This window comes from Kitasatospora sp. NPDC057904 (genome assembly GCF_042887925.1).
Classification (GTDB): Bacteria; Actinomycetota; Actinomycetes; order Streptomycetales; family Streptomycetaceae; genus Kitasatospora.
Genome location: NZ_JBHVOL010000026.1, coordinates 57672 through 99032, shown reverse-complemented (window position 1 = coordinate 99032; position 41361 = coordinate 57672). Strand labels below are relative to the sequence as shown.

At 71.5% G+C, this 41361-nt stretch carries 36 protein-coding genes, 1 pseudogene and 2 riboswitches (1 of these 39 cut by a window edge); of the genes and pseudogenes, 22 read left to right on the top strand and 15 right to left on the bottom strand.

The features are described from left to right. The first annotated feature begins 166 nt into the window (after positions 1–166). Positions 167–304: riboswitch (cobalamin riboswitch) on the top strand. 99 nt (positions 305–403) lie between these two features. The 7 genes from ACFVSN_RS38760 (at position 404) to ACFVSN_RS38730 (ending at position 5970) form a co-directional block, all read left to right on the top strand. Further along, a complete protein-coding gene (locus ACFVSN_RS38760) occupies positions 404–1462 on the top strand; it encodes a FecCD family ABC transporter permease (protein ID WP_387958034.1) in 1059 nt (352 codons plus the stop codon). Beyond that, positions 1462–2226: an ABC transporter ATP-binding protein gene (locus ACFVSN_RS38755; protein ID WP_387958029.1), complete on the top strand. Its 765-nt coding sequence runs from the start codon at positions 1462–1464 to the stop codon at positions 2224–2226. The genes ACFVSN_RS38760 and ACFVSN_RS38755 overlap by 1 nt, the downstream gene beginning before the upstream one ends. Positions 2227–2264: 38 nt before the next feature. Next, positions 2265–3260 carry an ABC transporter substrate-binding protein gene (locus tag ACFVSN_RS38750; protein ID WP_387958027.1) on the top strand — a complete coding sequence of 332 codons (996 nt, stop codon included), beginning with the start codon at positions 2265–2267 and terminating at the stop codon, positions 3258–3260. A gap of 78 nt (positions 3261–3338) precedes the next feature. After that, positions 3339–3722, top strand: coding sequence for a nuclear transport factor 2 family protein (locus tag ACFVSN_RS38745; RefSeq protein WP_380438552.1), 384 nt, complete (start codon positions 3339–3341; stop codon positions 3720–3722). Between the two features lie 10 nt (positions 3723–3732). Next, positions 3733–4209 carry a GNAT family N-acetyltransferase gene (locus ACFVSN_RS38740; RefSeq protein WP_380505128.1) on the top strand — a complete coding sequence of 159 codons (477 nt, stop codon included), beginning with the start codon at positions 3733–3735 and terminating at the stop codon, positions 4207–4209. A gap of 185 nt (positions 4210–4394) precedes the next feature. After that, a complete protein-coding gene (locus ACFVSN_RS38735; protein WP_380438548.1) occupies positions 4395–4805 on the top strand; it encodes an anti-sigma regulatory factor in 411 nt (136 codons plus the stop codon). 172 nt (positions 4806–4977) lie between these two features. Further along, complete coding sequence (locus ACFVSN_RS38730; RefSeq protein WP_380438546.1) at positions 4978–5970, top strand: SigB/SigF/SigG family RNA polymerase sigma factor; 993 nt, start codon at positions 4978–4980, stop codon at positions 5968–5970. Between the two features lie 49 nt (positions 5971–6019). Here ACFVSN_RS38730 and ACFVSN_RS38725 read toward each other — a convergent pair whose 3' ends face one another. Next, positions 6020–6463, bottom strand: a complete 444-nt coding sequence (locus ACFVSN_RS38725; RefSeq protein ID WP_380438544.1) for a hypothetical protein — start codon at positions 6461–6463, stop codon at positions 6020–6022. Positions 6464–6513: 50 nt separating this feature from the next. On the opposite strand from ACFVSN_RS38725, the gene ACFVSN_RS38720 reads away from it, so the two are divergent. Then, complete coding sequence (locus ACFVSN_RS38720; protein WP_380438542.1) at positions 6514–7485, top strand: diacylglycerol/lipid kinase family protein; 972 nt, start codon at positions 6514–6516, stop codon at positions 7483–7485. A gap of 370 nt (positions 7486–7855) precedes the next feature. Further along, the gene (locus ACFVSN_RS38715; protein ID WP_014138019.1) at positions 7856–8107 is read left to right on the top strand and encodes a WhiB family transcriptional regulator; all 252 of its coding nucleotides are present in this window, start codon (positions 7856–7858) and stop codon (positions 8105–8107) included. 429 nt (positions 8108–8536) lie between these two features. Here ACFVSN_RS38715 and ACFVSN_RS38710 read toward each other — a convergent pair whose 3' ends face one another. The 7 genes from ACFVSN_RS38710 to ACFVSN_RS38680 all read right to left on the bottom strand — a co-directional run bounded on the left by ACFVSN_RS38710 (position 8537) and on the right by ACFVSN_RS38680 (position 18286). After that, entirely contained in the window at positions 8537–10057 is a 1521-nt protein-coding gene (locus ACFVSN_RS38710) for a sensor histidine kinase (protein ID WP_380438540.1), read from the bottom strand. 430 nt (positions 10058–10487) lie between these two features. Continuing rightward, positions 10488–11546, bottom strand: coding sequence for an SIS domain-containing protein (locus tag ACFVSN_RS38705; RefSeq protein WP_380438538.1), 1059 nt, complete (start codon positions 11544–11546; stop codon positions 10488–10490). Between the two features lie 168 nt (positions 11547–11714). Continuing rightward, entirely contained in the window at positions 11715–13025 is a 1311-nt protein-coding gene (locus tag ACFVSN_RS38700; RefSeq protein WP_380505122.1) for an extracellular solute-binding protein, read from the bottom strand. Positions 13026–13502: 477 nt separating this feature from the next. Beyond that, the gene (locus tag ACFVSN_RS38695; RefSeq protein ID WP_380438534.1) at positions 13503–15056 is read right to left on the bottom strand and encodes a glycoside hydrolase family 3 protein; all 1554 of its coding nucleotides are present in this window, start codon (positions 15054–15056) and stop codon (positions 13503–13505) included. A gap of 6 nt (positions 15057–15062) precedes the next feature. Then, positions 15063–15893 carry a carbohydrate ABC transporter permease gene (locus tag ACFVSN_RS38690; RefSeq protein WP_380438532.1) on the bottom strand — a complete coding sequence of 277 codons (831 nt, stop codon included), beginning with the start codon at positions 15891–15893 and terminating at the stop codon, positions 15063–15065. Further along, positions 15890–16852 carry a carbohydrate ABC transporter permease gene (locus ACFVSN_RS38685; protein WP_380438603.1) on the bottom strand — a complete coding sequence of 321 codons (963 nt, stop codon included), beginning with the start codon at positions 16850–16852 and terminating at the stop codon, positions 15890–15892. Before ACFVSN_RS38685 ends, ACFVSN_RS38690 begins: the two co-directional genes overlap by 4 nt. A gap of 153 nt (positions 16853–17005) precedes the next feature. Beyond that, on the bottom strand, positions 17006–18286 hold the full coding sequence (locus ACFVSN_RS38680) for an extracellular solute-binding protein (protein ID WP_380438530.1): 1281 nt from the start codon (positions 18284–18286) through the stop codon (positions 17006–17008). A 337-nt stretch (positions 18287–18623) separates the two neighbouring features. Here ACFVSN_RS38680 and ACFVSN_RS38675 point away from each other — a divergent pair, with 337 nt between their 5' ends. The 4 genes from ACFVSN_RS38675 to ACFVSN_RS38660 all read left to right on the top strand — a co-directional run bounded on the left by ACFVSN_RS38675 (position 18624) and on the right by ACFVSN_RS38660 (position 22594). Further along, complete coding sequence (locus ACFVSN_RS38675) at positions 18624–19415, top strand: GntR family transcriptional regulator (protein WP_380438528.1); 792 nt, start codon at positions 18624–18626, stop codon at positions 19413–19415. Between the two features lie 319 nt (positions 19416–19734). Then, positions 19735–20010 carry a DUF3311 domain-containing protein gene (locus ACFVSN_RS38670; protein ID WP_380438526.1) on the top strand — a complete coding sequence of 92 codons (276 nt, stop codon included), beginning with the start codon at positions 19735–19737 and terminating at the stop codon, positions 20008–20010. Then, on the top strand, positions 20007–21623 hold the full coding sequence (gene mctP / locus ACFVSN_RS38665) for a monocarboxylate uptake permease MctP (protein ID WP_380438524.1): 1617 nt from the start codon (positions 20007–20009) through the stop codon (positions 21621–21623). The genes ACFVSN_RS38670 and mctP overlap by 4 nt, the downstream gene beginning before the upstream one ends. A 158-nt stretch (positions 21624–21781) precedes the next feature. Continuing rightward, positions 21782–22594, top strand: a complete 813-nt coding sequence (locus tag ACFVSN_RS38660; RefSeq protein WP_387597522.1) for a histidine phosphatase family protein — start codon at positions 21782–21784, stop codon at positions 22592–22594. A gap of 60 nt (positions 22595–22654) precedes the next feature. Here the strand turns inward: ACFVSN_RS38660 and ACFVSN_RS38655 are convergent, their stop codons facing one another. Beyond that, a complete protein-coding gene (locus ACFVSN_RS38655) occupies positions 22655–23626 on the bottom strand; it encodes a helix-turn-helix domain-containing protein (protein ID WP_387958024.1) in 972 nt (323 codons plus the stop codon). A 398-nt stretch (positions 23627–24024) separates the two neighbouring features. Between ACFVSN_RS38655 and ACFVSN_RS38650 the strand changes: the two genes are divergently transcribed. The 8 genes from ACFVSN_RS38650 to ACFVSN_RS38615 all read left to right on the top strand — a co-directional run bounded on the left by ACFVSN_RS38650 (position 24025) and on the right by ACFVSN_RS38615 (position 35662). Further along, positions 24025–24519 carry a GNAT family N-acetyltransferase gene (locus ACFVSN_RS38650; protein WP_380505114.1) on the top strand — a complete coding sequence of 165 codons (495 nt, stop codon included), beginning with the start codon at positions 24025–24027 and terminating at the stop codon, positions 24517–24519. Between the two features lie 87 nt (positions 24520–24606). After that, positions 24607–25740, top strand: a complete 1134-nt coding sequence (locus tag ACFVSN_RS38645) for a DUF2510 domain-containing protein (RefSeq protein ID WP_387958021.1) — start codon at positions 24607–24609, stop codon at positions 25738–25740. A gap of 321 nt (positions 25741–26061) precedes the next feature. Continuing rightward, entirely contained in the window at positions 26062–28044 is a 1983-nt protein-coding gene (locus tag ACFVSN_RS38640; RefSeq protein ID WP_380438516.1) for a glycosyltransferase family 2 protein, read from the top strand. Further along, the gene (locus tag ACFVSN_RS38635) at positions 28044–29363 is read left to right on the top strand and encodes a glycoside hydrolase family 26 protein (protein WP_380438515.1); all 1320 of its coding nucleotides are present in this window, start codon (positions 28044–28046) and stop codon (positions 29361–29363) included. Before ACFVSN_RS38640 ends, ACFVSN_RS38635 begins: the two co-directional genes overlap by 1 nt. A gap of 62 nt (positions 29364–29425) precedes the next feature. Further along, positions 29426–30712, top strand: a complete 1287-nt coding sequence (locus tag ACFVSN_RS38630) for a ricin-type beta-trefoil lectin domain protein (RefSeq protein ID WP_380438513.1) — start codon at positions 29426–29428, stop codon at positions 30710–30712. Positions 30713–30777: 65 nt separating this feature from the next. Beyond that, a riboswitch (cobalamin riboswitch) is annotated at positions 30778–30922 on the top strand. A 165-nt stretch (positions 30923–31087) separates the two neighbouring features. Next, complete coding sequence (locus ACFVSN_RS38625) at positions 31088–33532, top strand: ribonucleoside-diphosphate reductase subunit alpha (protein WP_380438511.1); 2445 nt, start codon at positions 31088–31090, stop codon at positions 33530–33532. 23 nt (positions 33533–33555) lie between these two features. Beyond that, positions 33556–34551, top strand: a complete 996-nt coding sequence (locus tag ACFVSN_RS38620) for a ribonucleotide-diphosphate reductase subunit beta (RefSeq protein ID WP_380438601.1) — start codon at positions 33556–33558, stop codon at positions 34549–34551. A 226-nt stretch (positions 34552–34777) separates the two neighbouring features. Then, complete coding sequence (locus tag ACFVSN_RS38615) at positions 34778–35662, top strand: prohibitin family protein (RefSeq protein ID WP_387597512.1); 885 nt, start codon at positions 34778–34780, stop codon at positions 35660–35662. A 92-nt stretch (positions 35663–35754) separates the two neighbouring features. Here ACFVSN_RS38615 and ACFVSN_RS38610 read toward each other — a convergent pair whose 3' ends face one another. From ACFVSN_RS38610 to ACFVSN_RS38595, 4 genes and pseudogenes are all read right to left on the bottom strand, one after another. Next, complete coding sequence (locus ACFVSN_RS38610; protein WP_387958019.1) at positions 35755–36609, bottom strand: hypothetical protein; 855 nt, start codon at positions 36607–36609, stop codon at positions 35755–35757. 264 nt (positions 36610–36873) lie between these two features. Further along, a complete protein-coding gene (locus ACFVSN_RS38605) occupies positions 36874–37410 on the bottom strand; it encodes a cupin domain-containing protein (protein WP_387958032.1) in 537 nt (178 codons plus the stop codon). Further along, a pseudogene (locus ACFVSN_RS38600) lies at positions 37405–38472 on the bottom strand (serine hydrolase domain-containing protein); the annotation flags it as partial. The gene ACFVSN_RS38605 and the pseudogene ACFVSN_RS38600, both read right to left, overlap by 6 nt. 76 nt (positions 38473–38548) lie before the next feature. Then, the gene (locus ACFVSN_RS38595) at positions 38549–39211 is read right to left on the bottom strand and encodes a DUF4097 family beta strand repeat-containing protein (protein ID WP_380505102.1); all 663 of its coding nucleotides are present in this window, start codon (positions 39209–39211) and stop codon (positions 38549–38551) included. 261 nt (positions 39212–39472) lie between these two features. Between ACFVSN_RS38595 and ACFVSN_RS38590 the strand changes: the two genes are divergently transcribed. Beyond that, the gene (locus ACFVSN_RS38590; RefSeq protein ID WP_380438503.1) at positions 39473–40210 is read left to right on the top strand and encodes a helix-turn-helix domain-containing protein; all 738 of its coding nucleotides are present in this window, start codon (positions 39473–39475) and stop codon (positions 40208–40210) included. A gap of 57 nt (positions 40211–40267) precedes the next feature. Here the strand turns inward: ACFVSN_RS38590 and def are convergent, their stop codons facing one another. Together def and ACFVSN_RS38580 are read right to left on the bottom strand one after the other, a co-directional pair. Then, on the bottom strand, positions 40268–40921 hold the full coding sequence (def, locus tag ACFVSN_RS38585) for a peptide deformylase (RefSeq protein WP_380438501.1): 654 nt from the start codon (positions 40919–40921) through the stop codon (positions 40268–40270). A 27-nt stretch (positions 40922–40948) separates the two neighbouring features. Beyond that, positions 40949–41361: the final stretch of a tetratricopeptide repeat protein gene (locus tag ACFVSN_RS38580; protein ID WP_387597505.1), read on the bottom strand. 580 nt of this gene lie beyond the right edge of the window; the window shows 413 of its 993 coding nt (coding positions 581–993); its start codon lies beyond the right edge, outside the window; it ends in the stop codon at positions 40949–40951.

Here is a 41361-nt window from a genome sequence, read left to right as displayed (position 1 = left end):
AAACGCTCGGCTGGAGAACCCCAGCCGAGCGCCTGCGTGATCTACTGACGACCACGTAAGCCATCAGGTGTTGCGAGGACCCCAAGAATCCGCCCCACCGGGCGGGGGCTTTCGCGCGTCCGGGCCGTGCGTTCACGTCCGTTCATCTCCGTACACATACCTGTAAGGACTGCATTGCCGTGTTGGCTGTTATGCTGCCAAGGCGTCCGAGGGAGAAGTCCGGTGTGAATCCGGCGCTGACCCGCAACGGTGAGCACGCCCCCGGGGCCGTGCCAGCCCGATCGCCCCCGGCCGCTGAACTCCCGACAACTCGCCGAGGACTGCGAGGGGATGGCGCCCGGGCCCGCACCCGGCCGGCGCCGGCCCCGGCACACCCACGGCCCGAGGCAAGGCGCCCGAACAGATCGTGAGAAGGCCACCGGACTCCCGCCGCATACCCGCCGTGCCCCTCGCCGCGGGCCTGGCCGCCGCCCTCCTGCTCTCCCTCGTGTGCGGCGTGGCCCTCGGCTCCGCCGGACTCGGCTGGACGCGCGTCCTGCGGCTGCTCGGCGCCGGACTGACGGGCGGTCGGCTGGAGACCGAGGAGGCCGCCGCGTACGCGATCGTCTGGGAGATCCGGCTGCCGCGCACCGTCCTGGCCGCCGTGGTCGGCGCCGGGCTCGCCGCCACCGGGGTCGCCGTGCAGGCCCTCGTGCGCAACGCCCTCGCCGACCCGTTCGTCCTCGGCGTCTCCTCCGGCGCCGCCGTCGGCGCCAACGCCGTCCTGCTGCTCGGCGCCTTCGCCTCGCTCGGCGTGTGGGCGATCTCCGCCTCCGCGTTCGGCTCCGCACTGATCGCCATGGTGCTGGTGTACCTGGCCGCGCGCACCGCCTTCGGACTCACCCCACTGCGCCTCGTGCTCACCGGCACCGCCCTCTCGTACGGCTTCTCCGCGCTGACGGCGCTCATGGTCTTCGCCGCCGCCCGCGGCGAGGCCGCCCGCGACGCCATGATGTGGCTGCTCGGCAGCCTCGGCGGCGCGACCTGGGGCTCGGTGCCGATCGCCGCCGCCACCGTGCTGGCCGGACTCGCCCACCTCGCTTGCACCGCGGGGCGGCTGGACGCGCTGGCCATGGGCGACGAGACCGCCGCCTCGCTCGGCGTCGACCCCGACCGGCTGCGCCGCGAGCTGTTCGTGGTGACCGCCGCCGTCACCGGCACGGTCGTCGCCGTCAGCGGGGCGATCGGCTTCGTCGGGCTGATGGTCCCGCACCTCGCGCGGATGCTGGTCGGCGCCGGGCACCGCCGGGTGCTGCTGGTCGCGCCGCTCGCCGGGGCGCTTCTGCTGGTCTGGGTGGACATCGTCTCGCGCACCCTGCTCGCCCCGGCCGAACTGCCCGTCGGGGTGGTCACCGCGGTGCTCGGGGTGCCCTGTTTCCTGCTGCTGATGCGTCGTCGCGGCCACGCGCTCGGAGGCCGCTGATGGACCTCGCCCTCGACTCCGTCTCGGTGGAGCTGGCCGGCACCCGGCTCGTCCACGACATCGCCCTGAAGGCCTCCGCCGGGCAGGTAGTGGGGCTCGTCGGGCCCAACGGCAGCGGGAAGTCGACGCTGCTGCGCTGCGTCTACCGGGCCCTGCGGCCCGCCGCCGGGGCCGTCCTGGTGGGCGGCGACGACCTGCACGCGCTCGCCCCGCGCGAGGCCGCCCGGCGGGTGGCCGCGCTGCCGCAGGAGCACTCCGCCGAGTTCGACTTCACGGTGGCCGAGGTGGTCGCCATGGGCCGGCTGCCGCACCGGCGGGGCTTCGGCGGACCGTCGGACGGCGACCTCGGGCGCTGCGCGGAGGCGCTGCGCCGGGTCGGCGCCGGGCACCTCGCCGAGCGCGGCTTCCTGGGCCTGTCGGGCGGCGAGAAGCAGCGCGTGCTGATCGCCCGCGCGCTCGTCCAGGAGCCGCGCCTGCTGGTGCTGGACGAGCCCACCAACCACCTCGACATCGGGCACCGGCTGGAGGTCCTGGCGCTCGTCCGCGCGGCCGGGCCGACGGTGCTCACCGCGCTGCACGACCTCAACCTGGCGGCCGGGCACTGCGACCTGCTGTACGTCCTGCGGGCCGGGCGGATCGTCGCCTCCGGGCCGCCCGCAGAGGTGCTCGAACCCGGCTTGCTGGCCGAGGTGTTCGGCGTCCGGGCCACCCCCGTGCGGCACCCGGGGACCGGGGCCGTCCACCTGCTTTTCGACCGGCTCTGACCGGCCGTCACCCCTTTCATCGACCCCGAGGAACCCCCTTGCGCACCAAGGCCGTTGCCGCCACCGTCCTGCTCGCCCTGGGACTCACCGCCTGCGGCGCCGAGATCGCCCCGGGCGGCGGGGCCACCGACGCGTCCGCCCACTACCCGGTGACCGTCGACAACTGCGGCACGAAGCTCACCTTCCCGCAGAAGCCCGCCCGCACGGTCACCTACGACGTCGGCATCACCGAGCTGATGCTCTCCCTCGGCCTCGCCGACCGGATGGCCGGCTACGTGATGCCCGACGACAAGGGCCGGATCGACCAGGTGGCCTGGAAGGACGGCTACCAGCGGACCGCGTGGCTCTCCAAGGCGCAGATCACCAAGGAGATCGTGCTCGATGCCAAGGCCGACCTCGTCCTGGCCGGCTGGCACTACGGCTACGACGAGGGCCGCGGCTTCACCCCGGAGGCGCTCAAGGCCGTCGGCGTCGGCTCGTACGTGCTCACCGAGTCCTGCCGCAGCGGCAAGGGCACCGAGCGTGGTGTGATGTCCCCGCTGGACGCGCTCTACACCGACCTGGCCAACCTCGGCGAGATCTTCGACGTCAAGGACTGGTCCGACAAGCTGATCGCCGACTTCAAGGCGCAGGTCGCCGCCGTCCCGCAGCCCGAGCGCCGGCCGTCCGTCTTCCTGTACGACAGCGGGCAGGACAAGCCGTACACCGCCGGGAAGTTCGCCGCGGCCGACGAGATCATCACGAAGGCCGGCGGGCGCAACGTGATGGGCGACGTCGCCGACTCCTGGATCACCACCGGGTGGGAGAGCGTCGTCCGGCGCGACCCCGAGGTGATCGTCATCAACAACTACGGCGACACCGGCGCGGACGCCAAGCGGGCGTTCCTGAAGTCCTTCCCGCCGCTGGCCGGGGTCTCCGCGATCAGGAACGACCGGATCTTCGTCCTGGACTACGCCGACCTCGTCGAGAGCCCGCGCAACCCGGCCGCGATCACCGCGCTCGCCGCGTACCTGCGCGGCGGGCAGGGCGGCTGACCGGCCCCGCCCCGGCCCCTCCGGCCGGGCGTACGCTCGGAGTACGAACCGACGGACCCCGACCGGAGGAGCGACATCATGACCGCCATGGCGGCGCCGACGGCCTTCGACCCCCGCGCCCTGCGCGAGGGCATCGAACGCAGCGACGCCGGGATCCTGCTCACGCTGTACGCCGAGGACGCGGAACTGCGCGTCGTCGACCACCGGACCCAGCCCAGCCACCCCCTGGTGATGCACGGGCGGGACGAGATCGGGGCCATGCTGAGCGACGTCTACGGGCGCGAGATGACCCACACGCTGGAACAGGTGGTCGTCCAGGGCGACCACGTCGCCTTCATGGAGTCCTGCCGCTACCCCGACGGCGTGCGGGTCCTGATGACCTCCATGGCCGACCTGCGGGACGGACGGATCGTCGACCAGACCTCCGTCCAGGCCTGGGACGAGACCGGTCCCGGCCAGTAGGCTCGGCCGCATGATCCGCACCGCCCTCCCCACCGACGTCCCCGTCATCCGCGCCATGATCCGCGAACTGGCGGAGTACGAGAAGGCCCCGCACGAGGCGGTGGCCACCGACGAACAGCTGCACGACGCGCTGTTCGGCCCCGCACCGGCGCTGTTCGGCCTGATCGCCGAGGACGACGCCACCGGCGAACCGGTGGGCTTCGCGGTCTGGTTCCTCAACTTCTCCACGTGGCGCGGCACCCACGGGATCTACCTGGAGGACCTGTACGTCCGCCCGGAGTCCCGCGGCGGCGGCCACGGCAAGGCGCTGCTGCTGGAGCTGGCCCGGATCGCGGTGGAGCGCGGCTACTCGCGGGTGGAGTGGTCGGTGCTCGACTGGAACGAGCCCTCGATCGACTTCTACAAGGCGCTCGGCGCGGTGGCGATGGACGAGTGGACCGTGTACCGGCTCACCGGCGACGCCCTCACCGCCGCCGGGAGCCGCTGAGAAAGCGCTGAGAATGCGCTGATCAGCTGCCCCGAACCCCTGCCACCCTGCGTCGCGATGCCTTACCATGAGTAACTCTCGCACCGGTATCGCGGCAGACCCCCCGGAGGGGGTACAAACGGGGTGCGAACAGGGGTACCACCAGAGGTACCAAGCAAGCACAGCGCGTCACCCAGGAGGCAAGGGTGTCCCAGATCGACAGCGATCTCGGAGTTCAGGACTTCGTGGAGGTCCGGCTGCCCGCGGCGGGGGCCTACCTCTCCGTGTTGCGCACCGCGACGGCCGGGCTGGCCGCCCGGCTCGACTTCACGCTGGACGAGATCGAGGACCTGCGGATCGCGGTGGACGAGGCCTGCGCCATCCTGCTCCAGCAGGCGGTGCCCGGTTCCGTCCTCTCCTGCGAGTTCCGCCTGGTCGGCGACTCGCTCAAGGTGACCGTCGCCGCACCGACCACCGACGGCAAGGCACCCGAGCGGGACACCTTCGCCTGGACGGTCCTCTCCGCCCTGGCCGGCGAGGTGGACTCCTCGGTGGGCGAGGACAAGACCGTCTCGATCAGCCTGCACAAGAAGCGCGGCGGTTCCGCCGCCCACTAGCCGGCCTCGCCGGCAGCGCCGCCGGCAGCACCGCGCGCAAGGGCCGTCGGCCGGCACCCCTACCCGGGGCCGGCCCGGCGGCGCCCGGTACCGCCCACCACGCGGTACGACCACAGAGACGAATCCGGGGCCGACGGCCCCGGTGCTCCCGGAACGGAACGGGGGAATGGCCGTGAGTGATCTGGACCGTACCGGCCTCGCGACGGCGGGCCCTGCCGTACCGACCCAGGCGAGCGTTCCCGGCCTCGCCGCCAACGACGAAGCGCACCCGAAGGACGCCCACCGGATGAGCCAGCCGACCGAGCCGACGTCTGAGCCGACGCCCGCCTCCCCGACCCCGCCCGAGCCGGCGGACGGGGCCGCGGACCTGCACGGCGCCGTGCCCGCCCAGGGCTCGCACCGCACCGGGGCACCCGACCGGGAGGCCGCCCGGGCGCTGTTCGTGCGGCTGTCCGCGCTGCCCGAGGGCTCCCCGGAGCGCGTCGAGCTGCGCAACCAGCTGGTGCGCATGCACATCCCGCTGGTCGAACACCTGGCCCGGCGCTTCCGCAATCGCGGCGAGCCGCTGGACGACCTGACCCAGGTCGCCACCATCGGGCTGATCAAGTCGGTGGACCGCTTCGACCACGAGCGCGGGGTCGAGTTCTCGACCTACGCGACGCCGACCATCGTCGGCGAGATCAAGCGCCACTTCCGCGACAAGGGCTGGGCGGTCCGGGTACCGCGCCGGCTCCAGGAGCTGCGGCTGTCGCTCACCACGGCGACCAGCGAGCTCTCCCAGCGGCACGGCCGCTCCCCCACGGTGCACGAACTGGCCGAGCACCTGGGCATCTCGGAGGAGGACGTCCTGGAGGGCCTGGAGTCCGCCAACGCGTACTCCACGCTGTCGCTGGACGTCCCGGACAGCGACGACGAGTCGCCGGCCGTGGCGGACACCCTGGGCGCCACCGACGAGGCCCTGGAGGGCGTCGAGTACCGCGAGTCGCTCAAGCCGCTGCTCGCCCAACTGCCGCCCAGGGAACAGAAGATCCTGGTGCTGCGGTTCTTCCGCAACATGACCCAGTCGCAGATCGCCGCCGAGGTGGGGATCTCCCAGATGCACGTGTCCCGGCTGCTGGCCCGCACGCTGGCCCAGCTCCGGGAGAAGCTCCTGGTCGAGGAGTAGAACGGCCGGCCGCTCGGCGAGCGGCCGGCCGTCCGGCGGTCCTGCGCGCTCAGCCCTCGTGCTCGGCGTACAGGACCGCCGTCGTCTTCGGGCTCAGCAGCGCGACGATGCCCGCGAGCCCGAGCAGGCCGACCAGCACGCCGACGCCGATCATCGCGCCGCCGCTCTTCACCATGTAGTAGGCGACCGGCAGGCAGATCGAGTTGGTCAGCACCGCCGGACTGCGGCCCCAGCGGCGCCCCTTGAGCAGGGCCAGGGCCGCCAGCACCGGCAGCACGCCGAGCAGCACGATGACCGCGCCGCCGAACTCGTTCAGGGCGAGCTGCTTGGCCTGGCCGGACAGCGCGGACACCATGTCCGAGACGCCGACGACGGCCAGCGCGGCGCCCTCCAGGGCGGTGATGGCGGCACCGGCGGTCAGGGCGACCGGGCGGGCCCGGCCGGCCGCGGGCGCGGACGCCGGGGGTACGGGGGCGGAGGATTCTGCGGTCACTCCAGCAGGGTAGCCGCCGGTTGGTCCGTACCGACCCGTAGGCTTTCCCCATGCGCGCTCTCCTGGTCGTGAACCAAAAGGCCACCACCACCAGTGGCCGCACCAGGGACGTACTGATCCACGCCCTGCGCAGCGACCTCAAGCTGGAGGTGGCGGAGACCGCCTACCGCGGCCACGCGCGCGACCTGGCCCGCGAGGCCGCGGAGGACGGCACGGTCGACCTGGTGGTGGCACTGGGCGGCGACGGGACCGTCAACGAGGTGGTGAACGGGCTGCTGTCGCACGGCCCGGGCGAGAAGGTCCCGCGACTGGCCGTGGTGCCGGGCGGTTCGACCAACGTGTTCGCCCGCGCGCTGGGCCTGCCCAACGATCCGGTGGAGGCCACCGGGGCGCTGCTGAACGCGCTGGAGCACGGGCGCGAGCGCCCGATCGGCCTGGGCAAGGCGATGACCGGCGGACTGCCGGACCGCTGGTTCACCTTCACCGCCGGCCTCGGTTTCGACGCCGGGGTGGTCGGCCGGGTCGAGGAGCAGCGCAGGGCCGGGCGCAAGTCCACCCACGCCCTCTACATCGGCCAGGCGGTCCGGCACTACATCACCCAGCGTGAGCAGCGCCGTTCCGGCCCGGTGGCCCTTCGCCTGCCGGGCCACGAGGCCGTTCCGGGCCTGGTGCTGGCGATAGTCAGCAACACGTCGCCGTGGACGTTCCTGGGCAACCGCCCGGTCTACCCCTCGCCGCTCGCCTCCTTCGACACGGATCTCGACGTCTTCGGCATCACCCGGATGACCGCGTTCGGTACTGCTCGAACGGTCCGTCAGATCCTGCGGTCGTACGCGCCTTCGAGCGACGGCGCCCCGTCGGCCGGGCCCTCCGGGAAGCACGTCGTCTCCTATCACGACGTCAGACACTTCACCTTGGTTTCAGAGGAACCAGTGCCGTTTCAGGTCGACGGGGACCATCTTGGAGACAGGAGTCGCGTCAGTTTCACAGGCGTACGGCGGGCACTGCGTGTGATTGTGTGACCGGAAGTGGGGTTCGCCCTTCTTCTCGAACGCACAAGCCCCCTTCACTCCATAGAAGTACTGGCTGTGAGCTAGGCGACACCGAAGAATCAAAAATTCCTCCCCGAAGGGGGTTGTATCCGAGCCCGAGGTTTGCGAACCTCTACATGGCGATCGGGACACATCGCAGCGACGGCAACCTCAGCACCTGACGGAGGCCGACCGCGGGGCGTCCCTCGAATCGCCGAATCCCTCCCCAGCACAGACCACCCGGGCCCGGCGGGCCTTTGGTCTCTTTTGCTGTTGCGGGATTCGTGAAAGCGTTCACATTCACAAGCCATCGATTATGCCGATCAGGGCCACCCCCGTCGGCAGGAGGAGTTGGACGACCATGGACTGGCGCCACCGCGCTGTCTGCCGCGAAGAGGACCCGGAGCTGTTCTTCCCGATCGGGAACACCGGTCCTGCTCTGCTGCAGATCGAGGAAGCCAAGGCCGTGTGCCGCCGCTGTCCGGTCATGGAGCAGTGTCTGCAGTGGGCTCTTGAGACCGGCCAGGACGCCGGCGTCTGGGGCGGCATGAGCGAGGACGAGCGTCGCGCGATGAAGCGTCGTGCCGCCCGCAACCGCGCCCGCACCGCCTGATCACACGCCGTAGTACCAGCAGTGACCGCAGTACCGATCAACACATGATCAAAGGCTTCCCTGCAGTTCCTGGTGAAGCCTTCCGCACAAAGGACCTTGCTCGGCAAAGTCCTGCGACACCGGTCCGTCCAGCCACTTGATACTGTTCACTTAGAGCAATATTGTGGAGCTGAGGCGCTCACCGTGTGCAACGCACCGAGCGGTGTCGCATCACCCAGAGCCCCCGTTCCGGCCGACTCCCCCCGACGGCCGGAACGGGTTGAGAGGCCCTGTCGACCCACCCCCCCCGGTCGACAGGGCCTCGTTTCTGTTTCCGCGCCCGGTTGCCGGCTGCCACCGGGGCGCGCGGAGTGCGCACCCGGCGCTTCGGCCGGGCGCACGCCCCGACGCGCACCACAACGCATCGACCCATCGGGTCGGCGGATCGGGTCAGCGCACCGGGATCTCCAGGATCACCTTGGTGCCGCCGTTCGGCCCGGCCACCATGTCGAACGTGCCGCCCAGCTCGCCGGTGGCGAGCGTGCGCACGATCTGCAGGCCGAGGTTGCCCGCCGTCTGGGGGTCGAAGCCCTCGGGCACGCCCCGGCCGTCGTCCTGCACGGTGATCAGCAGGTACTCCTCCGGCCGGGCGCCGCCGTTCCAGCTGTCCGACCAGCCCATGCCGGTGGCCGGAGCCCGGCCGCGCAGCGCGCTGACCTCCAGGTGGCCGGAGGCGCTCGGACCGAAGGCGTGCTCCAGCGCGTTCTGCAGCAGTTCGGTCAGCACCATCGACAGCGGGGTGGCCACCTCGGCGGACAGGATGCCGAAGCTGCCGGTGCGGCGGGTCTCCACCCGGCCGTCCTGGGACAGCTCCATCACCATCGCGAGCACCCGGTCGGCGATCTCGTCGAAGGCCACCTGCTCGTCGAGCGCCTGGGAGAGCGTCTCGTGCACGATCGCGATCGAGCCGACCCGGCGCACCGCCTCGTCCAGCGCGGCCCGGCCGGCCTCCGACTCCATCCGGCGCGACTGCAGCCGCAGCAGGGCCGCGACGGTCTGCAGGTTGTTCTTCACCCGGTGGTGGATCTCCCGGATGGTCGCGTCCTTGGTCATCAGCTCGCGGTCGCGGCGCCGCAGTTCGGTGACGTCCCGGCAGAGCACGAGCGAACCGGTCAGCGTCCCCTTGGGCTTGAGCGGGATCGCCCGCAGGGTCACCACTCCCCCCTGCACCTCGATCTCGGTCTGCCGCGGCGCCCACCCGCTCGCCAGCTTCACCAGCGCCTCGTGCACGGCCGCGCGCGACGGCGGGACGAGGTCGGCGGTGGCGCGGCCGAGGTGGCTGCCGACCAGGTCGGTGGTGAGGCCGAGGCGGTGGTAGGCCGAGAGCGCGTTGGGGCTCGCGTAGGTGACGATGCCGTCCGCGTCGAGGCGGATCAGGCCGTCGCCGACGCGCGGGGCGGCGTCCATGTCGACCTGCTCGACGCCCGGGTACGGGAAGCTGCCGGCGGCGATCATCTGGGCGAGGTCGGAGGCGCTCTGCAGGTAGGTGAGCTCCAGCCGGCTGGGGGTGCGGACGGTCAGCAGGTTGGTGTTGCGGGCGATCACGCCGAGGACCTTGCCCTCGCGCCGCACCGGGATGGACTCGACCCGGACCGGCACCTCCTCGCGCCACTCCGGGTCGCCCTCGCGCACGATCCGGCCCTCGTCGAACGCGGCGTCCAGCAGCGGGCGGCGGCCGCGCGGGACGAGGTGGCCGACCATGTCGTCCTGGTAGGAGGTCGGGCCGGTGTTGGGCCGCATCTGGGCCACCGAGACGTACCGGATGCCGTCCCAGGTGGGGATCCACAGCACGAGGTCGGCGAAGGAGAGGTCCGACAGCAGCTGCCACTCCGAGACCAGGTTGTGGAGCCAGTCCACGTCGGCCCCGGTCAGGGTGGTGTGGCGACGGACGAGTTCGTTCAGCGAGGGCACATGGCGAGGGTATCGCCGCCGGTCGGGCGGGGGCGCGGCGGACCGGGGAGTGGACCGGCCGACCCCGCGCCGACCCCGGGGAGTTGTTTAGACCAATGTGCCGAGCGGCCTGGACAACCGAGATTGGTCTAGTCCACAATGGAAGGGCACCAAGGAGAGGCCCACCGCGCAACTGCCCTGACCGCGCGCGGCCGCTCCTCGGTCGGACGCCACCGAGCGAGGACCCCGCACAGTTCTCGGTCGACTCCGGTGCCCGACGACAGCTCCGGGCTGCGGTGCCGCATGGGTTGAGGGTCCCGTGTCGGCGCCGTGGCCCGTAGTGCTTTCCGGGTGCGGTGCCCCGGGAACCCCGACCATGTCCCGCCGCTCAAAGAACCGGCCCCCCGTCCACAGGCTGTGGACGGGGGGCCGGTTCTGCTGTCGGCGGGCGTCAGTGCGTCTCGGTGACCTTGGCCAGCGCGCGCGGGGCGTCCGGGTCCTGGCCGCGGGCGATGGTGACCTCGTAGGCCAGCAGCTGCAGCGGCAGGATCTCCAGGATCGGCTGCACCTCCTCGGGCACGCCGGCCGGCAGCGCGAAGCCCGCCGAGGCGGCGTCCACCTGCGCCTGCTGGCCGACGACGACCAGGTCCGCGCCGCGGCCGCGCAGGCGGTCCAGCACCGGCTGCAGGGCCTCGCCGCCCTTGCCGTCCGGGACGATCGCGATGACCGGCGAGACGTTGTCCACCATGGCCAGCGGGCCGTGCAGGAGGTCGGCGCCGGAGAACGGGGAGGCCGGGATGTAGGTGGTCTCCATGAGCTTCAGCGCCGCCTCGCGGGCGGTCGGGTAGCCGTAGCCGCGCGAGGTGATGACCAGGCGCTGGGCGAAGCGGTAGCGCTCGGCCAGGGCCTTCACCTCGGCCTGGCGGGCCAGGACGCCGGCGGCCAGCGCCGGCAGCTCCTTGGCGGCCGAGCCGTCGCCCCCGCGCAGGCCCTCGACCAGCAGGTACAGCGCCAGCAGCTCGGCGGTGTAGGTCTTGGTCGCGGGCAGCGCCTTCTCCGGGCCGGCCAGCACGTCGATGTGGAACTCGGAGACCTCGGCCAGCGGCGAGGCGGCGTTGTTGGTGACGGCGAGCGTGATCGCGCCGGCCTCGCGGGCGGCCTTGGTGGAGGCCACCAGGTCCGGCGAGCCGCCGGACTGGCTGACCGTGATCACCAGGCAGTCGGTGAGGTCCGGCGTGGCGCCGTAGGCGGTGGTGGTGGACATCGAGGTCAGGCCGGCCGGCTTGCCGAGCAGGATCTCGATCAGGTACTTGGCGTACAGCGCCGCGTTGTCGGACGTGCCGCGCGCGGTCAGCAGGACGAAGCGCGGGTTGCGGGCGGCGATCTCGGCCGCGACCTCGCGGATCTTCGGGGCGCCCTCGTCGAGGATGCGCTGGAGGACGGCCGGCTGCTCGGCCATCTCCGCCGCCATGATCCGGCCGGGGACGGAAACAGTCTGCGTGTCGGACATCTGGATGTGCCTCCGATGAGTGGTTCGACCCCGCTCGGGCCTGACTGCCCGGCGGGGACCTCTACGGCGGCGAGTCCGCACACTCGCTGCGGTGATTCCTGCCGCAATCCTACGGGGGCGGCGGCCCGCCTGCTCGCCCCGGTCCCGGGCCGGCGGGCGGCCGACGCCTCAGGACGGGTTGTTGATCAGCTGGTCGATCGCCGCGTCGGCGTCCTTGGTGGCCTGGTCCACCGACTTGCCCTTGAGGATCGCGGTCAGCATGTCCGGGATGATCTTCTGCTTCTCGACCGCGCCCCAGCCGGGGGCCAGCGGGGTGAACCAGGCGTCCGGCACCGCGTTGGCCGCGGCGGCGGTGTTGGGCCGGCTCTTGAGCGGGTTCAGCTGGGTGAGGTTGTTCGGCAGGATGTCCTTGTCGGCGAGCGCCTGCTGCGACTTGGTACCGGTGAACATCCGGATCCAGTCGGCGGCCAGCGCGACCTGCGGGGACTTCGCGGTCACGGCGAGGTCCGAGCCGCCGATGAAGGTGGGCAGCGGCTTGCCGTCCGGGCCGGGCATGGTGGCCACCTTGACGGCGTCCTTGAGGGTCGGGTCGCCGGTGCCCGGCGCGATGACGCTGGCCGCCTCGTAGCCGTTGCCGTAGAACGCCGCGGTGCGCCCGCGGGCCATCGACTCGTACTGGTTCTGCTCGTTGGCCGAGAGGTCGCCCTTGTTGTACTTGCGGACCAGGTCGGCGAAGTGGGCGATGCCCTGCTGGGACTTGGCGTCGTGCAGGGTGCCGTGCCAGTTGCCCGAGCTGTCGAACTTGGCGATGCTGCCGCCGGCCGCGGCCACGTAGCTCATCGCCGCGTACCAGTACGGGCCCGGCAGGTAGAGCGGGGAGTAGTTCCGGTCCGCCTTGTTCTTGTCGGCGATCCTGTCGAGCGCGGCCGTCAGGTCGGTCTCGGTCTTCGGGAAGTCGGCGCTGCCGGTGGCCTGCTGGAAGGCGGTCGCGTTGTAGACGGCGACCCGGGCGCCGGCGTAGTAGGGCACGCACCAGAGCTTGTCCTGGTAGGTGCAGGTGTTGGCGAGCGCCTTGATCCAGCTGTCGGAGTTGTCGAAGCTGGTCCGGTCGACCGGGGACAGCGCGCCGGACAGCACGTACTTCATCGTCTCGGTGTTGCCGAGTTCGACCACGTCGGGTGCGGTGCCGTCGGCGATCGCCTTGTCGAGCTTGCCGACCTTGTCCGCCCAGCCCTGGTAGGCGAGCCGCAGGGTGACCTTCGGGTACTTCGCCGCGAAGTCGTCGTTGACCCGCTGCACCAGGTCGGGCCAGTTCTTCTGGGCGTCGTCCATCAGCCAGACGGTGACGGTGCCGGTCGCGTTCTTCGGGTCGGCGGCGGAGCTGCCGGCGTCCCCCGCCGGTCCGCCGGCCGAGGAACAGGCCGTCAGGCCGACCGCCAGGGCCGTGATCCCGAACGTCGACACGAGCTGACGCTTCATTACGCCATCCTCCGAGGGTGCTAGAGCCGTTGGTGCCCGCCGGCAGCGTGATGGCGCCCGCAGCGGAGGGTCCGGGCAGGGGCGTAGAGCTTCGGGGAGGGCCGATACCACGTCCGGCGAGGTCGAATCTCGAACCGGATGGAGTGGACTCTGGCCTAGACCAATGGTGGTGTCAACGGCCAAATGCCTTTCCCGCCACGGCCGTTGCAGAGCTGTTGTACCGCGAAGCATTCCCGTGGCGATCAGTCGCGCCCTCGTCACCCTAAGTAGAACTTAAGCTGGATTTAAGGCTCTCTTGAGGGAACACGGTCATGCGCGCGCCGTCGCCGGTCGGCGCCGGGAAGCCACAGCGCCGGGAGAACACGGTGCCGGGAAGACACGTCGCCGAGAAACGGAGCGGGCCCGCCATGCGGCATGCGCATGACGGGCCCGTCGGCCGACGTCCCCCGGCCCGGCCGGTGACGTCCCCGCGAAGGTTCAGCCGATCGCTCCCGGCTGGCCGGTGAGCACCTCGACGGCGGCCAGCCCGCAGACCCGGGCGGCGCCGTGGGTGGCGATGTGCAGCGCGCCGACCGGCTCGGACTGGGGCAGGCCCATCTCGACCACGGCGGCGTCCGGACGGGCCGCCACGAGGCGGCCGAGCACGGCCGACATCCAGGCGTGCCGGTGCGCGTCGCGCACCACCAGCACCATGCGGCGGCCCTCCGCGCCGGCCACCAGCTCGGCGACCAGCGCGTCCAGCAGCTCCGGAGCGGCCTCGGCCGCCGACACCTCGCGGGTGCGGGTGCCGGGGAAGCGGTCCGCCAGCATGCCGGCCACGCCCCACGGGGTGACGTCGCCGACGGCGATGTTCGGCTCGTCCGAGAACGAGGCGACGAACGGGCGCTCGGTCACCGGCCGTGCCTCGCGGCCCGGCGCCCGCACCACCCGCAGCGCCCGGCGGGCGGCCCGCAGGCCCACCGCCAGGTCCGGCTCCGGCCGCTCGCCCTGGGCCGAGATCCGGCCCCAGCTGCCGAGCGCCCGCACCCGGGCGGCCGCGTCCGCGAGCCGCTCCTCGGCGAGGCGCCCGGCCCGCACGCCCGCCACGATGGCGTCGCGCAGCATCAGCACGGTCTCCTCGTCGGCGAGGCCGCCGCCGACGCAGATCGCGTCCGCGCCGGCCGCCAGGGCCAGCACCGTGCCCTCGCCCATGCCGAAGGTGTCGGCGATGGCGCCCATCTCGATCGCGTCGCTGACGATCAGGCCCTGGTAGCCGAGGCCGCCGTCGGCCGGGGCCGCGCGGAGCAGGTCGCGCAGGACGGTCGGGCTGAGCGTGGCCGGCAGCTTCGGGTCCAGCGCCGGGATCATGATGTGGGCCGTCATGACGGCCTTCGTGCCGGCCGCGATGGCCGCCTGGAACGGGATCAGGTCCCGGGCCCGCAGCACGTCCAGGTCGACGTCGATGACCGGCAGGCCGTGGTGCGAGTCGACGGCGGTGTCGCCGTGGCCGGGGAAGTGCTTGGAGCAGGCGGCCACGCCGGCCGACTGCAGGCCCTCCACCCAGGCGGCGGTGTGCCGGGCGCACAGCTCCGGGTCGGCGCCGAAGGAGCGCACGCCGATGACCGGGTTGCGCGGGTTGGAGTTGACGTCCGCGGTGGGCGCCCAGTTGTAGTTGACGCCGGCCGCGGCCAGCGCCCGGCCGAGCTCCCGGGCGACGTCCCGGGTCAGCGCCGGGTCGTCGATCGCGCCGAGGGCGAGGTTGCCGGGCCAGGACGAGCCGGAGCCCGCCTCCAGCCGGGTGACGTCCCCGCTCTCCTCGTCGATGGCGATCAGGAGGTCGGGGTTCTCCGCCCGCAGCGCCCGGGTGAGGGCGGACAGCTGGTCGAGGTCGACCACGTTGCGGTCGAACAGGGCGACCGAGCCGAGCCCGGCGGCGAGGTGACGGCGCAGCCACTCCGGCGGCTCGGTGCCGACGAAGCCGGGCTGCAGGACGGTCAGCGCGTCGCGGTGCAGCTGGTCGCTGTCGGCGACGGTGGGGACGAGGATGCTCACGGTTTCTCAGCCCTTCACTGCGCCGTCGGTCAGACCGCTGACCGCCTTGCGCTGCAGGAAGACGAACAGGATGAGGATGGGCAGCGCGAAGAGGGTGGACGCGGCCATCGTGGCGCCCCAGTCGGTGCCGGAGTTGGTCTGGAACGAGGAGAGCCACAGCGGCAGGGTCTGCGCCTGGACCTGCTTGCTCAGGATGTTGACCAGCGGGAACTCGTTCCAGGCGGTGATGAAGCCGAACAGCGAGGTCGACATCAGGCCGGGGGCGAGCAGCGGGAAGATCACCTTCACGAAGGCCTGGGTGCGGGTGCAGCCGTCCACCATGGCCGACTCCTCCAGCTCCTTCGGCACGGCGGCGATGAATCCGCGCAGCGTCCAGATCGTGAAGGGCAGGACCATCATCATGTAGAAGGCGGTCAGCGGCACCAGGTTGTTGAGCAGGTCGCTGTCGCGGACGATCAGGTAGGCCGCGATGATCATGACCTCCCAGGGCGCCATCTGCGCGGCCATGACGACCAGCACGAAGCCCTTGCGGCCGCGGAACCTCATCCGCGCGATCGCGAACGCGGCCAGGGTGGCGATCAGCAGCGAGCCGACCACGGCGCCGGCCGTGACGATCAGGCTGTTGGTGACGTACGTCCAGAAGTGGTCGACGTGCACCGCGCGGTCGAAGTGGGCCAGCGTCCCGTCGAGCGGGAGGAAGACCGGGTCCCGGCTGACGATGTCCTTGTCCTGCTTGAAGGACGTCGAGAACATCCAGTAGACGGGGAAAAGGAAGAAGACCAACAGGACCGACGCGACGGCGTTCGGCCAGGTGCGTCCGATGAGCGAGCGCCTCACAGCTCGTCCTCCTGCTTCAGGATGATGCGGAAGTAGTAGGCCATCAGCAGGCTCAGCATCAGGATGGTCAGGACCGCGATCGCGGATCCGACGCCGAAGCGCTGGGCGCCGAAGCCCTCCAGGAAGGCGTGGACCGGCAGGGTCCGGGTGAGTCCGTCCGGGCCGCCCTTGTTGATCAGGTAGACCTGGGTGAAGGACTTGAAGACCCAGATGACCTCGAGGAAGGTCGTGGCCAGGAAGAACGGCTTCAGGATCGGGAAGATCACCGAGCCGAAGACCTTGAAGGAGCCGGCGCCGTCCATCCGGGCGGCCTCGTAGAGCTCCTTGGGGATCGTGGTCAGGCCCGCGTAGGTGTTGAAGGCCACGAACGGGATCGACTGCCAGACGATCAGCAGGATGACCACGAAGAAGGTCGAGTACTCGCCGCTGGTCCAGCTGAAGTCGGCCATCGAGTGCCAGCCGAGCTTGTCCAGGAACCAGTTGACGACGCCGTAGTGCTGGTCGAACAGCCAGGTGTAGACGGTGGTCGCGGCGACGATCGGCATCGCCCAGGCCAGCAGCAGCGCGACGGACAGCGCGAGGCGCATCCGCTTGCCGAGCCGGTCGAGCAGCAGGCCGATCAGCGAGCCGAACACCATGATGAGGACGACGTTGACCGCGGTGAAGACCACCGTGCGCAGCGTGATCGTCCAGAACTCGGAACTGCCGAGCTGCTCGGTGTAGTTGGCGAAGCCGTTCCACTCGGTCAGGTGCTGGATGAACTGCCGCTTGTTGAGGTTCTGGAACGACACCACCGCGATCTTGAGCAGTGGCCATCCCAGCAGGAAGACGGTCGCCGCGATGGCCGGCAGCAGCAGGAGGTACGGCGCGCTCCGGGCACCCAGGCTCGGCCCGTCCGCCGGTCTGCGGCCCTTCTTCGGGGTGCGCTCGGCACCGGAAGTGGCGATCTCGTCTGTCATTGCCACCGCGGTCTTCCCTGGTTCCGGGGACTGTGTCTGCACCCGCTGCGAATGCACAGCCATCGTTCTCTCTTCCTGACAACCCGTCACGACGGACAGGCGCCGCCCACCGGCCCCCCGCCGGGAGCCGGTGAGCGACGCCGCTCGACTGCCTTACTGCTTCTGGTTGAGACGCTTGGCGATCTCGTCGTCGGCCTTCTTGGCGGCGGCGGCGTAGTCGCCGGTGAGCGCCGCGGTCAGGAAGTCCTTGATCGGGTTCGGCTCGTTCTCGACGTTGCTCCAGGTCGGCACGTTCGGGGTGGTCGCACCGTTGGCCGAGGCCGGCAGGGCGGCCTTGGCGAAGTCGCCGACGACCTGGCTGTTGAGCGAGGTCTTGTTCGGGATGAGGCCGGCGCCGGCCATCAGGCCCTCGTTCTTGTCGCTCATGGCGATCTTGAGGAAGCCCTTGGCGAGCTCGGGGTTCTTGGTCTGCTGGGCGATGGCCAGGTTCGAGCCGCCGAGGAAGACGCTGGAGGGCTTGTCCGCGGTCTTGCCGGGCAGCGGGAAGTAGCCGATCTTGTCGGCGGCCAGCTCCTCGGGCTTCGGGATCTCCCAGCCGAGGCCGATGATGGTGCCGATGTTGCCCTTGGCGAAGACGTCCTTCTGCTGCGGGGTGGCCTCGTCCTTGTCCTTCGGGGCGGTGGCCGAGTAGCTCTGCAGCTTCTTGTAGGTCTCGAAGGCCTTCTGCGCCTCGGGGGACGACAGGCCGCCGGCCCACTTGTCGCCGTCCTTCTTGGCGAACTTGCCGCCCTCGCTGGTCAGCAGGCCGAAGTAGGCGTACCACTCCTGGCCGGGCATGTAGAGCGGGTCGGTGACGCCCTGGACGGTCTTGACCTTGTCCAGGTCGGCGTAGAACTCGTCGAGGGTCTTCGGCGCGGTGGTGATGCCGGCCTTGCCCCAGATGTCCTTGTTGTAGGTCACCACGCGGTTGGTGAAGTACCACGGGGCGGCGTACTGCTTGCCGTCCAGGATCGAGGACTCGTTCAGGTTGGCGGCCCAGTCGGCGCCGCCGACGTTGGCCTTGTCCTTGGTGATGTCCAGCAGACCGCCGGTGGCCGCGTAGCCCGCCGTCTGGGTGTTGCCGATCTCCAGGACGTCGACCGAGCCCTCGGAGAGCGCGGCGGTGACCTTCTGGCCGATGCCGTTCCACTTCTGGGTCTGGATGTCGAGCTTGGCGCCCGGGTAGGCGGCGGTGAAGTCGGCCTTGACGCTGTCCTCCCAGCCCTTCGGGGCGGAGCCGTCCATCAGCCACACGGTGAGGGTCTTGCCGTCGAAGTTCTTGGCCGCCGAGGACGAACCGCTCTTGCTGTCGTCACTCTTGCCGTCCGAGCCGCAGGCCGCGAGACCCACGACCATTGCCGCGACGCCGACCGCCGCGATGAGCTGACGCTTCACGCCATCCTCCTGAGGGATGCCTGGATTGCCCCCGTCGGGTGGCAGCGGCTTACCCACGCATAGCGGGAGGAAAGGTGCCGCGGACCCCTTCGAACGGGTGGGGGGATTCGTAGTCACCGGTCTAGTGGTGTAGACCAGATGCCTGGAGCTTGGCCTAGACCAATGGGCCTGTCAACGGCTGTTCGACCGATCAGGACCACCCGTTATCAAGCCGACACCGCACATCGTTCATCGCGTGATGAGGTATTCGTTCCGTAGCCATACATGCAACGATGTGACCCGTTAACGATGTGGCGGGGCCGGTGAAGGCCCCGCGAGAAGCGGGAGAACAGGTCCGATGAGCAGCGACGGGGGAACCAGCGCCCAGGTCAACGACCCCGAGGTGAAGAACCTCGCCGCGCAGGCCGGCACCGACCCGACCGCGCGCGTGCCCAAGTACTACGGCCTCAAGCGCCACCTGCTCCAGCTCACCGAGACCCAGCCCGCGGGCACCCCGGTCCCGCCGGAGCGCGCCCTCGCCGCCCAGTTCGACACCTCCCGCACGACCGTCCGCCAGGCCCTCCAGGAGCTGGTCGTCGAGGGCCGGCTGGAGCGCATCCAGGGCAAGGGCACCTTCGTCGCCAAGCCCAAGGTCGCCCAGGCCCTCCAGCTCACCTCCTACACCGAGGACATGCGGGCCCAGGGCCTGGAGCCCACCTCGCGGCTGATCGAGATCGGCTACATCACCGCCGACGACCGGCTCGCCCCGCTGCTGGACATCAAGCCCGGCGGGCGCGTGCTGCGCATCGAGCGCCTGCGGCTGGCCAACGGCGACCCGATGGCCATCGAGGTCGCCCACCTGTCCGCCAAGCGCTTCCCGGCCCTGCGGCGCAACCTCGCCAAGCACAACTCCCTGTACGCGGCCCTGCGCGAGGTGTACGGCGTCACCGTCGCCGAGGCCGAGGAGACCATCGAGACCACCCTCGCCAACCCGCGCGAGGCCGGCCTGCTCGGCTCGGACCTCGGCCTGCCGATGCTCCAGCTCTCCCGGCACTCCTTCGACGGCGACGGGAACCCGGTCGAGTGGGTGCGCTCGATCTACCGCGGCGACCGCTACAAGTTCATCACCCGCCTGAAGCGCCCCGAATAGACCGCTCCTCCGCTCCCGAATTCCGGGCACCGGCGCACGCGCCGGTGCCCGTTTCGTCTTTACCGGCGCCCATCCGCGAACGCGCGCCGGGTGGGGGTGCCCGCACGGCGTCCGGATAGCGGGAAGTTCTGTCATTCCCAGTGACATGGATCACTCCATGGTCTAGATTGCGCAGCCGTACTGACAGCCGATCACCGATGGTGCTGCTCGGCGGGTCCCGGGGGTGCGCACGGCGTCCCGGGGGCTGCGGCGCCGACGGGGTGGACCCTGCGGAGCGGAGCCGAAGATGCCGTCTGATCCCGATGTCACCGAACATGTCATGCCCGAGCCACCGGGAGCACCGCTCCCGGTGGTGACGCCCGAGCGGGTGCTGGCCGGGCTCGCCCTGCTCGTGCCGATCGTGGCGATGCTCTGGGTGTCCTCCTACGACAAGACCGGCCCGGCGGTGGGCGGGATGCCGTTCTTCTACTGGTACCAGCTGCTCTGGGTGCCGGTGTCGGCCGTGTTCACCGTCGCCGCGTACCTGCTGATCAACCGCGACGAGAAGGCCCGCGCAACCGCCCGCCGGGCCGCGAAGGCGGGTGGCGCGCGATGAAGGACGTCAACGTCCCGGCCCTGACCGTGTTCGTGCTGTTCTTCCTCCTGGTCACCGTGATGGGCTTCCTGGCCTCGCGCTGGCGCCGGGCGGACAACGCGCAGCACCTGGAGGAGTGGGGCCTCGGCGGCCGCAGCTTCGGCACCTGGGTCACCTGGTTCCTGCTCGGCGGCGACCTCTACACCGCTTACACCTTCGTGGCCGTCCCCGCGGCGGTGTACGCCACCGGCGCGGCGGGCTTCTTCGCGGTGCCGTACACGATCGTCGCCTACCCGCTGGTGTTCCTCTTCCTGCCGCGGCTGTGGTCGGTCTCCCGGGTGCACGGGTACGTCACCCCGGCCGACTTCGTGCGCGGGCGGTACGGCTCGCGGCCGCTGTCGCTGGTCGTCGCGCTGACCGGGATCCTCGCCACCATGCCGTACATCGCGCTCCAACTGGTCGGCATCCAGGCCGTGCTGGACGTGCTGGGCGTCGGCGGCGGCGCGAACGCGAACTGGTTCGTCAAGGACCTGCCGCTGTTCATCGCCTTCGGCGTGCTCGCGGCCTACACCTACTCCTCCGGGCTGCGGGCGCCGGCCCTGATCGCGTTCGTCAAGGACGCACTGGTCTACATCGTGATCATCGTCGCGGTGATCTACATCCCGATCCGGCTCGGCGGGTACGGCCACATCTTCGAGGCGGCGCACCAGAAGTTCAGCGCGCCGAAGGCGGCCGGGTCGCTGACCGTCCCCGGCGACAAGCAGTGGACGTACGCGACGCTCGCGCTCGGCTCGGCGATGGCGCTGTTCATGTACCCGCACTCGGTGACCGGCGTGCTGGCCTCCAAGTCCCGCAACACGGTGCGCCGGAACATGGCGATCATGCCGGCGTACTCGCTGATGCTGGGCCTGCTCGCGCTGCTCGGCTTCATGGCGATCGCGGCCAACGTCAGCAAGGGCGACAAGAAGTTCAACGCCCAGCTGTCGGTGCCGCAGCTGTTCGCGGACATGTTCCCGGACTGGTTCACCGGCGTCGCCTTCGCGGCGATCGGCATCGGCGCGCTGGTGCCGGCCGCGATCATGTCGATCGCGGCGGCGAACCTCTTCACCCGCAACGTCTACAAGGAGTGGCTGAAGCCCTCCGCCACCGCGGCCGACGAGACCCGGGTGGCGAAGCTGGTCTCGCTGCTGGTCAAGGTCGGCGCGCTGGTCTTCGTGCTCGGCATGGACAAGCAGGCCGCGATCAACCTCCAGCTGCTGGGCGGCCTGTGGATCCTGCAGACCTTCGTCGCGATCGTCGGCGGCCTGTTCACCCGCTGGTTCCACCACTGGGCGCTGTTCGCCGGGTGGGCGGCCGGCATGGCCTACGGCACCTGGGAGGCGTACGGGATCGCCAGCCCGGCCACCAAGCACTTCGGCGGCAACGCGGCCGAGATCCCCGGGATCGGGCAGTACGGCTACATCGGCCTGACCGCCTTCGTGCTCAACCTGGTCGTCGCCGTGGCCCTCACCCTGGTGCTGCGGGCCGTCCGGGCGCCCTACGGCCCGGACGAGACGAGGCCGGCCGACTACAGCGCCGAGACCGGCGGCGACGACGAGCCGGAGAACGCGCCGGAGCCCGTAGCGGCGCACTGATTCGCCGCGTGCGCGCCCTGTGATCGCGCCGTCTTCTCCGTGAACACTGGGAGAAGGCGGCGCGATCATATGTATGAGCGGGCGCGCACGCCGGGCACCACCAGACCGGACCGGACACCACCGGCCGGCACCTGATCGACCACGGGGAGCTCGCGGCAATGGCAGAACTCGGCACCACCCTCAACGGTCAACACCAGTCCACCCGTCCGTCCGTCGCCACGCACGGCCAAGCCTCGAACGGCCAGCCCGCGAACGGCCAGCCGCCCGCGGTGCGGCTGCCGTCCGTGCTGATCGCGACCCGGCACGGCGAGTCCACCGCCAACGTCGAGTTCCAGCTGGCCGAGGCGGCCGGCGCGCTCAGCGTGCCGATCAGCTGCCGGGACGCCGACATCCCGCTGTCGCTGCACGGGCAGCAGCAGGCGCAGGCGCTCGGCCGCTGGTGGGCCGCGCTGCCCAGCGCCGACCGCCCGCGCAGCGTCTGGTGCTCGCCGTACGTGCGCACCGCCGAGACCGCCCGGATCGCGCTCGCCCAGGCCGCCGGACTCGGCGCCGTCCCGGTCACGCTCGCGGTGCGCCACGACGAGCGGCTGCGCGACCGCGAGCTCGGCGTCCTGGAGATGCTGCCGAAGGCCGCCATCGAGGCGAAGTACCCGGAGGAGGCGGCCCGGCGGCGCAAGATGGGCGAGCTGTACTACCGCCCGCCCGGCGGCGAGTCCTGGGCGGACGTCGCGCTGCGGGTGCGCAGCCTGCTGCGGGACGTGTGCGAGGAGGAGGCCGGTCGGCCGGTCCTGCTGGTGGCGCACGACTGCACCGTGCTGATGCTGCGGTACGCGCTGGACCGGCTCACGGAGGAGCGGCTGATGACGCTCGGGCCGGTGCACAACTGTTCCACCAGCCTGTGGCGGGCCCGGGACGGGCGGCTGCGGCCGTCGCACTGGAACGAGACCGGGCACCTGACGGTGCCGGACTGACGGTGCCGGACCGACGGCGACGGACCGACGGTGAGGGCCCGGCGGCGAGGGACCGGCGCGTCACTCCGGCCGGACCCCGGCGACGGCCGGCCCGGCGAAGCAGCGCCGGTAGGCCAGCGGCGTGGTCCCGAGTCGGCGCCCGAAGTGGTGGCGCAGGGCCGCCGCGTTGCCGAAGCCGCAGCGGGCGGCGATCGCGTCCACCGATTCGGTGGTGGACTCCAGCAGCCGCTGGGCGAGCAGCACCCGCTGCCCGGTGAGCCAGCGGTGCGGGGTGGTCCCGGTCTCCTGCTGGAAGCGGCGGGCGAAGGTGCGCGGCGACATGTGGACCCGGGCGGCCAGCTGCTCGACGGTGGACTCCCGGTCCAGGTGGTGGCGCATCCAGTCGAGCAGCGGGGCCAGGGAGTCGCCGTCGCCCTCGGGCAGCGGGCGGTTCACGAACTGCGCCTGCCCGCCCTCCCGGTGCGGGGCCACCACCATCCGGCGGGCGATCGCCCGGGCCACCTCGGCGCCCTGCAGCCTGCGCACCAGGTGCAGGCAGGCGTCGATGCCGGCGGCCGTCCCGGCCGAGGTGATCACCGGGTCGTCGTCGACGTAGAGGACGTCCGGCTCGACCCGGGTCTTCGGGAAGCGCTCGGCGAGCTCCTCGGTGTGCCGCCAGTGGGTGGTGGCGCAGCGGTCGTCCAGCAGTCCGGCCGCGCCGAGCACGAAGGCACCGCTGCAGATGGAGAGCACCCGGCCACCGCCGGCGACCGTCGCCCGCAGCGCCTCCAGCAGCGGTTCCGGGTAGCGCGGACGGATCGCGGAGGCGGTGACGATCACCAGGTCGGCGCCGGCCAGCCGCTCCGGGCCGTGCGGGACGTCCATCGAGAAGCCCGCGTGGGTGCGGTGCGGGCCCGGACGGGCGCCGGCCAGTGCGAAGTCGTACCCGGGCAGGCCGTCGCCGGTGCGGTCCAGGCCGAACACCTCGCAGGCGACGCCGAGCTCGAAGGGGTGGATGTCCTCCAGCACGACCGCGACCACGTTCCTGAGCATGCGGATCAGCATGCCCGGCGGACCTCGGCCGACGGAAGAGCCGCGTGGCAGGAATTCGAGGCAAACGGTCGTTCCTGCCACTCGTGGGCACCCGCACGGTCCGGCCAGGGTGGAGCCATGGACTCCGAAACGATCGCGAGCGCAATCGCCCTGGCCGGCGCCGTCGGCGGGTTCGGCCTGCTCGGCACCCTGATCGGCCGCGAGGTCTCCCGCGGCGCCGCCGCCGGCCGCGACAACTGGCACCGCGCCGGCGGCTACCCGGCCGGCCCGGAACGCCTCGACCGCCTGTACGGCACCATGCCCGCCGCTTCGCTGCGCCCGTCGGCGGACCCGGCCGTCCTTCCGGTCCGCGCGACCCCCGGGATCAGGACCGCGCACGGCTCCGGCACACTTTCCACATGGACATCGTCATCCGCCCGGCCCGCGAGGAGGACCTCGCCGACGCCGGCCGCATCACCGTCGAGGCGTTCGTCGGCGACGGCCACACCGCGCCCGACAGCAGCTACGTCGAGCTCCTGCGCGACGCCGGCCGCCGCGCCCGGGAGGCCGAGCTGCTCGTCGCGGTCGACGTGGCCGGCGGACGGGTCCTCGGCTGCGTGACCTTCGCGGTCGGCGGCACCGAGTGGGCCGACATCGCCGTCCCGGGCGAGGGCGAGATCCGGATGCTCGCCACCGCGGCGGCCGCCCGCGGGCGGGGTGTCGGCGAGGCCCTGGTGCGCGCCGCCCTGGCCCGCACCCGCGAACTCGGACTGGCCGGGATGGCGTTCTCCACCCAGCCGCGGATGACGGCCGCCCACCGCATATACGAGCGGGTCGGGTTCCGGCGCGCACCCGAGCGCGACTGGGCCCCCTTCCCGGGCATGGACCTGATGGTGTACGCGATGGCCTTCTGACGGCGTTCCGGCAGCGTGCGCGGCCGGTGGCCGAAGGCCGGTGACTTGAAATGACCATCCGATAGGGACACTGCTAGGATCCGCCGCATGACGACGGGGAGTGCGCCTAGCGGCTGGTATGACGACCCTTCCGGCCAGCCCAACACGCTGCGCTGGTGGGACGGTTCCACCTGGACCGACAAGATTCAGGCCAAGCCCGGAGGCGCCCCGGGCGCCCCCGCGGACGCGGCGGCCCCGACGGCCGTCTCACCGGCGCCGGGCCCGGCCGCAGCGCCGCCCACCCCGACCATGCCGTCCCTGCCGACCCAGACCGCCACGTCGGGCCCGCAGTCCGGCCCGGCCGCCCGGCCCGCGCCGGCCCCGCAGCCCGTCCAGCCGCAGGTCCAGCAGCCCGTCCAGCCGCAGGTCCAGCAGCCCGCGCCGCAGCCGAACCCGCTGTCCGGTCCCGCCGCGTCCGCGCCGCAGCCGATCCCGACCTCGGTGGTCTTCGAGACCGTCGACCCGAAGCGCGGCAAGAACCGGATCCTGCTGGCCGTCGGCGCCGTGGTGCTGTCCCTGGCGATGGCCGGCGCCGGCTACGTCGTCGGGCACAAGACCGGCGGCTCCCCGAAGGCCTCGGCGAGCACCGCGCCCGCGGCCGCCGGCGACCCCAAGAGCCCGAACGGCTTCATGGGCACCGCGCTGACCGGCGGCCAGCCGCTCGCGGGCGGGCGTCAGGTGACCGGCCAGGACGGCAAGATGAACTTCATGGTGCCGCAGGACTGGCAGGTCCAGAACGACGCCAAGACCCCGACCGACGTCCGGTACGCGGTCAACCCGTACGCCTGCGTCGGCCACGGCAACGGCGCCTGCACGCGCGGCATCGTCGTCCAGAACCTCCGGGTGTTCAACGGCGGCTGGTCCGACCCCAAGTCCCTCGTGCTCGGCATGGGCCAGCTGCTCTACAACACCCGCTACGGCTCGGACGCGCCCAGCCCGCCGGAGCCGGTGAAGCAGTCGGCCGTCAAGATCCAGGGCCTGGACGGCTACCTCGCCCTGTGGCACGTGCCGATGTCCAGCGGCTCCTCGACCCCGGACAGCTACTGCGGCGTCCTGGAGGTCACCCCGGCGGCCGGCGCGACCACCGTCCCGGTGCTGCAGATCTGCCTGGACCAGGCGGCGGAGGCCCCGCCGCTGACGGTCATGGACCAGATCGCGAACTCCGTCAAGATCACGCCCTGACCGGTGAAACTCCCCGCAGGCCCCGCCCCTCCCGGCGGGGCCTGCGGCGTTTCGCGGCGCGGCGACCGCCGGACCCCGGCTGTGGCCGGCCCACCGCTGCCCGTATGCTGACCGCTTGAACGACAATCCGACCCCAGGTATAACGTGTCGGTCCCGCCGAACCGTTCAGCAACGGGCGGGTGACCACGGCCCACGGGCGTCGACAAGGCAGGAAACCAACGGCTCCGGTGCGACGGGGCGTTGTATGGGGGAATACCGGTGGACTCCACCAACGAACATGCGGCGAACCGGACCGGCCGGGGACGAGGACGCCACGGACGCGTGCTTCCCCGGGCCCGCCACGAACGCCGGCTCGTGCGCCGCGACGTGCGCAACAGCGCCGCCCAGCGCGCCTACATAGCCGGCGCCGACGCGACCGGCCCGCTGTCCCCGGGCGAGGACGGCGCCGCCGTGCGCTACCGCTCGGTGTCCTCCCGCGGCGTCAAGTTCGTGATGACCGTCCTGGTCACGGTCAACGCGCTGGCCGGCCTCGCCTTCGTCGGCTGGCTGCTGCTGCCCGAGCACATCCCCGGCTCCGGCGTGGGCTGGTCCCCGGACTGGCGGATCAACCTCGCGCGCATCTGCTTCTGCGCCGTCATCACCGTCGAGGTGATCCGGCTCGTCCAGAACCTCGCCGTCTGGGTCTTCGCCTTCCGCGCCAAGGACCCCCTGCCGGTCACCCCGCCGCCCGGCCTCAAGGTCGCCGTGCTCACCACGATCGTGCCCTCCAAGGAGCCGATCGAGATCGTCGAGCGCACCCTCGAAGCGATGCTGCGCATCGAGTACGACGGCCAGGTCGACGTCTGGATCCTCGACGAGGGCGACGACGACCGGGTCAAGGAGATGGCCGCCCGCCTCGGCGTGCACCACTTCAGCCGCAAGGGCCGCCCCGAGTACAACCAGGCCGAGGGCGAGTTCCGGGCCAAGACCAAATCCGGCAACCACAACTCCTGGCGCGCCGAGCACGAGCACGGCTACGACGTCGTGGCCCAGATGGACCCCGACCACGTCCCGCTGCCCTGCTTCCTGGAGCGCACCCTCGGCTACTTCCGCGACCCCGACACCGCGTTCGTCGTCGCCCCGCAGGTCTACGGGAACATGTACGACAACTGGGTCGCCCACGGCGCCTCCGTGCAGCAGTACCTGTTCTCCGGCCTGGTCGAGCGCGGCGGCAACGGCATGGACGCGCCGCTGCTGATCGGCACCAACCACCTGTACCGGCCCACCGCGTGGCAGCAGATCGGCGGCTACCAGGACTCGATCATCGAGGACCACCTGACCAGCATGCGGATCCAGGCCACCGTCAACCCGGCCACCGACCGCCGCTGGAAGGGCGTCTACACCCCCGACGTCCTCGCCGTCGGCGAGGGGCCGACCTCCTGGACCGACTACTTCAACCAGCAGAAGCGCTGGGCCTACGGCATCTGGGAGATCCTGCTCAAGAGCCGCCTGCGCTCGGGCCTCAAGCTGCGGCTGCGCCAGCGCGTGCTCTACGGGCTCGTCCAGTTCTACTACCCGAGCGTCGCGGTCAACACCGTCCTCGGCAGCCTCGCCACCTCCGTCTACCTGGCCCTCGGCGTCACCTCCATCCACCTCAACAGCACCCACTGGATGGCCCTGTGGGGTGCCAGCATGGGCAGCTGGTTCGTGCTGTGGCTGTGGCTGCGCCGGTTCAACCTGGCCGCGCACGAGCGGCGCGAGATCGGCATGGCCGGCATGGGCCTGGCCCTGTTCGCCGGCCCGGTGTACGTCGCCGCGGCGCTCGCCGCGCTGCTGCGCCGGCCGCTCGCGTACGCCGTCACCGCCAAGGGCGACCTGCGCAGCGCCGAGTCGCTCTCGACGTTCCGGCTGCACCTGCTGTGGGCGGCGGTCGCGGGCGGGCTGCTCGGGGCGAGCTTCACGCTCCACCACGACATCTGGATCCTGCGGTTCTGGGCGGTCGTCAGCCTGTTCACCGGGGTCGCGCCGCCGGTGATCTCCTTCGTCAGCGGCCGCCGCGACGCCCGCGCCCAGCGCGCCGCCGAGGCCAAGGCCGCCGACGCAGCCGAAGCCGCCGAGGCCGTCGCGGCCGTCGAGGTCCCGGAAGCCATCGCCGTCCCCGCGGCCCCCGCAGCGCCCGAAAGCGAGGAGTCGCCCGCCGCCCGGCCGGTGCCGACGCAGCGCCGCCGGCCCGCGCGCGCCGAAGAGGCCGACACCGCCGAGGAGTTCGAGGAGCTGCTGGAGCCTGCGCGGGCCGGCGGCCGCCGTGAGCAGGAGGGCCGCTGATGCTGCGGATCACCGTCCCCCGGATCGCCGCCCTGGTCGCCCTGGCCCTGATGGTCGGCTACACCTTCGTGCTCGCGCCCCGGCTGTCGCGGGGCCACGACCAGGACCCGTACGGCTTCGCCGGCGCCGCCCCGACCGCGATGCCGACCTGGCTCACCAGCGCCCTGGCCGCGCCCCCGACCGCCACCCCCGCGACGGCCTCCCCCGGCGCGAGCGCCGTCCCGGCCCCGACGCCCGCCCCGGCGCCGCAGTTCCCGCCGGCCGGCGAGGCGTTCACCGGCATCATGACCAAGACCGGCCCGTACGACCTCTCCCCGCTCGACGAGTTCACCTCCGCCGTCAAGCACCAGCCGAACGTCCTGGAGTTCTCGGTCGGCTGGTGGGACCGCAAGTTCGACCGCCGGGTCTTCGACACCGTCGCCCAGCGCGGCATCATGCCGATGGTCGCCTGGGAGCCGTGGGACTACCGCAAGGAGGCCAAGGAGGACAAGCTCCGCGGCGAACAGCCGGAGTACGCCCTCTCCAACATCATCGACGGCAGGTTCGACGACTACATCAAGACCTGGGCCGAGGGCGTCAAGGGCCTCGGCTACCCCGTCGCGCTGCGCTTCGCCCACGAGATGAACGGCTACTGGTACCCGTGGGCCGAGCAGTCCAACGGGAACAAGAAGGGCCAGTACGTCGAGGCCTGGAAGCACGTCCACGACATCTTCAAGCAGGTCGGCGCGACCAAGGTCACCTGGGTGTGGAGCCCCAACGTCGACTACGAGAACGCCACCAGCCTCAACACGCTCTACCCCGGCGACGACTACGTCGACTGGATCGGCCTGTCCGGCTACTACGGCACCACCGGCGTCGAGAAGTACAAGTCCTTCGACCAGATCTTCCAGCCGACGATCAAGGAGCTCCGGGGCTTCACCCAGAAGCCCGTCGTGATCACCGAGACCGGCGCCACCGACACCTCCGGGCTCAAGGCGCAGTGGATCGGCGAGATGTTCGCGCAGCTCCCCCAGCACCCCGACATCATCGGCGTGATCTGGTACGAGGCGCGCAAGGAGGTCGACTGGCGGGTCGCCGCGTCCGACGCGGCCGCGCAGGCGTACGCCGCCGGGGTCTCCGCGCCCCGCTACAACACGCCGTGGACCGTGCACTCGGTGCCGGCCCTGACCGCCGCGCCGCCGCCACCGCCGCCCGCGCCCTCGCCCGACCCCTCCCCGTCGCCCTCGGCCTCCCCGTCGGCCGGCAAACCGAGCCCGCCGGCCCGGAAGCCGACCGGCACGGCCACCCGGCCGCGGTCGAGCTCCACCCCCGCAGGGTGAGCGCGCCCCAGGTCCGGCCGACGGACCGCACGACCACGCAGCAGCAGGGAGGCGAGCACCCCATGACCAACCCCGCCATACCCGGCGCCGGACCCGCCGGCCGGCGCCCGTGGTGGGCGCTCGCACCGGCCGCCGTCCTCGCGCTGGTCCTGTGCGCCCTGCTGCTCCCCCGGGACCAGAAGGATCCCGCCGGACCGGTCAAGGCCGCCCCCGTGGTCACCCCGCTGCCCGCCGCGACCGCCGGCGAGCTGTGCTCCACCGCGCAGAACCGTTACCCCTCGCAGACCGTGGACTCCGGCCGCTACCTGATCAACCCCAACGAGTGGAACGCCACCGGGGGCCTGTGCATCAGCAGCACCGACGGCGCCACCGGCTTCAAGGTCACCCGCAGCGGCGTCGGCCCGGCCAGCCTGACCGACCCGCTGCGCGGCCCCGGCGCGTACCCGCACATCAGCACCCAGTTCCAGCCGGGCACCGGGCCGCTGCCGATCCCCGTCAACAACCTGCGCTACGCGACCAGCAGCTGGCACACCACCCAGGTCGACTCGGGCGTCTACAACGCCTCGTACGACATCTGGTACAGCAACAGCCGCACCAGCTGCTCGTTCACCGAGAGCGCCGAGCTGATGATCTGGCTGCGCGGCAACGGCAAGACCCCCTTCGGCGACGAGGCCGGCGAGCTCAAGGCCGGCGGCACCTCCTACCGCGTGTTCCAGGCGCCGAAGACGGGCAGCCACACCCTGATCACCTACGAGATGGCCACCAGCACGGCCTCCGTCACCGACCTGGACCTGCGGGCCTTCACCCGCGACGCCGTCCAGCGCGGCTACGTCCCGGCCGGCTCCTACCTGTGCGCCGTCCAGGCCGGCTTCGAGATCTGGGACGGCGGCGCCGGGCTCGGCAGCGACTCGTTCTCCTTCCAGGCCGCCGCCGGGCAGCCCAGCGGCGCGATCACCTCGGCCCTGCCGGGCCTGTGCCTGGACAGCCGGGTCGGCGGCGACCCGGCGGCGGTCGGCGCGGGCACCTGCGACGGCTCCCCGGCCCAGACCTGGACGATGGCGGACGACGGCTCGATCGGCCAGTCCGGCCGCTGCGTCGAGGACCCCGCGATCGGCTTCCCCGTCCTCACCGCGTGCACCGCGCGGCCCGACCAGCGCTGGCGGGTGACCCCGACGGGACAGCTCGCGAACCAGGACTCGGGGCGCTGCATCGACAACCCGGCGAACCCGGCGGCCCCCTCGGGGACCTCTCCGGGCGCTTCTCCGGGAACGGCCGCGAGCGGCGCGACGCAGGTGCGGATGCGCCCGTGCGACACCCGCACGAGCCAGGAATGGCACCCCCCGGCCTGAGCAGTTTATCGCACGCGGGCTCGAACAACTGTGCCGCGCGACACTACATGTGGGGCTGCATCGGATTCCCGGCACTAGATGTATGCTCATCCCTGCTGTCGACGCAGGGGAACCCGGTGCGAGTCCGGGACTGCCCCGCAGCGGTGTGCGGGCGGCTCAACAGAGCCTCTCCCGCGAGTCCGAGTACCTGCCGACGGCGTGCAGAGGCCCTCCCGCAGAGGCCGGCAGCACACGCAGTACGTTCCGAGCCTCGCGGGCGGGCCGGGGATGACACCGTCGTGCGACGCACCCTTGCGTGCCCGCGCGCGTGCGCCCCTGCCCCGAACGGCCCGGTACTCCGATCACCGCCGCCGATCGCCGCCAGGAGAGAGCGCCTTGACCATCGCTGCCTCAGCCACCCTGCCCACCCAGGGCACCGGCTCCGCCCCCGCCGACCCGACGGTCTCCGACCCCGGCGGCGCGCTCCTGCGACTCCTCACCGACCGCAGCGCCGATCTCCCCCAGGTGGACCCCGGCCACGTCGCCGCCGCCGCGCTGCGCGGGCGCCACGCCGGCTCGGACTTCGCCGAGCTGCGCGGGCTGGCCGTGGACGCCGCCGCGTCGATGATCGCCGAGGACCCCCAGTACTCGAAGCTGGCCGCCCGCCTGCTCGCCCTGGAGATCGTCGACGAGGCCGTCGGCCAGGGCGCCGTCTCCTTCGCCGCCTCCGTCGCCGTCGGCCACGCCGAGGGCCTCATCGGCGACACCACCGCCGCGTTCGTCGCCAAGCACGCCACCGCCCTCGACGCGCTGATCGACCCCCAGGGCGACGACCGCTTCGAGTACTTCGGCCTGCGCACCGTGCAGTCCCGCTACCTGCTGCGCCACCCGATCACCCGCAAGGTCGTCGAGACCCCGCAGCACTTCCTGCTCCGCGTCGCCTGCGGCCTGGCGGTCGGCGACAGCGAGCAGTCGGTGCGCGAGGTCGCCGAGCTGTACGGCCTGATGAGCCGTCTGGAGTACCTGACCTCCTCGCCGACGCTCTTCAACTCCGGCACCCGCCACCCGCAGATGTCGAGCTGCTACCTGCTCGACTCGCCGCTGGACAACCTCGACTCGATCTACAACCGCTACGCGCAGATCGCCCGGCTGTCCAAGCACGCCGGCGGCATCGGCCTGTCCTACTCGCGCATCCGCTCGCGCGGCAGCCTGATCCGCGGCACCAACGGCAAGTCCAACGGCATCGTCCCGTTCCTGCGCACCCTCGACTCCTCGGTCGCCGCGGTCAACCAGGGCGGCCGCCGCAAGGGCGCGGCCTGCGTCTACCTGGAGACCTGGCACGCCGACATCGAGGAGTTCCTGGAGCTGCGCGACAACACCGGTGAGGAGGCGCGCCGCACCCACAACCTGAACCTGGCGCACTGGATCCCGGACGAGTTCATGCGCCGCGTGAACGCCAACGCCGACTGGTCGCTGTTCTCCCCCGCCGACGTGCCCGAGCTCGTCGACCTGTGGGGCGAGGAGTTCGACGAGGCCTACCGCAAGGCCGAGCAGGCCGGCAAGGCCGTGCGCACCATCCCCGCGCAGACCCTCTACGCCCGCATGATGCGCACCCTCGCGCAGACCGGCAACGGCTGGATGACCTTCAAGGACGCCTCCAACCGCGCCGCCAACCAGACCGCGCTGCCGGGCCGCACGGTGCACTCCTCCAACCTGTGCACCGAGATCCTGGAGGTCACGGACGACTCCGAGACCGCCGTGTGCAACCTCGGCTCGGTCAACCTCGGCGCCCACGTGGCCGACGGGGCCTGCGTCGAGGACCTGGCCGACGCCATGGACTGGGAGCGCCTGGACGCCACCGTCCGCACGGCCGTGACCTTCCTCGACCGCGTGGTGGACATCAACTTCTACCCGACGGTCGAGGCCGGCGCCTCCAACTCCCGCTGGCGGCCGGTCGGCCTCGGCGTGATGGGCCTGCAGGACGTCTTCTTCAAGCTGCGGATCGACTTCGACTCGGCCGAGGCCGCGCAGCTGTCCACGCTCATCGCCGAGCGCATCATGCTCACCGCCTACGAGCGCTCCGCCGACCTGGCCGAGCAGCTGGGCCGCCACGAGGCGTACGGCGAGACCCGCGCCGCCCGCGGCGAGCTGCACATCGATCACTTCCCGTCGGCCGCCCCGCAGTGGGCCGACCGCTGGGAGGCGCTGCGCGCCCGCATCGCCGTCACCGGCCTGCGCAACTCGCTGCTGCTGGCCATCGCGCCGACCGCGACGATCGCCTCGATCGCCGGCGTGTACGAGTGCATCGAGCCGCAGGTCTCCAACCTGTTCAAGCGCGAGACGCTCTCCGGCGAGTTCCTCCAGGTCAACCCGTACCTGGTGCGCGAGCTCAAGGAGCTCGGCGTCTGGGACCAGCAGACCCGGGACGCGCTGCGCGACTCCAACGGCTCGGTCCAGGACTTCAACTGGCTGCCGGCCGAGGTCCGTTCGCTCTACCGGACGGCCTGGGAGCTGCCGCAGCGCGCGCTGATCGACCTGGCCGCGGCCCGCATGCCGTACATCGACCAGAGCCAGTCGCTGAACCTGTTCATGGCCGCACCGACCATCGGCAAGCTCAGCTCGATGTACGCGTACGCGTGGAAGGTCGGTCTGAAGACCACCTACTACCTGCGCTCGCGCCCGGCGACCCGCATCGCCCAGGCCGCGCCGGGTGCCGCCCGCGCCGCCGCGCCGGTGCCCGCCAACACGATCCCGGTGGGCACGCCGACCCTCACCCCGGAGCAGGAAGCCGCCCTCGCCTGCTCCCTGGAGAACCCCGAGTCCTGCGAGGCCTGCCAGTGAGCACCACCGAGAACGACCGCAAGATGCTGCTCGACCCCGGCTTCGAACTGACGCTGCGCCCGATGCGCTACCCGTCGTTCTACGACCGGTACCGGGACGCGATCAAGAACACCTGGACCGTCGAGGAGGTGGACCTGCACTCCGACGTCGCCGACCTGGCGAAGCTCAGCGAGGGCGAGCGCCACCTGATCGGCCGGCTCGTGGCGTTCTTCGCGACCGGCGACTCGATCGTCGCGAACAACGTGGTGCTGAGCCTCTACAAGCACATCAACTCCCCGGAGGCGCGCCTGTACCTGTCGCGCCAGCTGTTCGAGGAGGCCGTGCACGTCCAGTTCTACCTGACGCTGCTCGACACCTACCTGCCCGACCCCGAGGACCGCAACGCCGCCTTCGCCGCGGTGGAGAACATCCCCTCCATCCACCAGAAGGCCCAGTTCTGCTTCAAGTACATGAACGCGGTCGACCACATCGACTCGCTGCAGACCAAGGAGGACCGCCGCGCGTTCCTCCTGAACCTGATCTGCTTCGCGGCCTGCGTCGAGGGCCTGTTCTTCTACGGCGCCTTCGCGTACGTGTACTGGTTCCGCTCGCGCGGCCTGCTGCACGGCCTCGCGACCGGCACCAACTGGGTGTTCCGCGACGAGTCCATGCACATGGACTTCGCGATGTCGGTGGTGGACACCGTCCGCGAGGAGGAGCCCGACCTCTTCGACGACGAGATGGCCAAGCAGGTCACGGAGATGCTGGAGGAGGCCGTCGAGGCCGAGCTCCAGTTCGCCCAGGACCTGTGCGGTGACGGTCTCGTCGGGATGAACACGGACTCGATGCGCCAGTACCTGGAGGCCGTCGCCGACCAGCGCCTGGCCCGCCTCGGCATGCCGATCCGCTACGGCTCGACGAACCCGTTCGGCTTCATGGAGCTGCAGAACGTCCAGGAGCTGACCAACTTCTTCGAGCGCCGGGTCTCCGCCTACCAGGTCGCCGTCGAGGGCTCGGTCTCCTTCGACGACGAGTTCTAGGCCTTCGGATACGACAGTGGTGCCCCGCACGGCCAAGCCCGTGCGGGGCACCACTGTTTGACCCCTTCGCTCCTCGCGAGGTCCCGCCGGAGAAGAGTCACCGCCGTCATCGAACCAACGTGCGGCATCGATCGTATGAACAGCATCTGAAGCGACTTCAGGACGTCGACGGGCCTCCTAGGCTGCGGCCGTCCGTCTTGATCACTCCAGCCCGGGGGACCCCACCATGCTCATCCTGTCCCTGCTGTTCCTGGCCGTCGGCACCGGCCTGCTCATACTGCGGTGGCGCAGGATCGGCTCCTGGCCGGTCACCCTCGGCGGCGTCCTCGCCGGGGCGCTCGGGCTGCTCCTGGGGCTCACGACCTTCGTGCACGTGGTCGGGCCGACCGACGTCGCGGTGCCCACCAGCCTCGGCAAGGTCGGCCGCACCTGGCAGCCCGGGCTCCACTTCAAGTCGCCGCTGACCGACGTGACGACCTTCTCGACCCGCCCCTCCGATCTCAACCTGACCGGTGACTCCACCGTCGAGGTCCACTCCTCCGAGGGCGGGGTGCTGTACGCCGACATCACGGTGAAGTGGTCGATCGACCCCGAGCACACCGTCGAGCTGTTCAAGCTGGCCGGCAGCGCCGACGCCGTCCAGCAGCGGCTGGTCTACCCGGACAGCCGGGAGATCGTGCGCAACGTCTTCGCCCGCCACACCAGCGTCGAGGGCTACAGCTCGCAGCGGGAGGCGATCAGCGCCGAGATCGACAAGCTGATCACCGACCGGCTCGCCCCGCGCGGCATCCTCGTCAACGGCGTCAACCTGCGCAACGTCCGGCCGAACGACGCCCTGCAGAAGGCGATCGACCAGAAGATCCAGCAGGACCAGGCCACCGCCCAGGCACAGGCCGCCGTGCTCACGGCCAAGGCCGAGGCCGAGAAGCGCAGGATCGAGGCCGACAGCACCGCCGCCGCCAACGCCGCGATCGCCAACTCGCTCACCGACAAGATCCTGCTGAGCCAGTGCATCGAGGCCTTCAAGGCCGCCGCCGAGAAGAACCCCGTCTACGCCAGCCCCTGCGGCACCAACGGCACGCCGGTCATCGTGGACGGCACCAAGCGCTGAGCCCGGACCACAAGGCGAACGCCTCCGCCCGGCGGGCTCACGCACGACGGCGCAGGAAGTCGGTGTCGCCGACTTCCTGCGCGCGGGGCTCGTCAGCCGTGGTCTTCCCACTCCGCTTCGCAGAACCGGGCCTCGCTGATCACGGTGTCCCCGGCCCGGATGGCCCGGACGTACAGGCCGAGCCCGTCCAGTTCGAGGTCTTCGCCGCAGCCGACGACCACGTCGATCCCGCGGTCTTCGAGGTGCCGGACCAGGGCCGCCTCAAGAGTGGATACCGTCCTGCCGATCAGCCGGATGCCCTCGAACTCGACCTGCGGCCCGGTGCGGCCGAGCACGGTCACGGCGGCCAGCGTGGGGACGCCCTTCAGGTACGAGTAGTGGGTGGCCACACCGGCCTCCTCGAACCGCTCCCCGTCCAGGCGCCACTCGCCGGCCCCGATCTTCGGCGCGCGATGCTGTCCCCGGCGGGTCGTCGGCTCCTCGCCGTGCAGTGCGGCCGCCACCTGGTCCGGACGCATCCCGAACCGAAGCGGGCCGACCGCCACCAGCGGCGTCCAGTCCCAGCGGGGCCGGTCCTCCTCCGCCGCCACCGGCCAGGCCCCGGGGTTCTTCTCCCAGCCGCGGACATCGCGCCACCGGATGACCGGCTCGGTCCCGTACGGATCGTCGGCCGGCCCGGGGCCGACCAGCAGGGCCTCGGTGAGCATCGCGTCCTTCTGCTCCCGCGCGGCGCCCATCGACAGCCCCCAGGCCGCCACCTCGGGATCCCCGCTCCAGTTCACCTTCACCGATTCGCCATCTCGGCGGGCGAGTTCATGAACATCCGCACGCACCTCGGACGGCACCCGGGCGATCAGCCCGACGTCCCCCAGCCGCACCAGCGGTCCGGTCAGCGCGTCCACCGCCACGGCGGCCAAGCGCTCGTCCACCCCGTAGATCGCGGTCACGCCCACGTCCCGGTACCGCTGCCAGGACAGCCTGCCCGCCCAGCTCCGCGAAGCGGAGACGGCCGCCCCGCCCAGAACCGTCCGGACCTCGCCGGGACTCATCCCGAACAGCAGCGGCCCGACCCCCACCAACGGTCGGAGCACCCACCGCGCCCGTTCCCCGTCGGGCTTCCTGCTCCACCACATCTCCGGCACCCCTCCACTACCGTTCCGAGCGATCTCGCCGGTCACCCTAGGGGAACCGTCCGACGAACCGATCCGCGATCAGGCCGATGCGTCCAGGGCCGCGCGCCAGACCGGGCTGTCGACGTAGTGGTTGTCGAACCGCTCCGCCGACTCGGCGATCTCCTTCGGGTCGGCCTCGCCGCGCATGACCCGGCCGAGCAGGCGCAGGTAGTCGAACCGGCCCATGCCGGGGGTGAAGACGAACAGGACGTCCGCCTCGCAGCCGGGCGCCGAGGCGAAGGCGTGCGGGGTGTGCGGCGGCACGGCCAGGAAGTCACCGGCGTCGAGCACCGTGATCTCCTCGCCCACCAGCACCCTGAGGGAGCCGCTGATGACGAAGAACAGCTCGGTCGCCTTGGTGTGGACGTGCGCGGGAGCCCCGACGGCGCCTTCCGCGAACGTGGAACGGTAACTGGTGAAGCCGTCGGCCGTCCTGTCCGAGTCGGCGAACAGCCTCATCACGGAACTCGGATCGGCACAGGTCTCGGCGTCGGCGTGACGGGTCAGCACCGGCTCGAACGGCGCGGCGGACGCGGCAGGTTCGTGAGCCGCCTCGGCCTGCCCACTGCCGAACACCTCCTTGACGAGCCGCTGCTGCGCCTTCTGGAACGCCTCGGCCGTGGCGACGAAGTCGAGTTCGGCGTCCCCGCAGGTGAGGGAGGCGGTCAGGGTCCTGCTGCCGTCGGGCGAGCTGTACATCAGCGCGCCCCAGCCCCAGAAGCCGCCGTTGTGGTGGAAGACGGTCCCGCCGTCCGTCTCCTCCACGAACAGCCCCAGGCCGTAGCCGAGTTTGGGGTGCGGCGTGCGCATCTCGGTGAGCAGGGGGGCCGGCAGGAGCTTGCCGCCCATCAGCGCGGAGAAGAAGGTGTGGAGGTCCTCGGTGGTCGAGATCATGTCGCCGGCGGCGGAGATCCAGGAGACGTCGAAGCGGGTGACGTCGACGACCTTCCACTGGCCGGCGTCCTCGTACCGGTAGTAGCCGTGGGCGTGCGGCTCGGGGATCTCCGGCGAGGCGTCCGGCACCAGGGTGCCGGACAGGCCGAGCGGCTCCAGGATCAGCCGCCGCATCTCCTCGGCGAAGGGGCGGCCGGTGACGTGCTCGACGAGCAGCCTGGCCAGGACGTAGTTGGTGTTGGAGTAGCTCCAGTCCGTTCCCGGCTCGAACCGGGCCGGCTTGGACAGCGCCAGCCGGACCAACTCCTCGGGCTGGTAGGTGTGGAACCGGTTGTCCACGTACTCCTGGCCCTGCCAAGGGATGCCCGGCGCGACCGTCCCGTCCTCGTAGTACTCGCCGGTGTAGTTGAACAGCCCGCTGGTGTGCTGCAGGAGCATGCGCACCGTGATCCGCCGGTCCAGCCCGAAGCCGGGCAGGTGGTCGTCCGCCGGGCCGTCCAACTCGATCAGGCCCTCGGCGACCAGTCGCAGCACCAGGGTCGCGGTGAAGGTCTTGGTGGTGCTGCCGATCCGGAACCGCCCGTCGATCGGCGGCTTCTCGCTCTCGCCCAGCTCGCGTACTCCCGCGCTGCCGACCCATTCGCCGCGGTCGTCGTTCACGCGCAGCTGCATGCCTGCGAAGCCGGTAGCGACGATCTCCTCGATGGTCTTCTGCAGCTCGGGGCCGGTGAGGGAGAGGGACATGGTGTGCTCCTTGTAGGACGTGTGGGTGGGTGTTGCCGGGTCAGGTGGTGCGCGGTGCCGTTCCGCAGGGCGCGGGTCAGAGGCTGCGCGCGGTGATGTCGCCGTAGGAGGTGGTGGCGCGGATGTCGAGGCCCGCGGTGCCGTCGTTCTTGAGGGCGTTGCTGATGCGGCCGTGGCCGGTGCCGGCGTCCAGGGCGGCCGACACACCCGCGGCGGCGTCGACCGTGATGTCGCCGGACTGGGTGCCGAGGCGGACGGTGCCGCCCGTGGCCTCCGCGATCCGGATGTCGCCCCGCGCGGTGCTGATCTCCGCGGGCCCGCCCAGCCGGCCGACCTCGACGTCGCCGTCGACCGCGATGAGCCGCAGGCTCGCGGCCTCGTCCAGCTTGATCCGGCGGTAGGCGCCCTCGAAGGAGACGTCGCCGAGGCGGCCGACGGTCCGGAGTTCGGCGGCGGCGGCCTTGGCCTCGACGCGGGAACCGGCGGGCAGCTTGACGGTCACGTCGACGGATCCGGAGGGACCGACGTACTGGGACTTCACCGGGTTCTCGATCCGCAGGACCCCGTCGGCGTACGCGACCGTGGTCTGCTCCGCCGCCTTCACGTCGCGGCCCTTCGCGGCGTTCGCGGGCAGGATCTCGACCGCGGTGTCGGCCCGGTCCGCGGCGATGAACAGGACGCGTCCCCCGGGGATGTCCAGGACGGCGCAGATCGGGGCGGTGGTGTCGAACGTGTGCATCGTGCTCTCCCTGGTGTGTGGGGCCTGCTGCTTTCCGAACGCTGGAAACACTACGTTGCTTTCCATATTTCGACAACGAAATCTTTGCCTTGGGGTAGCATTTAGGCAGGTCAGAGCAGAGAAATCATTGCAACGCCTCACGCTTAACGCAACGCCAGAAGAGTCGCGCGTTGCAATGCACTGAAGGTGAACGCTATGGTGACAGCGTCAGGGAACGCCGAGCAGCGCCCGGGGAGCACCCGCGGCACGAAAGGGGTCGTGATGCCGGGAGGCAGGCTCACCCAGCAGGAGCGCCAGCAGATCGCGGTCGGGCTGGCCGACGACCTCGCCTACGCCGAGATCGCCCGCCGTCTCGACCGTCCGACCTCCACGATCACGCGCGAGGTGATGCGCAACGGCGGCGCCGCCGGCTACCGCGCCGACCTGGCCCAGCGCGCCACCCAGCAGCGCACCCGCTCGCGCGGACAGGCCGCGGTCCAGGTGCCGCAGGCGGCCCCGCAGCCCTACGGACGCGACGCCGGGGCCGTGCGCGACTACGAGGAGGCCCTCACCACCGTCTTCGCGACCTCGGGCCTGCCCAGGATGATGGCCCGGGTGCTCGGCTGCCTCTACACCACCGACACCGGCAGCATGACCGCCGCCGAACTCGCCCGGCACCTCCAGGTCAGCCCGGCGTCCGTCTCCAAGGCGATCACGTTCCTCGAAGGCCTGGAGCTCGTCCGCAGGGAACGCGACCAGCGCCGCCGCGAGCGCTACGTCGTCGACGCGGACCTCTGGTACCGGTCGATGATCCGCAGCGCCCGGTCCAACGACCGGTTCATCGAGACCGCGCGCCAGGGCGTCGGCGTCCTCGGCCGCGGCACCCCGGCCGCCGCCCGCCTCGAAAACGCGGCCCGCTTCCTCGACTTCGTCAGCGAAGGGCTCCTCCGCGCCGCCGAACAGGGCCGCGAGGTCCTCCACACCGGCCCCGGGCCGGCCCCGGACGGCACCGCCCCGTGAGAAACACCGCTGCCCCGCACGGAAGGTCCGTGCGGGGCAGCGGTGTTGGAGGGGTGCTTACGCGTTCGGCACGGTCGCGTAGCGCGCGGTGCCCTCGGCCATCTGGCGCAGGGCGTCCTTGCGGTCCCGCTTCGACAGCCTGTCGATGTAGAGGAACCCGTACAGGTGGTCCGTCTCGTGCTGCAGGCAGCGGGCGAAGAAGCCGGTGCCCTCGACGCGGATCGGGTTGCCGTCCTTGTCGACGCCGGTCACCGTGGCGAAGTCCGGGCGCGGCAGCTCGGCGTACGCGGTCGGCACCGACAGGCAGCCCTCGTTGCCGTCGTCCAGCACGCGCTTGCGGTCGGCCGGGTACTCCTCCAGCACCGGGTTGATCACGTGGCCGATGTGGCGCACGCCCTCGTCGTCCGGGCAGTCGTAGACGAAGACCTTCAGGTCCACGCCGATCTGGTTGGCCGCGAGGCCCACGCCCTCGGCCGCGTACATCGACTGGAACATGTCGTCGATCAGGGCCGCCAGCTCGCCGTCGAACGCGGTCACATCCTTGACCTCGCGGTGCAGGACCGGGTTGCCGACCACGGTGATCGGACGCGCGGTGCCCTTGGTGAGGTCGGGCTCCTCGCCGATCACCTTGACGGGTGCCTCGGGCGCGGCCCCCTCCACGTCGTGCTCGTGCTCGTGGTCGTGCTGCTCCGCCATGTCTTCCGCTTCCATAGGTCTACGCGTACCTCACCAGGGTACTCAGCAGACCTCTTCGAGATCCCGGTAAGCCCGGCTTCCGGGGGCCGCCGCGACCCAGCGGTCCAGCAGCGCGCGCACCAGGTGCGCGGGGGCGGCGATCCCGCACTCGCGCTCCACCAGCCACGACATCCCGGCGGCGCCGCCCTGGCTCAGGTGGCTCAGGTGGCCGGGGTGCGACGCGTCGCCGTCGTCGTGCGGGTCGTGGTGGGCGGTGTGGCCGTCGTCCGAGGCCATCCGGCTCTCCGAGCAGGCCCGGCACAGCAGCCGCACCGAGGACGTCCAGTCCTCCGCGGCGTAGCCCGCGTCCGCGACCATCCGCTCCAGCGCGTCCCGGTCGCCCGCCGTGGCCGCCTGGAGCAGCACGACGTAGGTCGGCACCGGGGACGGCGCCCACAGCTCGATCTCGTCGAACA

Coding starts and splice junctions, on each gene's coding strand:
- ACFVSN_RS38755 (WP_387958029.1), top strand. CDS start 1,462: ATGGACCTCGCCCTCGACTCCGTCTCGGTGGAGCTGGCCGGCACCCGG.
- ACFVSN_RS38745 (WP_380438552.1), top strand. CDS start 3,339: ATGACCGCCATGGCGGCGCCGACGGCCTTCGACCCCCGCGCCCTGCGC.
- ACFVSN_RS38740 (WP_380505128.1), top strand. CDS start 3,733: ATGATCCGCACCGCCCTCCCCACCGACGTCCCCGTCATCCGCGCCATG.
- ACFVSN_RS38720 (WP_380438542.1), top strand. CDS start 6,514: ATGCGCGCTCTCCTGGTCGTGAACCAAAAGGCCACCACCACCAGTGGC.
- ACFVSN_RS38715 (WP_014138019.1), top strand. CDS start 7,856: ATGGACTGGCGCCACCGCGCTGTCTGCCGCGAAGAGGACCCGGAGCTG.
- ACFVSN_RS38705 (WP_380438538.1), bottom strand. CDS start 11,546: ATGTCCGACACGCAGACTGTTTCCGTCCCCGGCCGGATCATGGCGGCG.
- ACFVSN_RS38700 (WP_380505122.1), bottom strand. CDS start 13,025: ATGAAGCGTCAGCTCGTGTCGACGTTCGGGATCACGGCCCTGGCGGTC.
- ACFVSN_RS38685 (WP_380438603.1), bottom strand. CDS start 16,852: ATGACAGACGAGATCGCCACTTCCGGTGCCGAGCGCACCCCGAAGAAG.
- ACFVSN_RS38675 (WP_380438528.1), top strand. CDS start 18,624: ATGAGCAGCGACGGGGGAACCAGCGCCCAGGTCAACGACCCCGAGGTG.
- ACFVSN_RS38670 (WP_380438526.1), top strand. CDS start 19,735: ATGCCCGAGCCACCGGGAGCACCGCTCCCGGTGGTGACGCCCGAGCGG.
- mctP (WP_380438524.1), top strand. CDS start 20,007: ATGAAGGACGTCAACGTCCCGGCCCTGACCGTGTTCGTGCTGTTCTTC.
- ACFVSN_RS38660 (WP_387597522.1), top strand. CDS start 21,782: ATGGCAGAACTCGGCACCACCCTCAACGGTCAACACCAGTCCACCCGT.
- ACFVSN_RS38655 (WP_387958024.1), bottom strand. CDS start 23,626: ATGCTCAGGAACGTGGTCGCGGTCGTGCTGGAGGACATCCACCCCTTC.
- ACFVSN_RS38650 (WP_380505114.1), top strand. CDS start 24,025: ATGGACATCGTCATCCGCCCGGCCCGCGAGGAGGACCTCGCCGACGCC.
- ACFVSN_RS38645 (WP_387958021.1), top strand. CDS start 24,607: ATGACGACGGGGAGTGCGCCTAGCGGCTGGTATGACGACCCTTCCGGC.
- ACFVSN_RS38635 (WP_380438515.1), top strand. CDS start 28,044: ATGCTGCGGATCACCGTCCCCCGGATCGCCGCCCTGGTCGCCCTGGCC.
- ACFVSN_RS38630 (WP_380438513.1), top strand. CDS start 29,426: ATGACCAACCCCGCCATACCCGGCGCCGGACCCGCCGGCCGGCGCCCG.
- ACFVSN_RS38620 (WP_380438601.1), top strand. CDS start 33,556: ATGCTGCTCGACCCCGGCTTCGAACTGACGCTGCGCCCGATGCGCTAC.
- ACFVSN_RS38615 (WP_387597512.1), top strand. CDS start 34,778: ATGCTCATCCTGTCCCTGCTGTTCCTGGCCGTCGGCACCGGCCTGCTC.
- ACFVSN_RS38595 (WP_380505102.1), bottom strand. CDS start 39,211: ATGCACACGTTCGACACCACCGCCCCGATCTGCGCCGTCCTGGACATC.
- ACFVSN_RS38590 (WP_380438503.1), top strand. CDS start 39,473: ATGCCGGGAGGCAGGCTCACCCAGCAGGAGCGCCAGCAGATCGCGGTC.
- def (WP_380438501.1), bottom strand. CDS start 40,921: ATGGAAGCGGAAGACATGGCGGAGCAGCACGACCACGAGCACGAGCAC.